Raw genomic sequence first — 56,620 nt, forward strand, 5'->3', positions numbered from 1 at the left:
GGCGACGGCGGCACCGGCAGGTGCGGGCCGTACTCGGTGACCAGGCCCTCCGGCTCGACGCCGAGTTCCTCCAGCGCCCGGGACTCCAGCTGTTCGATGCGCAGCCGCTTCTCGGCGCCCAGCACCTCGCCGCGGTGGACGGAGTCGGTGAGCTTGTCCAGCTCCGCCTTGAGGTCCCGGCCCTGGGTACGGGCGAAGGCCAGCTCGCGCTCCCGCTGCGCCTTCGCGTTCTCCGCGTCGGCGCGTTCGCGCTCGGCCCGGCCCAGCGAGACCTCGACGTGGGCGAGCAGTTGCCGGGCGCCCGCCGCGACGGCCCCGGCGACGGCCGCCTCGTGGCGCAGCCGGGCGCGGCGCTGCTCGGCACGCGCGCGTGCCTCTCGTTCGGCGCGGGCGGCCCGGTCGAGGGAGTCGGCGCGACCGGCGAGCCCCTTGACCCGCTCCTCGTGCGTACGGACCTGGAGGCGGGCCTCCATCTCCGTCTGGCGGGCGTTGGCGCCGTCGGCGGCGAGGCGGTCGCGCACCGAGGCGTCGGGTTCCTCGTCGGCCGGCATCTCCTCGGCGACGGCGAGCCGCTCGGCGAGCTCCTCGACCTCCGTGAGCGCCCGCTCCAGCGCGTCCTGCGCCCGCGTGGCCGCCGCGGCGGACCGCTCGGCCTCCCCGGCGGCGCCCCGGGCCTGGCCGGCGAGCCGCCCGAGCTGCTGGGCGACGGCGGACTTCTCCCGGTCGGCGGCGCGGCGGCGCTCCCCCAGCTCCTCGACGAGCGCGGCGCACCCGGCGCGCCGTTCGGCGGCCTCGCGCTGCGCCGACGCCAGTTCCCCGGAGCGCTCCGCGAGGGCGGTCAGCTCGGCGGCGGCCTCGTCCACGGAGGCCTGCACCTCCAGCAGGCTCGGCGCCCCGGCGGACCCGCCCTGCGCGTAGTGCGCGCCGAGCAGGTCGCCCTCGGCGGTGACGGCGGTGAGGTCGGGCCGCGCGTAGACCAGCCGTTCGGCGTCCTCCAGGGTGCCGACGACGACGACCGCCCGCAGCAGCCGCCGCACGGCCGGCATCAGCTCGGCGGGGCCGCGCACCAGGTCGGCCGCGTACGGCGGGCCGTCCCCGGCGGCGGGCGCCGGTACGTCGTCGGGGGCGCCGCCGACGAGCAGGGCGGCGCGGCCCGCGTCCTGCTTGCGCAGCAGGCGCAGGGCGTCGGCGGCGGCGGAGGGCGCGGCCACGGCCACGGCGTCGGCGGCGGCGCCGAAGGCGGCGGCGACGGCGGTCTCGTGCCCCGGGACCACGTTCAGCAGGGCGGCGGCCGGGCCGAGCAGCCCGGTGAGCCGGTCCCGCGCGCCGAGCAGGGCGCCGGTGCCGTCCTTGCGGCGCAGACCGGTGGCGAGCGCGTCGTGCCGCGCCTGGGTCGCGGCGCGGCGGCGGTCGACGTCGGTGACGGCCTCGCGGGCGGCGGCGAGGGCGGCCTCGGCGGCGGCGAGCGCCTCCCTGGCGGTGTCGTGCCGGGCGCCGAGTTCCTCGTCGCCCGCGTCGAGGGTGTCCACCTCGGCCTGGAGCGTCTCGTACTCCTCCTGGGCGTGGGTGGCGCGTTCGGCCGCCTCGTCGCGGGCCAGGGCGAGGCGGTCGATCTCGGCCTGCGCGGAGGCCGCGCGCGAACGGGCCGCGCCGACCTGGCCGCTGAGCCGGGCGAGACCCTCGCGGCGGTCGGCGATGGCACGGGCCGCGTCCTTCAACCGCCGTTCCTCCGCGGCGAGTTCGCGCTCCAGCTCGGCGCGGTGCGCGACGGTGTCCTCCAGTGCGTGCTGCGCCGCCTCCAGGGCCGCTTCGAGTTCGGCCTCCTGTTCGCGGACACGTGCGGCCTCGCGCTCCAGGTCCTCGGGGTCGCGGCCGCGGCGGTCCTCGGCGGGCGCGGAGGTGGCGCTGTTGACGCGCGCGTCGGCGAGGGAGACGGTGCCGCGGACCCGTTCGGCGAGCTGGGACAACTCGTAGAAGGTCTGCTGCGCGCGCTGCAGGCGCGGTGCGAGGCGGCGCACCTCGTCCTCCAGGAGCCCTTCGCGCTGCTGGGCGCCGCGCAGCGCGGTCTCGGCGGCGTCCTTGCGCTCCTTGAGGGCGGCCTCGTCGGCGATCTCCTCGCTGAGCGCCCGCCGCATCCGGACGAGGTCGTCGGCGAGCAGCCGCAGCCGGGCGTCGCGCAGGTCGGCCTGGATGACGGCGGCGCGGCGGGCGACGGCGGCCTGCCGGCCGAGGGGCTTGAGCTGGCGGCGCAGTTCGTCGGTGAGGTCCTGGACGCGGGCGAGGTTGGCCTGCATCGCGTCCAGCTTGCGCAGCGCCTTCTCCTTGCGCTTGCGGTGCTTGAGGACGCCCGCGGCCTCCTCGATGAACGCGCGGCGCCCGGTGGGGTCGGCGTGCAGGACCCCGTCGAGCTGGCCCTGGCCGACGATGACATGCATCTCGCGGCCGATGCCGGAGTCGGAGAGGAGTTCCTGGATGTCCAGGAGGCGGCAGGTGTCGCCGTTGAGCCGGTACTCGCTGCCGCCGTTGCGGAACATGATCCGCGTGATGGTGACCTCGGCGTACTCGATGGGCAGCGCCCCGTCGGAGTTGTCGATGGTCAGGGACACCTCGGCGCGGCCCAGGGGCGGGCGGCCGGTGGTGCCGGCGAAGATGACGTCCTCCATCTTCCCGCCGCGCAGCGACTTGGCGCCCTGCTCGCCCATCACCCAGCTCAGGGCGTCGACGACGTTGGACTTGCCCGAGCCGTTGGGACCGACCACGCACGTGATGCCCGGCTCGAACCGGAGGGTGGTGGCCGAGGCGAACGACTTGAACCCGCGAAGGGTCAGGGCCTTGAGGTGCACGCCGTCGGACTCTACCCAACGCCGCTGTCCCACTCCATGAACGTGCGGTTTCGCCCATGAACGCGCAGGGCACACCAGACGGTGGGAGAACGGGGCTCCGAGCGGGGGAAAGAAAGAAGGGACGCCGGAGCGTCCCTTGCAAATCTGGTGCAACTCCGTTGCCCGAGCGGTTCGTTCGGGTCAGCGGGCCGCTGAATCGCGCGCCGTGATGCAGTGATCAGGTGAGCGCGGGCTCCGCCTGGTGTGCGTCGATGCTCTCCATGATCCTGTCGTGAGAAGCGGCAGCCGCCAGCGCGTCGTTCTCAGCCTGGATTCGTCCGAGCTCGGATTCCAGGTCCTGGACACGCTGCTGGAGCCGTCGCATCTCGGCGAGGAGTCGCGGGTCGGAGCCGCCGACGTAACCGAGAAGCGCCTTTGCCATGATGGATGGTCCTCCACAATGAGTGACCGACCGAAGCGGTGTGGGTCGTGAGGGATGAGTGTCCGCGGCGCTCGGCAGCTGGTGTCGTCGTGCCTGCATCCATGCCAAACAGCCGGGTGCGCGGGGACTTCCAGAGTCTCACCAAAAAGTTTGACGGTCAACACGATCACGCCCCGTATTCACGGGCGTCCCGGGGGCGCGCGGCCTGAGAACGGCGGCGCGACTGCTCCTGCGGGCCCGGGGGCGTCAGGGTGATCCTTCTCCGCGTGAGCCTGCCACGGCAAGGGGATTCTTGGCAACCACCAGGCGGTTTCTCCCCCGGAGCGCTGTTGACGGCATGTTTCCGGGAGGTCACGCGGCGCCCCTCGGCGGGCCGGCCGGCGACACGCGTCAGCGGATGGCGAACCCGTTGTAGCCGCCACGCGGTGTGTCCCAGATCTCGGTGACGCCGTCGACGCGGCCGGGCGTGTCGGCACCCCGGAGCCAGTCCAGGAGTTTCTGCGCGCTCTCGCGCGGGCCCTCCGCGACCACCTGGACGCGTCCGTCCCCCAGATTGAGAGCAAAACCACTCAGCCCACCGGTCTCCAGGGCCTTCGCCCGGGTGAACCAGCGGAATCCCACGCCCTGCACATGTCCGCGCACCCAGGCGACCAGTCGCACATCCTCGCTCATGGCTGCAACCTAACCGGGCAATGTCTCTCGGGACACTTCATCCCCACCCGCCATGCGGTACCGTCCGGGACCAATGAATCTCATATGAAACTCACTCGAACGAGTGAGCTGGGTCACGCAGACGAGGAAGGCCAGGGAATGGGACGCCACCGACGCTCCGACGCCGGACGCGCCGCCACCAGCCGTGCCACGGGGGGCACTGAGCCGCACGGCTCGTCCGCGAGCGACCGTGACCCGTGGGACCCGGGCACCGAGGTACCGCGTCAGCGGGACGCCTCCCCCCGGGCCCCGTACGCCCAGCAGCCGCGTGCCCCCTTCCCGGGCGAGCGCACCGGCGGCCCGTACATGGGTGAGCGGCCCTCCACCGGGGAACGCCCCGCACCGGGCCGGCGCCCCGACGGCGGGGCCCGTCCCTACGCCGCCCCCCGTCCGCCCGCCGGCGACCGCCCCTACGCGGGCAACCGCGCCACCACCGGGATCGCCCCGTACCTGAACCCGGAGGCGCACCGGGCCTCGGACCCCTACGCCCGGCAGAGCCCCGTCGGCCGCAGCGAGGAGTACCTCTTCGCGACCGACGACGACTACGCGCGTGCCACCGGCACCGGCTCGCTGCCGGTCGTCGGTCCCGGCCCGGGTTCCGGCGACGGCTCCGGCTCCGGCTCCGGCTCCGGCTCCGGCTCCGGCGGCGACCTCGGCCGCGACGACCGTTCCCACCGCCGCAAGCGCAAGGGCATGCGGCCCGTGCGCACCGGCCTGCTGGGAGTGTCGGCCGCCGTGGCGATCGGCGCGGTCGCGGTGGCGACCGGCGTGCTGCCCGGCAGCGACAACTACAAGCTCGGCGGCAGCAGCGGCGACAACGTGCAGGCCGCCGACTCCCCCACCAACTCCGAGACGCAGCAGGGCGGCGCGTCGGGCAGTGTCGACGGGCACGACGACTCCGGTTCGACCAGCCGCGACACCGACCGCGCGACCTCCCCCGCCGCACCGACCCCGTCGGCGTCGGCGTCGACGGCAGCGCCCGCCAAGAAGCCGGCGAAGAAGGCGTCGCCCACGCCGAGCAAGTCCGTCGCACCGTCGCCCACCGCGACCGAGTCCGAGCAGGCGCCGGCGGCGAAGACCACCCCGGTGACCGTCTCGGCGGAGACCGCGGCCGAGGCCGAGGTGCTGCGGCTGGTCAACGTGGAGCGGGAGAAGGTCGGTTGCAGCGCGGTCGCGGCGAACAGCTCGCTGACCTCGCTGGCCGAGAACTTCAGCGACGCCATGGCCGCACAGGGCTTCTTCGACCACACCGACCCGAGCGGGGCGACGCCCTGGGACCGGGCCGACGCGGCGGGCATCACCAACCTCGGCGGCGAGAACATAGCCAGGGGCCAGGCCGACGCCGCGGCCGTCATGGACGCCTGGATGAACAGCGAGGGCCACCGCGCCAACATCCTGAACTGCGACTTCAAGACCCTGGGCGTGGGAGTCCACTTCGGCACCGGCGGTCCCTGGTGGACCCAGGACTTCGGCTACTGAGAGCCCCGGAGGCCGGCGGCTCCTCCCGCGGCGGGCGGTCCCGTACGCTCGGAGCATGACCATCGGCACGGAGCACACGGAGGACGGCGACCTCGCGTTCGACGTGTTCTCCCGCGAGTGTCCCTCGCGTCGCACCCTGGAGCACGTCACCGGGCGCTGGGGCGCGCTGACCCTGGGCGCCCTCGCCGACGGCTCCCTGCGGTTCGGGGAAGTGCGGCGCCGGGTGGACGGGGTGAGCGAGAAGATGCTCTCCCAGACGTTGCAGTCCCTGGAGCGCGACGGACTGGTGCACCGAGAGGTCCGATCGGCCGTCCCGCCCCGCGTCGACTACGAACTGACGCCCCTGGGGCGGGAGGTGGCGGCACGGCTGCTGGCCCTGATCCAGTTCGTCGAAGGGCGCACCGACGAGGTGCTCGCCGCCCGCCGCCGTTACGACGAGACCCCCCGCGGCACCGACTAGGCGCCGCGCGGCGGCCGTTGGCAGTTCGGGCAGAAGTAGCTCGACCGGTTCATCCACGCGCGCCGGCGCATCGGCGTTCCGCACCGGCGGCACGGCAGGCCCTCGCGGCCGTACGCGTCGAGCGAGCGGTCGAAGTAGCCCGACTCCCCGTTGACGTTGACGTAGAGGCTGTCGAAACTGGTGCCGCCCACCGAGAGCGCCGCGTTCATCACGTCCCGTACGTGGCCCAGGAGTTGGGTGGTGACCGGGCGGGTGAAGTTCGCGGTGGGGCGCTCGTAGTGGGTGCGGGAGCGCCAAAGGGCCTCGTCCGCGTAGATGTTGCCGACGCCGCTGATCAACGACTGGTCCAGCAGGGCCCGTTTGACGGTGGTACGGCGCCGTCGCAGCGCCTGGTGGAACGCCTCGTCGTCGAAGAGCGGGTCCAGGGGGTCGCGGGCGATGTGCGCGATGACGTCGGGCAGCCCGTCGGGGGTGTTCTCGTGCAGGGAGAGCCCGCCGAAGGTGCGCTGGTCGACGAAGCGCAGTTCGGTGCCGAGGTCGTCGTCGAACCGGACGCGCACGCGCAGGTGCTTCTCGTCGGCGGCTTCCCGCGGCTGCACCAGGAGTTGACCGCTCATGCCGAGGTGCGCGAGGACGGACTGGCCGGTGTCCTCCAGCGGCACCCACAGGTACTTGCCGCGCCGGGCGGGCGTGCCGAGGCGGTGTCCCTTGAGGCGGTGGACGAAGTCGTCGCCGCCGGCCAGGTGACGGCGTACCGCGCGCGGGTGCAGCACCTCGGCGTCGGCGACGGTGCGGTGGGCGACCCACCGCTCAAGGCCCCGCCGGACGACCTCGACCTCGGGCAACTCGGGCATCGCACTTCCCCGTTCACTGACGTTCGCCGCCCGGGGCCCGTGCGCGACGGGCCGCCGGCCGGTCAACGGACCGAGCGCCCGGCCCCGTTGACGGGGACGGGCGCTCGGCTCGATCGTTCGACCTCAGGCGGACGCGGACGACGGATCGGCACTGTCGTCGGCGGTCTCGGCCGCCTCGGCGTGCTTCTCCTGTTCGGCGCGTTCGTCCGCCGCGGCCCTGATGGACCGCCACGCGGATTCCGCGGCCTGCTGTTCCGCTTCCTTCTTGCTGCGGCCGGTGCCGGTGCCGTACGAGACGCCTCCGACGCGGGCGGCAGCAGTGAAGGTCTTCTCGTGGTCGGGGCCGGTCTCCGTGACGAGGTACTCGGGAACACCGAGCGTCTCGGTCGCGGTGAGCTCCTGGAGGCTGGTCTTCCAGTCCAGGCCGGCACCGAGGTTCGAGGACTTCTCGATCAGGGGGTCGAACAGACGGTGCACGAGCTCCGCCGCCGAGTCGAGTCCCTGGTCGATGTAGACAGCGCCGATCACCGCTTCGAGGGTGTCGGCGAGGATGGAGGCCTTGTCCCGGCCGCCTGTGCCCTCTTCACCACGGCCGAGCCGGATGAAGGCGCCCAGTTCGAGCCCGCGGCCCACTTCCGCCAGTGCGCGTGAGTTGACCACCGCGGCCCGCAGCTTGGCCAGTTGGCCCTCGGGCAGGTCGGGGTGGGTGCGGTACAGCGTGTCCGTGACCACCAGGCCGAGCACGGAGTCACCGAGGAACTCCAGGCGCTCGTTGGTGGGCAGACCGCCGTTCTCGTACGCGTACGAGCGATGGGTCAGGGCGCGCACCAGAAGGGCGGACTCGACCTTGTAGCCGAGCCGCCCTTCCAGAAGCGTGTGGGACGAGGCCTTGTTCTCCGCCGGACCGCCCCCGCGTTGACGGGGGCCGTTCGCCTTGGCGTCAGACATCAGACCTCTCACCGGCCGCTCAGACCTCGAGGACCTGGCGCTTGTTGTAAGTGCCGCAAGACGGGCACGCGATGTGCTGCAGCTTGGGCTCGTGGCAGCGCTCGCACGCAACCAGGGTGGGGACCGCAGCCTTCCACTGCGACCGGCGGTGGCGCGTGTTGCTGCGCGACATCTTCCGCTTCGGAACAGCCACGGCTACTTCTCCTGCTTCTCGGCGGCGCCTGCAGATCCAGGCTCTTCGCCGCTCATCTCGTCCTTCTCGCCGTCCCTGTGCGAACCGGCGAGTCCCTGCAATGCCGCCCAACGGATGTCGACGGCGTCGTGGTGGTGGTCCGGGTCGTCCGCCAGCCGCGCTCCACACTCGGAGCACAGACCGGGACAGTCGTCCTGGCACACCGGCTGCATCGGCAGTGCGAGCACCACCGCATCACGCAGCACGGGTTCGAGGTCGAAAAGACCGTCCTCGATGTAGAGCCTGTCCTCGTCGTCCTCGGCGTCGTCGGCCGGTTCCGCTTTCACGCGGCCCCGGTCGTCGGCGTCAGGGTACGAGAACATCTCCTGGAAGTCCGCCCTGAGCTCCTGCTCCAGCGGCTCCAGACACCTTACGCACTCCCCCTCGGCCCGTGCACGGGCGGTGCCTGTGACAAGCACCCCTTCCATGACGGACTCCAGACGGAGTTCGAGCTCCACCGGTGCGCCTTCCGGCACCCCGATGACTCCCCGGATGCCGAGATCCTTGGGGGCGTCGATCGTGCGGTTCAGGCGCTGGAGCGCGCCAGGACGCCGACCCAGCTCGTGTGTGTCGAACACGAGGGGGTTGCGGTGGTCGAGGCGGGCGTTCAGGGCCATTCCTGCTTTCGTTCTCCGAAGCTCCGGGCACTGCCGCGCGAAGGATGTGCGGGCAGCGGTGATCGCGGACGTACACGCGACCGAAGAGCCAGGATACTGGACCTTTCGCTCTCGTCCCAATCCGGTCGCCGGCCCCCGCTCGGGCGGGGTCCGGCGGCCCGTCCGTCAGAGGCCGCGGCCCTGTTCGTAGGCCCGGAGCTGCTCGGCACTGATCATGCCGGTGTCGAAGAGGCTGGTCTCGTCGAGCGCGTGCGCCTGCTGCTCCGAGTATCCCTGCTGGGCCTGCTGGGCCTGGTCGGGGATGTACGCCGCCTGCTGGCCGTCGTAGCCCTGGTACGCGTACGGGTCGGCCGGCTGCTGGTAGCCGTACGGGTCCGCCTGCTGCGCGTACTGCTGCTGGTAGCCGTACGGGTCGGCGTCCTGCTGCTGCGGGTAGCCGTAGGCGTCCATCTGCTGCTGGACGTACTCCTGCTGCTGTGCGTACTCCGCCTGCTGGGCCGCCACGGTGGACGGCTCGGGCTCGGTGGTCCGGGCCGCCGCGGCCGGGGTGTCCGAGAGGGCGGCGAGGTCGGCGAGGTAGTCGGCGTCGCTGGAGTTGTGCATGGTCGACGTGTCGTCGGCGAGGCTGCTCAGGTCGTCGGAGGCGATGCGGCCGTGCAGCTTCTGCCGGCCGCGGCCCACGGCCTCCAGCGTCTTGGCGAGGACCGCCTCGAAGGCGCCGAGCTTCACGTCGACGTAGTCGTCGGCGGTGCGCCGCAGGGTCTCCGGGTCGTGGCTGCGCTCGGGGGCGTCCTCGTCCTCGTAGCCCTGCTCGTCGGTGCCGGGACCGGTGCCGAGCAGTTTCTCGCGGCCGCGGCCGACCGAGCCGAGCGTCTTGGTGAGGACGACTTCGAAGTTGGCGAGCTTGGAGTCGACGTAGTCGTCGGCCTCCGCGCGGATCTCCTCGGCCTCGCGGCGGGCCTCGGCGAGGATGCGGTCGCCCTCGGCCTGGGAGCGCCGGGCGACCTCGGTGTCGGAGATCAGCGAGCCGCGCTGGGCGTGGGCGCCCTCGATGATCCGCTCGGCCTCCTGGCGGGCCTGCTCGACCATGTGCCGCTGGTCGCCGATGACCTCCTGGGCCTCGGCGAGGGAGTCGGGCAGCGCCTGGCGGACCTCTTCCAGCAGGGCGAGCAGGTCTGCCCGGTTGACCACGCACGAAGCGGACATGGGCATGGCGCGGGCGCTGGAGACCGTGGCCACGATCTCGTCGAGCTTCGTCTGTACGTCCACCGGGGACTCGCCACTCTCTACAGCTGGTTGGAGACGGACGGTCCGACTGTAAGGCCACCGGGTGCCCCGCGGACAGCGGGTGACTGCCCGTCAGGCCGTACGGCCCGCCCGCACGGCCTGCGGACGGGCGCGCGCCGGGTGGTTCAGGAGGCGCGCAGACGCTCGGTCAGGGCTTCCAGAACGGGGGCCGGCACCAGGTGGGAGACGTCGCCGCCCCAGGTCGCGACCTCCTTGACCAGGGAGGACGACAGGAAGCTGTAGGTGGGGTTCGTGGGCACGAACAGGGTTTCCACGCCGGAGAGCCCGTTGTTCATCTGGGCCATCTGCAGCTCGTAGTCGAAGTCGCTGACGGCGCGCAGGCCCTTGACGATGGCGGGGATGTCGCGCTGCTTGCAGAAGTCGACGAGCAGGCCGTGGTGCGACTCGACGAGGACGTTCTCGTACTCGGAGGTCACCTGGCGGATCAGGTCCATCCGCTCGTCGACGTCGAACAGGCCCTTCTTCGACTGGTTGACCATCACCGCGACATGGACCTGGTCGTACAGGCGGGAGGCACGGGCGATGATGTCGAGGTGTCCGTTGGTGATCGGGTCGAACGACCCGGGACAGACGGCGCGGCGCACTAGAGTTCCCTCGCTCTCCGGTCCGGTCATCGTGCGTCTTCGCACGTAGAGGCGGCGCGACCGTACCAAAAGGTCCCCTCGCCGTAACGACGGGACCTGATCGCGCCGAAGCCCGTCGGCCAGCGGAATTCGCCGCCTCTGGTGCTGCGCTCCACGGTGACGAGCGCGTCGTCGGCGAGCCAGCCCCCGGTGCGGAGTGTGAGCAGGATCTCCCGAAGATCGTCGTCCGGGACGGCGTACGGGGGGTCGAGGAAGACCAGGTCGTAGGGCTCGGCGGGGGCTTCGCCGCGGGCGGCCTGCTCGGCCTTCGCGGTGCGGACCTCCGCGCCGGGCAGGCCGACCGCGCGGACGTTGTCGCGGATCGTGCGGGCGGCGCGGGCGTCGGCCTCGACGAGCAGGGTGTGGCCGGCGCCGCGGGACAGGGCCTCCAGGCCGACGGCGCCGGAGCCCGCGTACAGGTCGAGGACGCGTTCGCCGGAGAGGGGGCCGCCGAGCAGGGACTCCCAGCTGGAGAAGAGCCCCTCGCGCGCGCGGTCGGAGGTGGGGCGGGTGCCGTTGCCCGGCGGGACGGCCAGACGGCGTCCGCCGGCCCGGCCGGCGATCACGCGGGTCATTTCGTCGGTCCTTGTCGGTGGTACGGGTCGCCCGCGCGCCCTTACGGGGGCGGGGCGGGTGCGGTGTCGCTCCGCTTGCGGGTCCAGTGTCTCAGCCGGGGCCGCGCGGGAGCGCGCGACGGGGTCGACGCGGGCGCGGCCGCCGCCGGAGGCGGGACGGGGGTGCGTGCACCCGGCGCACGGTCCGCGCCGGGGCCGGGGCCCGCGCCGACCGCACCCCGACATCGCGGACGGACGAGGCGGATCGGGCCCGGGGCCCGGGGCGGCCAACGCGGGCCGCGTGACGTACCCCGGCGCAGGCCGTGCCGCCATGGGTCGTGCTCAGGTCCCGTCCCGGCAGGGCCCCTCACCCCTTGTCGAGGAACTGCTCCCTCTCCTCGTCCAGGAGTGCCTGGAGCGCCGTGCGCAGGCCGGGCAGGTGGGCGAGGTCCGGGTCCGCGGCGACCAGGGACGTCGCCTCCTGGCGGGCCTCGGCGATGACCTCCTCGTCCTCGATGACCGCGAGCATCCGCAGCGAGGAGCGGGCCCCCGACTGGGCCTGGCCCAGGACGTCGCCCTCGCGCCGCTGTTCGAGGTCGAGGCGGGACAGTTCGAAACCGTCGAGGGTGGACGCGACCGCGCCGAGCCGCTGCCGGGCCGGGCTCGCCTCGGGCATCTCGGTGACCAGCAGGCACAGGCCGGGCGCGGAGCCGCGGCCGACGCGGCCGCGGAGCTGGTGGAGCTGGGAGACGCCGAAGCGGTCGGCGTCCATGATCACCATGGCCGTGGCGTTGGGGACGTTGACGCCGACCTCGATGACGGTGGTGGCGACCAGGACGTCGGTGTCCCCCGCGGCGAAGCGGCGCATCACGGCGTCCTTGTCGTCGGGCTGCATGCGGCCGTGCAGCACCTCGACGGACAGACCGGCGAGGGGGCCCTTCGCGAGCCCGTCGGCGACCTCCAGGACGGCGAGCGGCGGGCGCTTCTCCGCGTCGAGTTCGGCGGCCTTCTTCTTCGCCGCCTTCTTCGGGTCGTCGTCCTCGTCGCCGATGCGCGGGCAGACCACGTACGCCTGGTGGCCGTTCTCGGCCTCCTCCCGCACGCGGTCCCAGGCGCGGGCCAGGAAGTGCGGCTTGTCGGCGGCCGGGACGACATGGCTGGCGATCGGCGAGCGGCCCGCCGGGAGCTGGTCCAGGACGGACGTCTCCAGGTCGCCGAAGACGGTCATGGCGACCGTGCGCGGGATGGGGGTGGCGGTCATGACGAGCAGGTGCGGCGGCTGCTTGCCCTTGCCGCGCAGGGCGTCGCGCTGCTCGACGCCGAAGCGGTGCTGCTCGTCGACGACGACGAGGCCGAGGTCGTGGAACTGCACCTTGTCCTCGATCAGCGCGTGCGTGCCGATGACGATGCCGGCCTCGCCGGTGACGAGGTCGAGCAGTGCCTGGCGGCGGGCGGCCGTCCCCATGGAGCCGGTGAGCAGGACGACCTTGGTGGCGTGTTCGGCGCCGCCGAGCATGCCGCCCTGCGCCAGCTCGCCCATCATCTCGGTGATCGAACGGTGGTGCTGCTGGGCGAGCACCTCGGTGGGCGCGAGCATCGCGGCCTGCCCGCCCGCGTCGACGGTGGCGAGCATGGCGCGCAGGGCGACCATCGTCTTGCCGCTGCCCACCTCGCCCTGGAGCAGCCGGTGCATGGGGTGGGTGGCGGCGAGGCCGTCGAAGATCTCGGCGGACACCTTGCGCTGGCCGTCGGTGAGGGTGAACGGGAGCCGCGCGTCGAAGGCGGTGAGCAGTCCGTCGGGCAGCGGAACCCTTGGTACGGCGGGGAGTTGGGCGTCGGCGTGCCGGCGGCGGGCGAGTGCCACCTGGAGGACGAACGCCTCGTCCCACTTGAGCCGGGCGCGGGCGTCCTCGATGTCGGCCCGGGTGTGCGGGCGGTGGATCTTCAGCAGGGCCTCGGGCAGGGCCACCAGGCCGCGGCCCGCACGCAGGGAGTCGGGCAGCGGGTCGACTGCCTGCTGCGCGGCGGGCAGTACGGTCTGGACCGCCTTGGCGATCTTCCAGGACTCCAGCTTCGCGGTGGCCGGGTAGAGCGGGATGAGGGCGCCCGCCCAGGTCTCCACGGGCTCCTCGGTGTCGCCCGTCAGCAACTCGTATGCCGGGTGGGCGAGTTGGAGGCGGCGGTTGAAGACGGAGACCTTGCCGGAGAACATCGCGCGGGTGCCCGGCAGCAGGTCCTTGTGGGGTTTGTGCACGCCGTTGCCGAAGAAGACGAGCTGGAGCCGGCCGTTGCCGTCGGTGATGGTCACTTCGAGCCGCTGGCCCTTGCCGCGCGGAGCCCTCGCGGAGGCGAAGGTGTGCAGGCGCGCGTCGGCGACCTGGGCGACCACGGTGACGTGCTCGTCCATCGGCAGGTCGGCGAGGTCGGTGAGCTGGCCGCGCTCCTCGTACCTGCGCGGGTAGTGGTGCAGCAGGTCGCCGACCGTGCGCAGGCCGAGGTGCTCGGTCATCACCTTCGCGGTGGCCGCGCCGAGCACGTTCTTCAGCGGTTCTTGCAGGGGTTCTTCCAGTCCGGGCACGAGATCCATTGCACACCACGGTGCCGACATCGTCGTACAGGTGCCGGGAAACCCCTGGTCAGCCGGTTCGTTCCGGTCGTAGGATGGCGCGCCCCGGACACCCCCGCGGCCGCCTCCCCACCGGGGCCGCCCGACCCCGCGCCGTCGCCCGTCCCCCCACCGGCGCTGTGACGATGGACTCCCAGATCTCGCAGCCGTCCCAGCCGTTCCCGTCCTCAGAGCCGTCGCCGGCCGCCGCGTCGCCGCACACCTTCCAGGTGGACCTGCGCGGTCTCGTCGACCTGCTCTCCCACCATCTCTACTCCAGCCCCAAGGTCTATCTGCGGGAGCTGCTCCAGAACGCCGTGGACGCCATCACCGCGCGCCGCGCCGAACAGCCGGACGCGCCCGCCCGGGTGCGCCTGTACGCGGAGGGGGACACCCTGCGCGTGGAGGACTCCGGCGTGGGGCTGACCGAGGCCGACGTGCACGACCTGCTGGCGACCATCGGCCGCAGTTCCAAGCGGGCGGACGCCCTGGAGTCGGCGCGCTCCGACTTCCTCGGGCAGTTCGGCATCGGGCTGCTGGCCTGCTTCGTCGTCGCCGACCGGATCCGCGTCGTCAGCCGCAGCGCCCGTACGCCGGACGCGAAGCCGGTGGAGTGGACGGCGCGCGACGACGGTTCGTACACCGTGCGCACGGTCGCGGACGCCGAGCGGCCCGAACCGGGCACCACCGTGCACCTGGTGGCGCGCGCCGGGGCCGGCGAGTGGCTGGCCTCGGACCGGGTGCTGGCGCTGGCCCGGGACTTCGGCGCGCTGCTCCCGTACGACGTGCGCGTGGGCGACGAGCCGGTGGCGGAACTGCCGGCCCCGTGGGACCGCGGGTACGCCTCCCCCGCCGGGCGCCGGGTGGCGCTGGCGCGGCACTGCCACGACCTGTTCGGATTCACGCCGCTCGACTCGATCTCCCTCGACGTGCCGCTGGCAGGGGTGCGCGGGGTGGCGTACGTGCTGCCGACCGCGGTGAGCCCCGCGCAGCGGGCCGCGCACCGGGTGCACCTGAAGGGCATGCTGCTCACCGAGCGGGCCGAACAGCTGCTGCCCGACTGGGCGTTCTTCGTCCGGTGCGTGCTGGACACCGACAGCCTGCGGCCGACCGCGTCGCGGGAGTCCCTGTACGAGGACGAGACGCTGGCGGCGGTGCGGGAGGCGCTCGGCGAGCGCATCCGGTCCTGGCTGACGGGGCTCGCGGCCGGCGACCCGGAGCGGCTGGCGGCGTTCCTGTCCGTGCACCACCTGGGCGTGAAGTCGCTGGCGCGGCACGACCCGGAGATGCTGCGCACCATGCTGCCGTGGCTGCCGTTCGAGACGACGGACGGGCGGATCTCCCTGGAGGAGTTCGCGCAGCGCCACCCGGTGGTGCACTTCACGCGGACGGTGGAGGAGTACCGGCAGGTCGCGCCGATCGCGTCCGCGCAGGGCGTCGGCGTCGTCAACGGCGGCTACACGTACGACAGCGAGCTGGTCGAGGCGCTGCCCTCGGTGCGTCCGGGCACGTCCGTCGCGGAGCTGGACGCGGAGACGGTGACCGCCCACCTGGACACCGTCGACCCGGCGGAGGAGCTGGCGCTGTCCGGGTTCCTGGCCGCCGCGCGGGCCACGCTCGACCCGCTGGGCTGCGACGTCGTCCTACGGGCCTTCCACCCGCTGTCGGTGCCCGCGCTGCATCTCGACGACCGGGCGGCCCGGCACGAACAGGCCCGCGCCGACGCCGAGGAGCAGGCGGACGATCTGTGGGCGGGCATCCTCGGTTCGCTGCGAGGCGGCGCGCCCCGGGCCCGTCTGGTGCTCAACCACCTCAGCCCGCTGATCCGCCGCGTGGCCGCCCTGCGCGACCCGGAGCTGATCGGCACGGCCGCCGAATCCCTGTACGGGCAGGCCCTGTTGATGGCGCAGCGCCCGCTGCGCCCGGCGGACTCGGCACTGCTCAACCGCTCGTTCCTCGGCCTGCTGGAGTGGGCCACCCACAGCGACCCCACGGAGGACGGACCCCGATGAGCGGCACGAACGGCGCGAGTGGCGTCACCGACTTCGACTCGCTGCGCCGGGCGATGGCGGAGAACTCGGAGCAGCCGGAGGGCCCGGCCCGCAACGCGCGCGCCGAACTCCTGCTGGCGGAGGCGGAGAAGCTCGGCATACCGCTCGCCGTGATCGAGGCGCTCGGGCATCAGCTGAAGGTCTACAACTACAGCTCCGAGAAGGCCAAGATGTTCGTCCCGTTCGCGCGGCTGCTGCGCCTGTGGGACGAGACGCCCGGTGACTTCGACGAGTACGAGACGCACTCGCTGTACTGGGTGTTCAAGTGGATGACGTCGGGCATGCTCGACCAGCCGCACGTCCCGCTCGCCTCGGTCGAGAAGTGGCTGTCGGAGATGGACCGCCGCTACCGGCTCGCCGGGCACTCCGAACGGGCCGTGCGCAGCTCCGAGTTCAGCGTCGCCGCGCACATCGGCGACCGGGAGCGGGCGGCCCGCGCGTACACGGCGTGGCTGGCCGCGGACCGGGACCGGATGGCCGACTGCCACGCGTGCGAGCTGAACTCGCAGGGCTGGTGGCAGGCGCGGCTGGGGGACGACGAGGCGGCGGTCGTCCTGTGGCGGCCGGTCCTGGAGGGCGAGTTCACGTGTGCGCACGAGCCGCACACCACCCTCGCCTCCTCGCTGGCGCCGCTGCTGCGGCTCGGCAGGACCGACGAGGCGCGCGCCAACCACCTGCGGGGCTTCCGGCTGGTACGCCCGATGGAGAGCATGCGCGACGCGTACGCGGACCACGTGGAGTTCTGCGCGCTGACCGGCAACGAGGCACGCGGCCTGGAGCTGCTGACCCAACGCCCCTCCTATTTCACGGACATGGGGCATCCGCAGAGCGCGCTCCAGTTCCAGTCGGTGGTCGCGCTGCTCATGGACCGGCTCGTGTCGCTGGGCCGGGGCGGCCTCACCGTGCCCGGTCCGGCGGGCAGGACCTGGACGGCCGCCGAACTCGCCGAGCACGCGCGGGCGGAGGCCCTCGCCCTCGCCGCCCGCTTCGACGAGCGCAACGGCACGACGGCGGTGGGCGACCGCGCCCGCGAACGCATGGCCCAGGCACCCCTGGTGGACCGGCTGCCGCTGGGGGTGCGCGCCCCGCGCTCGGCCGCCGCCCCCGCGGCGCCCGCCCCCGCGCCCGCCGCGCGGGCCACCGGCCCCGGCCCCGGCCTCGCCGAACTCCTCGCCGAGGCACGGCGGTTGTCGGACACCCTGCGGCCGAACGCCGTCGCCGCCTGGGCCGCGGCGGCGCGCGCCGCCGAGGAGGCGGAGGCGCAGGGGGTGACGGACGGGCTGCCGACCGCCCTGGACCGCGCGGAGATCGCCGACCACGCCGCGATGGGCGCCGAACCCGGCGCGGCCGTCGCCCTGTTCGAGCGGGCGGCCGAGCTGTACGCGCGCGCCGGCGACCCGGGCGAGGCCCTGGCGGCCCGCGCGCGGGCCGCGTTCGCGCACGCCCTGGACGGCCGGACCGACGAGGCGCTGGCCGCCGTCGCCGACCCCTACGAGCGGGTGCTCGCCCTGTACGCGGAGGGCGGGACGGGCGTGCGGCAGACGGTCTCCGTGGTCATGGCGCGGGCCCGGATCCTGATGCGCCCGGTGCACGAGGGCGACGAGCCCGCGCCGGAGGACCTGGCCGCCGCGGAGCAGGCCGCGCGGGAGGTGCTGGCCCTGGCCGGCGAGCCGTCCCCCGACGACGTACGGCTCGGGGCACGCGTCGCCGAGGCACACGGCATGCTGGCGGAGACGGCGGCGGGCGCCGGGGACGCGCGCGGCGCGGCGGAGCTCTTCGCGCGGGCCGCCGAGGAGTACGTGCGCCTCGGACTGCCCTGGTACGCCGTCGAGCTGGAGGCGAGACTGGCACAGCTCGCCCAGCACCTCGGCGACCTCGCGGAGGCCGAACGCGCCCTGCGGGCGGCCCTGGAGCACGGCGGTGAGCACGTGACGGCGGCCGGCCGGGCCCGGCTGCACCTGCACCTGTCGGACCTGCTCGGCGGTGCCGACGACCCGCGGGAGGCGGCGGACCAGGCCCTGGAGGCGGCCCACTGGGCGGACGAGGCCGACGAGAGCCGCACCCTGGGCGCCTGGGCACGGCACCGGCTGGGCGGCCATCTGCTGCGGCAGGGGCGCTGGGCGGAGGCGGCCGAGGTGCTGGAGTCGGCGCTGACCGACCTCGCACCCGGGACGCACGGCGACGGCCCGGTCGTGCAGACCCGGTGGTGGCTGGGCGACTGCCTCAGCGAGCTGGGCGAGCACCGGGACGCGGCCGAACACCGGCTGCGGGCGGCCGACATCGCCCGGCACTGGCCGGAGCAGGACGACCACGCGATGCTCGCCCACCTCGCCGCCGAGTCGCTCGGCCAGGCCGGTCTGCCCGCCGAGGCGGACCGCGCCTACGACCGCGCGGCCGGGCTCTGGCACACCCTGGGCAACTCCTCCGGTCTGGTACGGGCGTTGCGGGCCCGCGCGTGGCTCGCGCTGCGCACGGGGGCGGGCCGGGAGGGCGCGCGCGAGCTGATGGCGCAGGCGGCACGGGAGTGCGCGGACGCGGCCGACGCGGCACCCGACGCGGCGGGCCGGGACCGGGCGCTCGCCGATCTCGCCCACACGCACCGGCAGTTCGGCGACCTGCTCGCGCGCTCGGCGGACGCGGACGCCGGTGACGACGCCCTGCACGCGGCCCTCACGGAGGCCCTGGCCGAGGTCGAGGCGTCGATCGCCCTGTTCGACACGCTGGGACCGGACGAGGTGCACAGCCGTACCGGTGCCGAACTGGCGGCAGGCTGGCTGGAGTCGGACCTCGGCCGCCCCGACGCGGCGACCGCGCGGGCACGCGGCGTGCTCGCCCGGTACGAGGGCCTGCCCCCGTCGGAGGCGTCGACTGCCCGCCGCACGGAGGCCGAGAACCTGCTCGCGCAGCTCGCTGAACAGGCGGCGGCGCAGGCGAACACGCGGGTTCCGTAGGGGAGTCGGGCGTCCGGCGGGGGCACGGTCGAACGAGCCGGCCCCGCCGGGCGCCCGCGCGCCCGGCGCCTACTCCACCCCGATGAGCAGCAGCGCCCCCTGCCGGCCGCCCCGGTAGACCACCGTGTCGACCGCCAAGTGGCTTTCCCGTACCCGGCCTTCGAGGTGGTCGGCGAGGGCGTCGGGCGCCTCGTCCGCGACGACGAGGGTGACCAGTTCGCCGCCCGCCGCGAGCATCCGGTCGAGGACCGTGGCCGCGACGTCGGCGAGGTCGGCGCCGATCACCGCCACGTCGCCGTCGACCAGGCCGAGCACGTCACCGGCCTGGCAGATCCCGGCGGTGGTCCACGACTGCCGCTCGGCGACGGCGACCTCGGCGTACCGGGTGGCGCCGGCGGCCGAGGTCATCGCGACGACGTCCTCGTCGAAGCGGCGTTCCGGCTGGTGCACCGCGAGCGCGGCGATGCCCTGGACCGCGGAGCGGGTGGGGATGAGGGCGACCCGGATGCCCTCGGCGCGGGCCTGCTCGGCCGCGGCGGCGGCCTCCCGGCGCAGCTCGGCGTCGTTGGGCAGCAGCACGACCTCGCGCGCGTGGGCCCGGCGCACGGCGTCCAGCAGCTCCTCGTGGCCCGGCTGCCCGCCGGGCGGGGCGAGCACGGCGGTGGCGCCGCCCTCGGTGTACAGCTCGGCCAGACCGGCGCCGGTCACCACGGCGACCACCGCCCGCTGGGCCCGCTCGCGCAGGGGGCCGCCCCCGGCGGCGTGCGCGTCGGCGGCGCCGAAGTGCGTGATCCGGATCCGGTGCGGGCGTCCCGCCTCGATGCCGGCCTCCACGGCGGCGCCGGCGTCGTCCACGTGCACGTGCACGTTCCACAGCCCGTCGCCGCCGACCACCACCAGGCAGTCGCCGAGCTCGTCGAGGCGTTCGCGCAGCCGCTTCACGGCCTCGTCGTCGGCCTCCAGGAGGTAGAGCACCTCGTAGGCGGGCCCGTCGTCCCCCGCGTCGCGCTCCGGGGCCCCCTCGCCGGTCGCGCAGGCGTCCGGACCGGCCGCGTCGTCGTCGGCGGCGGCGCGGGCGGGAGCGGCGGGTGCGGGGGCCGGCTCGGGTGCCTCCCCGGTGAGGGTCTCCACCAGGGCGGCCAGCACGACCACCAGCCCGTGCCCCCCGGCGTCGACGACCCCGGCGCGCTCCAGCGCCGCGAGCCGCCCGGTGGTCTCGGCGAGGGCGGCGCGGGCAGCGTCGTAGGCGGCCCGCGCGACCGCACCGCAGTCGGTCGCCCCGTCGGCGTCGGCGTCGGCGGCGTCCGCGGCGGCGGTGGCGACGGACAGGACGGTGCCCTCGACGGGGTGGGCCACCGCGCGCCGGGCGGAGTCGGCGGCGTGCCGCAGGGCCTGCCGCAGTCCCTCGGCGTCGACACGGGGGGCGTCGCCGACGCCGGTCAGCACCTGGGCCATCCCGCGCAGCAGCTGGGCGAGGATCGTGCCGGAGTTGCCGCGCGCCCCGATCAGCGCCCCGTGGGCCATCGCCCGCGCCGCGTCCGCCGGTGTCGGGGCGCTCCCGGAACCGGCTCGGGCGGCGAAGAGCGCCTCGACCTCGGCGGCGGCGGACTCGACGGTCAGGTACATGTTGGTGCCGGTGTCCCCGTCGGCCACGGGATAGACGTTGATCGCGTCGATCTCCTCGCGTGCCCGTCCCAGCGCGCGGAGCGCGAGGCCGCACCAGGTACGTACCGCGAGAGCATCGAAGAATGTCTGCGGCACCTGCGGCACCTGCGCCTCCTTGAGCTGCTGGAACGTGGGACGCAGCGTAGACCCCGGGCGGCCGTCCGCCCCAGGGCGGGCCGTGGGCGCGGGGCCGGGCAGGGCCCCTGAGCAGGGTCCTCGCGACGGGGGCCGGGACGGAGGTCCGCGCTGTCATGGTAGTTTCGTTGTACGGGAGCAGCCGTTGTATGCTGCTCCGGTTGCCCGATCCCGATCGGGCCATTCCCCTGGCACCGCCAATCAGATCTTCGATCCATTCGGATCGGGATCCCGGCATGCCGGGATCCACCGTAAGTGCATCTGAAGTCTTGGAGTGACCCGTGGCTGCCAACTGCGACGTCTGCGGCAAGGGCCCGGGCTTCGGCAACAACATCTCGCACTCGCACCGCCGTACGCCCCGTCGCTGGAACCCGAACATCCAGCGCGTGCGTACCGTGGTCGGCGGGACGCCGAAGCGCGTGAACGCTTGCACCTCGTGCATCAAGGCCGGCAAGGTCACGCGCTGACGCACGTCCTCCCGTACGCCCGGTTCTGCCGGGCAGGGGGAAGCCAAACGCGCGCGGCCACTGCTGGTTCGCTGCTGAGAGCCGGTCCACCTTGTGTGGGCCGGCTTTTCGCCTTGCCCGCACACCCCTGACGAGTGCCCGCCGGCGGTCGGCCGACGGATCCCGTCACCGTCCGCGCCGCAGTTCCCACCCGTGGTCGACCGGTCCGATGCCGCCGCCGAGCGCGAAGCCGGCCGCGATCGCCCCGGTCACGTAGCGCTTCGCCGCCGTCACCGCCTCGGGCACCGTCTGCCCCAGCGCCAGGTACGCGGCGATCGCCGAGGCGAGGGTGCAGCCCGTGCCGTGGGTGTGCCGGTTGTCGTGCCGGGGCGCCCGCAGCCAGTGCTCCGCGTGCCCGTCGGTGAGCAGGTCCACGGCGTCGCCCGGCAGATGCCCGCCCTTGACCAGGACCCAGCGCGGCCCGTGGGCGAGCACGGCCGCCGCCGCCCCGGGCAGTTGCTCGGCCGAGCGGACGCGGAAGCCGGTGAGCTGTGCCACCTCGTCCAGGTTGGGCGTCGCGACGGTGGCCGCCGGAAGCAGCCGCGTGCGGACGGCGTCGAGCGCGGTCGCCGCGAGCAGCGGGTCGCCGTGCTTGGAGACGCCCACCGGGTCGACGACCGCGGGCGCGTCGGTACCGGCGATCAACTCGGCGACCTCGGCGACGAGTTCGGCCGAGGCGAGCATGCCCGTCTTGACGGCCCCGACGCCGACGTCGTCGACGACCGCGCGGTACTGCGCGCGCACCGCCTCCGGCGGCAGCTCCCAAGTGCCGTGCACACCCAGGGAGTTCTGCGCGGTCACGACGGTGACGACGCTCATGCCGTGCACGCCGAGCGCCAGCATCGTCTTCAGGTCGGCCTGGATTCCCGCGCCGCCGCCGGAGTCGGAGCCCGCGACGGTCAGCACCCGGGGCGGCGCGGCGCTCACGCGTCGTCGCCGGAGAAGTGGTCCCAGCCGCCCCTGCTGGTCCAGGGGGCGCCGTCCACCGTCACTTGCGGCAGCGCCGACGGGTTGAGCACCTCGCCGATCACCTTCCAGCGGGCCGGGAGCTTCACGTCGGGCGGGAAGGTCGCGACGATCGCGTGGTCCTCTCCCCCGGTCAGCACCCACTGCATCGGGTCCACGCCGACGGCCTGCCCGATGTCGTTCATCTGCGAGGGGATGTCCACGGCGCCGGACCGTACGTCGATGCGCACCTTGCTGGCCTCCGCGATGTGCCCGAGGTCGGCGATCAGGCCGTCGCTCACGTCGCACATGGCGGTCGCGCCGAGCGCGGCGGCGGCGGGGCCCGCGTGGTACGGGGGTTCGGGGCGCCGGTGGGCCTCGACGAAGGCGCGCGGGGAGCGGAAACCGCGGGAGAGCACGGCGAACCCGGCCGCCGACCAGCCCAGCCAGCCGGTCACCGCGACGAGGTCGCCGGGGCGGGCGCCGCCGCGGGTGACGGGTTCCTGGTTGCGCAGGTCGCCGAGCGCGGTGATCGACACCATGATCGTGTCGCCGCCGACGACGTCGCCGCCGACCACGGCGGCCCCCGCGACCTGGCACTCGTCGCGCAGGCCGTCCATCAGCTCGGTGGGCCAGGCGACCGGCAGCTCCGCGGGGACGACGAGGCCGAGCAGCAGCGCGGTCGGCACGGCTCCCATGGCGGCGATGTCGGCGAGGTTCTGGGCGGCGGCCTTGCGGCCCACGTCGTACGCGGTCGACCAGTCGCGGCGGAAGTGCCGGCCCTCCAGCAGGATGTCGGTGCTCGCGACCACCCTGCGGTCGGGTGCGGCGACCACGGCGGCGTCGTCGCCCGGCCCGATCCGCACCGCCGGGGTGGTGGTGAGCCGGGAGGTCAGCTCCCTGATGAGCCCGAACTCACCCAGCTCTCCGACAGTGCCCTTCATCGTCCTCGCGCCCCTTCTCTGCTGTCCGCGCCCGGTCGCGCGCCGCCGCCCTTGTCGCTACGGTCGAATGGACCGTCGGCCCCACTCACGCCTGCGCCCCGGCTCCGGGGGTCCGGCCCGCGCAGGTCTCCCCGCGGCGAGCGGCGACGCGATACCGTGGCGTTCCTTTTCCCCACATGATCCTCGTGGCCGCCCTGGAGGTTCCGTGGTACAGGCGTACATCCTGATCCAGACGGAGGTCGGCAAGGCGTCGACCGTCGCCGAGACGATCAGCAAACTCCCCGGCGTGATCCAGGCCGAGGACGTCACCGGACCGTACGACGTGATCGTGCGCGCCCAGTCCGAGACGGTCGACGAACTCGGCCGCATGGTGGTCGCCAAGGTCCAGCAAGTGGACGGCATCACCCGTACTCTGACCTGCCCGGTGGTCCATCTGTAGCCCCGTCTACCCTTGGCCGGTGAACTCTTCGCGCCACCGGCCCCGTTGCGCCCTCGGGCTGTCACTGCTCGCCCTGCTGACCGGCGTCGCCGGCTGCTCCTCGGCAGACGACGGTGTCCACGCCGCGGTTCCCGGTCCGGGGGCCGCGGTGACCAGGCTGTGCCAGAACCTGGACAAGGCGCTGCCGCGGAAGGTGGACGGCCAGGACCGCGGCGACCCCGTGCCCGCCTCCGCGCTGACGGCGGGCTGGGGGAGCCCGGCGATCATACTGCGCTGCGGTGTGAGCCGGCCGACCGAGATGAACGACCCCGACGCGGACGGCGCCGAGGTCGACGGGGTGGGCTGGCTCATCCAGAAGCGCGGGAACGGCAGTTACCTCTTCACCACGACGCTGCGCAAGGCGTACGTGGAGGTCGCGGTGCCCGCGAAGCTCGCCGCCGCGGACGGTTCCGCCGCCCTCGTCGACCTGGCGGCGCCCATCAAGAAGGCGATCCCCGAGGGGATCGCCGACTGACACAACGGTGCGGGCCGCACGGCCCCCGGCGCGCTAGCGCAGCCCGGTCGGACGGCGCAGGGCCGCCTCGATCAGCAGGTCCACGAGCTCCCGGTAGCCGATGCCCGTCGCCTCCCACATCTTCGGGTACATGGAGATGGGCGTGAAGCCGGGCATCGTGTTGATCTCGTTGATCACGAACTCGCCGTCCTCGGTGAGGAAGAAGTCCGCGCGCACGATCCCCTCGCAGGACGCCGCGTCGAACGCCTCCACCGCGAGCCGCCGCACCTCGGCGGTCTCCTCGTCGGTGAGCGGCGCGGGCACCAACCCGGGCGTGGAATCGATGTACTTGGCGTCGAAGTCGTAGTACGCCTGGTCCTGCGGCGGCGGGATCTCGGCGGGCAGGCTCGCGCGCGGTCCGTCCTCGAACTCCAGCACCCCGCACTCGATCTCGCGGCCCCGCAGCAGGGACTCCACGATGATCTTCGGGTCGTGCCGCTGGGCCTCGGCGATCGCCTCGTCGAGGTCGGCGGGGTCGGAGACCTTGGTGATGCCGATCGACGAGCCGGCGCGGGCCGGCTTCACGAACAGCGGCCAGCCGTGGTCGGCGGCGAACTCCACGATGCGCTTGCGGGCGCCCGGTTCGTCCTGCTGCCACTCGCGGGGCCGGACCACCAGGTAGGGGCCGACCTTCAGCCCGAACGAGGTGAACACCCGCTTCATGTACTCCTTGTCCTGGCCCACCGCGGAGGCCAGCACGCCCGCGCCCACGTACGGGACGCCGGACAGTTCCAGGAGCCCCTGGAGGGTGCCGTCCTCGCCGTACGGGCCGTGCAGCACCGGGAAGACGACGTCGACCTCGCCCAGCGCCTTGGGCACCGAGCCGGGCTCGCTGTGGACGACCTCGCGGTTGGCGGGGTCGACGGGGAGGATCACGCCGCCCTCGGCCGACTCGGCGAGCTGCGCCACGTTGGGCGGCCTGCGGTCGACGATCGCCATGCGGTCGGGCTCGTCGGCGGTGAGCGCCCAGCGCCCGTCCTGGGTGATGCCGATCGGCAGGACGTCGTACTTGGTCCGGTCGATGGCGCGCAGCACCGCTCCTGCGGTGACCACGGAGATCCCGTGTTCCGAGCTGCGGCCGCCGAACACGACGGCCACGCGCGGCTTGCGGGGCGGCTGCTCAGGGCTCTGGGGGAGGTTGTCGCTGCTCATATCGCGATGAGAGTACCCGCTGGCAGAGCCGTGATACAGCGTCGTCGGGACGTGGTCGCTCAGCGTCGTTCCGGCTTCGCGCTGCGCGACATCAGTTCCTTCAGGGCGACCACCGGGGGCTTGCCCTCGTGCACGATGCCGACGACCGTCTCCGTGATCGGCATGTCGACGCCGTGCCTGCGCGCCAAGTCCAGTACGGACTCACAGGACTTGACGCCCTCGGCGGTCTGGCTGGTGACCGCGATGGTCTCCGCCAGGGTCATGCCGCGGCCGAGGTTGGTGCCGAAGGTGTGGTTGCGCGACAGCGGCGACGAACAGGTCGCCACCAGGTCGCCCAGCCCGGCGAGTCCGGAGAACGTCAGCGGGTCGGCGCCGAGGGCGACACCGAGCCGGGTCGTCTCGGCGAGGCCGCGCGTGATGAGCGAGCCCTTGGCGTTGTCGCCGAGGCCCATGCCGTCGGCGATGCCGACCGCGAGCCCGATCACGTTCTTGACGGCGCCGCCCAGTTCGCAGCCGACCACGTCGGTGTTCGTGTACGGGCGGAAGTACGGCGTGTGGCAGGCGGCCTGGAGCCGCCGGGCGACCGCCTCGTCGGTGCAGGCCACGACCGCGGCGGCGGGCATCCGCGCGGCGATCTCGCGGGCCAGGTTGGGTCCGGTGACGACCGCGACACGGTCGGGGTCCACCTTGGCGACGTCCGTCACGACCTCGCTCATCCGCATCGCGGAGCCGAGTTCGATGCCCTTCATCAGCGACACCAGAACGGTGTCGGGAGAGAGCAACGGCGCCCAGGCGGCGAGGTTCTCGCGCATCGTCTGCGACGGGATCGCGAGCACCGCGAAGTCCGCGTCCCGGGCCGCCTCGGCAGCGTCGGCGGTGGCCCGCACGTTCGCCGGGAGTTCGACGCCGGGCAGGTAACCGGGGTTCGTACGCGTGGAGTTGACCGTTTCGACGACGTCGGCGCGACGGGCCCAGAGGGTCACGTCGCAACCGGCGTCGGCGAGCACCACCGCGAACGCGGTGCCCCACGAACCAGTGCCGAAGACGGCCGCCTTGACGGGCTTGCTCACGTGCTCTGTCCCTCTTCCCGTGCTTCTTCCCGCGCTTCGTCCGACGCCGTGTCCCGCGCGGACCCGGCGCTCTCCGCGGCCTCTTCGCGCGCCCTGGCCTGCGCGGCGGTGCGGCGGCGCTGCTCGATGCGCTCGCGGCGCGGGTCGTAGGGCACCGCCGGGGCCTTCTCGCCGCGGATCTCCTCCAGCAGGCGCGTGACAGCGGCCATGATGACCTCGGTCGCCTCCTTGAGGACGTCCGGGCTCATCTCCTTGCCGTAGAAGCGCTCCAGGTCGACCGGCGGCCCGGCCAGCACGTGGTGCGTCTTGCGGGGCAGCAGGTCGGGCTTCTTCGCGTAGGGCGGCAGGACCTCGTTGGCGCCCCACTGGGCGACCGGGACGACCGGGCACCGGGTCTGGAGGGCGACCCGGGCAGCGCCCGTCTTGGCGGTCATCGGCCAGCCGTCGGGGTCGCGGGTGAGGGTGCCCTCCGGGTAGAAGGCCACGCACTCACCGCGGTCCACGGCGTCGATGGCGGCACGGAAGGCGCTGAGCGCGTCCGTGCTCTCGCGGTAGACGGGGATCTGTCCGGTGCCACGCATCATGGCGCCGACGAATCCGCCCTTGAAAAGACCCGCCTTCGCCAGGAATCGCGGAACGCGTCCGGTGTTGTACTGGAAATGGGCGTACGCGAAGGGGTCGATGTGCGAATTGTGATTCACCGCGGTGATAAATCCGCCCTCGGCCGGAATGTTCTCCATTCCGCGCCAGTCGCGCTTGATGAGAACCGCCAGGACGGGCTTGCAGATGACTGCGGCGAAGCGATACCAGAAGCCGATTCTCCGGCGGGGCACGCGGACACCTTCCTCTAGGGCCCGGGGCCGGCCAAGCGCCGTCCCGGACCGGCTGTCTGTCCAGGACACCGTACGCCCCGACCGCGAGGACGCCAGATGGGCCGGGTGACAATGAGCGCGACAAGAAGGGAACGGAACGCTCGTGCAGTGGACCCTGGTCGTACCCGTGAAACCGCCGTCGCGGGCCAAGAGCAGGCTGGCGGACACCGCCTCCGACGCCCTGCGCCCCTCCCTCGCCCTGGCCTTCGCCCTCGACACCGTGGCCGCCGCCCTGGCCTGCCCGCGGGTCCGGGATGTGGCGGTCGTCACCGACGACGGACCCGCCGGGCGCGAGCTGGCGGCCCTGGGCGCCCGGATCGTCGCCGGTGAACCGGGCGGCGGCCTCAACCCGGCACTGGCGCACGGCGCCGCGGCGGTGCGGGCACTGCGCCCCCGTGCGGCCGTCGCGGCCCTGAACGCCGACCTGCCGGCGCTGCGCCCCAGGGAGCTGGCCCGGGTGCTGGACGCGGCGGCCGAGTTCCCGCGCGCGTTCCTCCCCGACGCGGCGGAGGTCGGCACGACGCTGCTGGCGGCCTCCCCCGGTCACGAACTGCGCCCGGCGTTCGGCACGGACTCCCGGGTCCGGCACGCGGCCTCCGGGGCCGTGGAACTGCTGCCGGACGCGGTGGAGTCGGTGCGCCAGGACGTGGACACGGGCGACGACCTGCGGGCGGCCCTGGCACTGGGCACCGGCCCGCGCACGGCGGCGGCCGCCGCGCGCCTGCTGCTCGGCGGCGGCCCGCGGCGCTGAGGCGGCGCGGGACGGGCCGGACGGCCGCGCGGGCCCCTCGCCCGCGGGGGCGCGGCGGGGGCGCCGACAGTAGGCTGCGCGCATGCAGGCGACCGCGTACACGTACGACCCCGAGACCCGCAGCGGACAGGTGCTGCTCGACGACGGGACGCCGGTGCCCTTCGACGGGGCGGCGTTCGACGCGGGCGGCCTGCGGCTGCTGCGCCCCGGGCAGCGGGTGCGCGTCGAGACGGACGGCGAGGGCGACGCCCGCCGCATCACCCTGGTGACGCTCCAGACCTTCTGATCCCCCTGGCCCCCGCCCCGGACACCCCGACTCGGGCGCGGGGAAGGCGAGTTCACACGCTTCGGTCCCCCGGGCCGGGCCCGGGGGACCGTGCACACGCCGCGGGCCGGTCTCCCGGAGGGAGCCCGGCCCGGCGCGTGAGTGCCCGTGTGCCACTACTTCTTGCGAGCGGTGGCCTTCTTGGCGGTCGTCTTGCGCGCCGTCGACTTCTTCGCCGGGGCCGTCTTCGCGGGGGCCTTCTTCGCCGCGGCCTTCTTCACGGTGGACTTCGCCGCCGCCGGGGTGGCCTTGGTGGCGGACGCCTTCTTCGCCGTCGTCTTCTTGGCGGCGGCGGAGGTCTTCTTCGCCGTCGTCTTCCTGGCGGCCGTGGTCTTCTTCGCGGCGGCCGACTTGGCGGTGGCCTTCTTGGCCGCGGCCTTCTTCACCGTCGCCGAAGCCCCGCCGGTCAGGCTGCCCTTGGGCGCCTTCTTGACCGCCACGTCGTTCTTCGGGAGCTTCTTCGAGCCGCTGACCAGGTCCTTGAAACCCTGGCCGGCACGGAAGCGCGGCACCGAGGTCTTCTTGACCCGGACCCGCTCGCCCGTCTGCGGGTTGCGGGCGTAGCGCGCCGGGCGGTCGACCTTCTCGAAGGAGCCGAAACCGGTGACCGAGACCCGGTCGCCCGCGACGACCGCACGGACGATGGCGTCCAGTACCGCGTCGACCGCTTCGCCGGCCTGCTGACGGCCGCCCAACTTGTCGGCAATCGTTTCTACGAGCTGCGCCTTGTTCACGTCTTCCCCTTCGGAGACATTGCCAGAACGAAAGTGTTCAAGCCTTTTCGCACGTTAGGCAGATACATACCGCAAATCAAACACGAAACGGGCGAATCACCCTTGTGCCGCAACGGACTCGGCCGCCCCGGAGTTGTTTCAGCGTTCCTCTTCGGGGATTCGTCCCGCGTCGAGGTCCGCCGTGAACCGCTCCAGGCGCCTTGCCGCACCGGTGAGATCGTGTTTGGCCGCGGCCGTGATGACCAGCAGCTTCCGGGTCAGCGCCATCCGTACGCCCTCCGGGACTTGCAGTGCGCGCACCTTTGCATGCGCTTCCTTCAGTTGGTCCGCGACCGCCGCATAGAGCTGGAGTTGGCCGTCGTGTCCCATGCACAGATTGTGCCATCTGGGGCGAGTTGTCGCCCGCCCAGGGGGCAACTGCCGCCGTACAAGGCCCTTTCGGGGGCCGCGGCGGCCGAACACGTGTTAGCGCGCACTCCCCTCAACTCGCCTTCCATAGAGGGGAGTTGAGAGCACCCGGCAGACCCCGCAGGGCCGTTCGGGTACAGAAACAGCCGTACCCCCGATCGGGGCGATCGGGGGTACGGCGGGGGTGTCGCGGTGGCCGGAACTCGACCTTGACGCCCGGGATCAGACCGGCAGCGTCCGCGGCTTGTACGAGGGACGCTTGGCCTCGTACGTCGCGATGTCCTCTTCGTTGCTCAGGGTGATGGAGATGTCGTCCAGCCCGTTCAGCAGCCGCCAGCGGGAGTTCTCGTCCAGCTCGAAGGCGGCGGTGACTCCCTCGGCACGGATCTCGCGCGCCTCCAGGTCGACGGTGATCTCGGCGGTGGGGTCGCTCTCCGTGAGCTTCCACAGCGCGTCCACGACCGACTGGTCCGCCACCACCGTGAGCAGGCCGTTCTTCAGCGAGTTGCCGCGGAAGATGTCGGCGAAGCGGGGCGAGATCACGGTCTTGAAGCCGTAGTTCTGCAGCGCCCACACCGCGTGCTCGCGGGACGAACCGGTGCCGAAGTCGGGACCGGCGACCAGCACCGTCGCGCCGTCGCGCTCGGGGCGGTTGAGGATGAACTCCGGGTCCTTGCGCCAGGCCTCGAACAGCCCGTCCTCGAACCCGTCCCGCGTGACCTTCTTGAGCCAGTGGGCGGGGATGATCTGGTCGGTGTCGACGTTGCTGCGGCGCAGCGGAACGGCCCGGCCGGTGTGCTTGACGAATGCTTCCATGACTTCTCAGACTCCAGCGGGCGCGGGGGCTTCGGACAGGTCGGACGGGGAGGAGAGGCGCCCCGTCACCGCGGTCGCGGCCGCTACCTGCGGCGAGACCAGGTGGGTGCGGCCGCCCTTGCCCTGCCGTCCCTCGAAGTTGCGGTTCGAGGTGGACGCCGAGCGCTCACCGGGCGAGAGCTGGTCGGGGTTCATGCCCAGACACATCGAGCAGCCCGCGTACCGCCATTCGGCACCGGCCTCCTTGAAGACCACGTCCAGGCCCTCGGAGACGGCCTGGAGGCCGACCCGCGCGGAGCCGGGGACGACCAGCATCCGTACGCCGTCGGCGACTTTGCGGTCCTTGAGGATGCCGGCCGCCGCCCGCAGGTCCTCGATGCGGCCGTTGGTGCACGAACCTACGAAGACGGTGTCGACCTTGATCTCGCGCAGCGGCTGTCCGGCGCTCAACCCCATGTATTCCAGGGCCTTTTCGGCGGCGACGCGCTCCGAAGCGTCTTCGTACGAAGCCGGGTCGGGGACGGTGGCCGAAAGCGGCGCGCCCTGACCGGGGTTGGTGCCCCAGGTGACGAACGGCGAGAGCTCGGCGGCGTCGATGACGACCTCGGCGTCGAACACCGCGTCGTCGTCCGTGCGCAGCGTCTTCCAGTACGCGACGGCCGCGTCCCAGTCGGCGCCCTGCGGGGCGTGCGCGCGGCCTTCGAGGTACGCGAACGTCGTCTCGTCCGGGGCGATCATGCCCGCGCGGGCGCCGGCCTCGATCGACATGTTGCAGATGGTCATCCGGGCCTCCATCGAGAGCTGCTCGATGGCGCTGCCGCGGTACTCCAGGATGTAGCCCTGGCCGCCGCCGGTGCCGATGCGCGCGATGATCGCGAGGATCAGGTCCTTGGCGGTGACGCCGTCGGGCAGGTCGCCGTCGACGGTGATGGCCATGGTCTTCGGGCGGGCCATCGGCAGCGTCTGGGTGGCCAGCACGTGCTCCACCTGGGACGTGCCGATGCCGAACGCCAGCGCGCCGAACGCGCCGTGCGTCGAGGTGTGGGAGTCGCCGCACACCACCGTCGTGCCGGGCTGCGTCAGACCGAGCTGCGGGCCCACCACGTGCACGACACCCTGCTCGACGTCACCGAGCGGGTGCAGCCGTACGCCGAAGTCCGCGCAGTTCTTGCGCAGCGTCTCCAACTGGGCGCGGGAGACCGGGTCCGCGATCGGCTTGTCGATGTCGAGGGTGGGGGTGTTGTGGTCCTCGGTGGCGATGGTGAGGTCCAGGCGCCGCACGGCGCGGCCGTTCTGGCGCAGTCCGTCGAAGGCCTGCGGGCTGGTCACCTCGTGCAGCAGGTGCAGATCGATGAAAAGGAGGTCGGGCTCGCCCTCGGCGCGCCGGACGACATGGTCGTCCCAGACCTTCTCCGCGAGTGTCCTACCCATCGCTTTCCCTCCGGCCGGCGAAACAGAGCCGGCCCAACTAGAGATCCTGCGGAAGCGGCGCCCGCACCCCCTCGTCCAGGCGTCGCCGCGGGTCCGATGACCCGCGAACCGCTGGCTTCAAGAGTGGCGCGTTCCACGGGAAATTGAACTTGCGTTTCACAGAGTGAGACGCGAGTATCGTTTCATGGACAACAGTAGCGGCGTCGGCGTTCTGGACAAGGCGGCCCTCGTCCTGAGCGCTCTGGAGTCCGGTCCGGCCACCCTCGCGGGTCTGGTCGGGGCCACCGGACTCGCACGGCCCACGGCTCACCGCCTGGCCGTGGCTCTGGAACACCACCGCATGGTGGCGCGCGACATGCAGGGCCGCTTCATTCTCGGACCGCGGCTGTCCGAACTGGCCGCGGCCGCGGGCGAGGACCGGCTGCTCGCCACGGCGGGCCCGGTGCTCACGCACCTGCGGGACCTCACCGGCGAGAGCGCCCAGCTCTACCGGCGCCAGGGCGACATGCGCATCTGCGTGGCCGCCGCCGAGCGCCTGTCGGGCCTGCGGGACACCGTGCCCGTGGGGTCGACGCTGACGATGAAGGCGGGGTCGTCCGCGCAGATCCTGATGGCCTGGGAGGAGCCCGAGCGGCTCCACCGGGGCCTCCAGGGCGCGCGGTTCACGGCGACGGCGCTGTCCGGAGTGCGGCGCCGCGGCTGGGCCCAGTCGATCGGCGAGCGCGAGCCGGGCGTCGCCTCGGTGTCCGCGCCCGTGCGCGGCCCGTCCAACCGCGTGGTCGCCGCCGTCTCGGTCTCCGGTCCCATCGAGCGCCTGACCCGCCACCCGGGCCGGATGCACGCCCAGGCGGTCATCGACGCCGCCGGCCGCCTGTCCGAGGCGCTGCGCCGCACGGGCTGACACCCGCCGCCGGAGCGGGGCCGGTCCCGACGCCGCGGCCGCCCCGCCCGCTCCCCCGCCGCCGTACACGTCAACCGCCGTGTGCGGCGCGCTCGTTGGGGTCCGGCGACAGCAACGCCGAAGGGCCTCCACCGTGGTGGAGGCCCTTCGGTTCGTACGCGTACCCCCGACCGGATTCGAACCGGCGCTACCGCCTTGAGAGGGCGGCGTGCTAGGCCGCTACACAACGGGGGCGAGGATCCTGCGGGCGGTTGAAGTACATCGCCGCAGATCCGAGCTGGTCTACCTGGACTCGAACCAAGACTAACTGAACCAGAATCAGCCGTGCTGCCAATTACACCATAGACCAAAGTGGTTTAGACCAGTTGGTACCCCCGACCGGATTCGAACCGGCGCTACCGCCTTGAGAGGGCGGCGTGCTAGGCCGCTACACAACGGGGGCCCTAGCGATCCTGCGTCGTGGACAGCGGGTGCGACCCGAACTGTCCTCGCGGGAAGGATCTGTACCCCCGACCGGATTCGAACCGGCGCTACCGCCTTGAGAGGGCGGCGTGCTAGGCCGCTACACAACGGGGGCCTGCGGATGGTCGTCCGCGGTGCAGATGAAGCTCTGCGAGCTGGCCTACCTGGACTCGAACCAAGACTAACTGAACCAGAATCAGTCGTGCTGCCAATTACACCATAGGCCACTGGAACGCAAGCCCCGCAAGGAATGTTGCTGAGGGATCTTGTTCTAGTTGACGCTGTCGGTATCGGGGCCCAGGGCCCTTCTCCGGCGGCGCAGGAAGAACATTACCCGAAGGTGGACGGGGCTCCAAAACGGGTATCGGCGCCGAGGATCGCGGGCAGTTCGGCGAGCGAGCCGATGCGGTGCGGACCCCGGGGCGCGTCGGCTCCGGTGTACACACCGTCACGGCAGATCCACACGGAGAGCAGTCCGGCGTCCGCCGCGCCCCGCCCGTCGATCTCCGGGTGGTCCCCGACGTACGCCACCTCGTGGGGCGGCAGGTCCAGCGCCTCGCACGCCGCGAGGAAGGCCGCGGCCTGCGGCTTGGAGACGCCCAGCTCGGCCGCGCACAGCACGGCCTCGAAGCGGTCGAGGACACCGAGCACGCGCAGCTTGCGGTCCTGGACCCGGATGCTGGAGTTGGACAGCACCGCGTGCCGGTGACTGACGGCGAGGGCGTCCAGCGCCGGCAGGACGTCCGGGAACAGGGACCAGGCGGCCTCGTAGTGGACGAGGTAGCGGGCGTGCCAGTCCTCCGCCTGCGCGTCGGTGAGACCGCTGCCGACGAACTCCTTGACGCGGTCGCGGCGTTGGGTCTCGAAGTCGGTCTCACCGTTCGCGTGGCGCAGCCAGTGCGTGTCGGTGATCCGGCGCCAGCGGGCCAGTGACTCCTCGGGCGTCTCGGCACCCGTGAGGCCCTCGGCCTCCAGGTGCGCGCGCAGGCCGATCCGGTCGGCCGTGCCGTAGTCGAAGAGGGTGTCGTCTACGTCCCAGACCACGGCGCGGATGCTCATGGACCTGACAGTAACCCGCTGTGCGCCGCCTGTCACCGGGTGCTCGCGGAGCGCACGGCGAGGGGGCGGCACCGCGCCGGTGCCGCCCCCTCGTACTGCCGTCGCGCGCGGGTCAGGCCGCCAGGCGGGCCAGGGCCGCGTCGATGCGGGCCAGCGTCTTCTCCCTGCCCAGGATCTCCAGCGACTCGAAGAGCGGCAGGCCGACCGTGCGGCCGGTGACGGCGACGCGGACCGGGGCCTGCGCTTTGCCGAGCTTGAGGCCGTGCGCCTCGCCGGCGGCCAGGACGGCCTCCTTGAGCGACTCGGCGGAGGCCCAGTCGGCGGCGTCCAGCTTCTCGCGGGCGGTGCGCAGCAGGGCGTCGCTGCCGTCCTTCATGGCCTTGGTCCAGGAGGCCTCGTCGAACACCGGCTCCGCGAGGAACAGGAAGTCGACGTTGTCGGTGATCTCCGAGAGGACCTTGAGCCGGGTCTGCGCGTGCGGGGCGACGGCCTCCCACTTGGCCTCGTCGAAGTCCTCCGGCGCCCAGGGCGCGAAGGGGGCCCTCAGCCACGGGGCGCAGCGCTCGGTGAAGTCCTTCACGTCGAGCAGGCGGATGTGGTCGCCGTTGATCGACTCGCACTTCTTGAGGTCGAAGCGGGCCGGGTTGGGGTTGACGTCCGCGATGTCGAAGGCCGCCACCAACTCCTCGACGGAGAAGATGTCCTGGTCCGCGGAGAGCGACCAGCCCAGCAGGGACAGGTAGTTGAGCAGTCCCTCGGGCAGGAAGCCGCGCTCGCGGTAGAGGTTGAGCGAGGCCTGCGGGTCGCGCTTGGAGAGCTTCTTGTTGCCCTCGCCCATCACGTACGGCAGGTGGCCGAACTCCGGTACCCGCTGGGCGAGTCCGAGGTCGATGAGCGCCTTGTAGAGGGCGATCTGCCGCGGGGTGGAGGAGAGCAGGTCCTCGCCGCGCAGGACGTGGGTGATCTCCATCAGGGCGTCGTCGACCGGGTTGACGAGCGTGTAGAGCGGGGCGCCGTTGGCGCGCACGATGCCGTAGTCCGGGACGTTCTCGGGGAGGTAGGTGATCTCGCCGCGGACCAGGTCCGTGAAGGTGATCGGCTCGTCGGGCATGCGGAAACGGACGATGGGGCTGCGGCCCTCGGCCTCGTACGCGGCCTTCTGCTCGTCGCTCAGCTCGCGGCAGTGGCCGTCGTAGCCGGACGGCCTGCCGGCGGCGCGGGCGGCGTCACGGCGGGCGTCCAGCTCCTCGGTGGAGCAGTAGCAGTGGTAGGCGCGGCCGGCGTCGAGGAGCTTCGCCGCGCTGTCGCGGTAGATGTCCATGCGCTGCGACTGCCGGTAGGGCGCGTGGGGGCCGCCGACCTCGGGGCCCTCGTCCCAGTCGAAGCCCAACCACCGCATGGAGTCGAGGAGTTGGTTGTACGACTCCTCCGAGTCGCGGGCCGCGTCGGTGTCCTCGATGCGGAAGACCAGGGTGCCGCCGTGGTGGCGGGCGAACGCCCAGTTGAACAGGGCGGTGCGCACCAGGCCCACGTGGGGGTTGCCGGTGGGCGACGGGCAGAAACGTACGCGGACGGGGGATGCGCTAGCCACGCTTGACAACCTTGTTGGTGAGAGTGCCGATGCCTTCGATGGTGACGGCGACCTCGTCGCCGACGGTGAGCGGTCCGACGCCTGCCGGGGTGCCCGTGAGGATCACGTCGCCGGGGAGCAGCGTCATGGCCTCGGTGATGTTGGCGATCAGATCCTCGATCGGGTGGATCATCTCGCTGGTGCGGCCGAGCTGGCGCTGCTGACCGTTGACCGTCAACTGCACGGTGAGGTCGGCCGGGTCGAGGTCCGTCTCCACCCAGGGGCCCAGCGGGCAGGACGTGTCGAAGCCCTTGGCGCGCGCCCACTGCTTCTCGCGGCGCTGCACGTCGCGGGCGGTGACGTCGTTGGCGCAGGTGTAGCCGAGGATCACGTCCTTGACGCGGTCGCGGGGCACCTCGCGGCACATCCGGCCGATGACGACGGCGAGTTCGGCCTCGTGGTGCAGGTCCTCGGTGAAGGAGGGGTACTGGATCGCGTCGCCGTGGCCGATCACCGAGGTGGAGGGCTTGAAGAAGGCGAACGGCTGCTCGGGCACCTCGTTGCCGAGTTCCTTCGCGTGCTCCGCGTAGTTGCGGCCGAAGGCCACGACCTTGTTGGGGAGCACGGGGGGCAGCAGGCGGACCTTGCTCAGGGGCACCTTGGTGCCGGAGAGCTCGAAGTCCGCGAAGGGGATGCCCCTGATGATGTCGAGGACGAGCTCGTCCGGCCTGTCGCCCTCGACCGCGCCGAAGGCGACGTTCCCGTCGATGGAGAATCTGGCGATGCGCACGGGATCCTGGCGCCCCTTACCTGAGCTGGCTGGAGTATGACGCTCCAGGCTAACGCGGCAGCGGCGGGCGCCCCGCGCGGCGGCGACGCGTCGGGGCCGCGGCAAGTGGCGCGGCAGGTGCGCGGCGGGGGTTCCGCTTGCGGTCGCGGCCGCAAGCGGAACGCGGGGCGCCGGTCCGGCGCTACGGACCCGCGGTCGCTACTCGGCGACGGAGGCGGCGACCGGGACCTCGTTGAGGATCGTGCGGCGGGGGTTGGCGGTCTGCGCCGGGAGTTCGGTGGAGTGCTCCGGCTGTTCCAGCGCCCGGAGTTCACCGGCGTCGGCCAGGTGCGCCAGCGTGGTGCGACGGGGGTTGGCGAGGTTGTGGAACATCATCGTCGTCTTCACGGTTGTACTGACCCTGTCCTGTCCGGGCGCCGGGAGGGTCGGAAGTCCGCAGCGGCCTCCCGCCCGGGCGCGGGTTGTCGGATTTGCCATATCTGTAAAGCGCCAGGTTAAACGTGCAATTCCCGCGTGTGACGTGAAGAGATCCTGATCCGCGTGTGAGTTTGCTCACGACGGCCGTCACAAAAGCGCCATACCGGACCGACGGCCGGGGGTGACGAAAAGGGCATTGCACGCCTGAAGCAGCCATTCCGCTCCCGATCATGGCGACCGGGACAGGCTGCGAGGGTTACGAGATCGTCGGGATAGGTCCGGTATGCACCAGAACGATTTCAACATCTCGTGACACGTCCATCACGGGCAGTCACACAGGTCACAGCCTGGCCCATGGGCCTTGTTGGGAGATCCGGCACTGTGCTGGAATTCCACGGACCGCCGCAGGACGGATCCCGGCGCGCTGGGGGCGCGACACAGCGCCGCAAGGCGGCGGGAGGGGAAGCCAGCGCCGGTCACTCACGACCAACAGGGGGGCGCATTCAGGGCGCTCCCTACGACGCCGACACCGTCCTTCCGTTTACCCGGAGGGGCGCCTGGTCCAGAGGTTGCGACGCTAGTGCAGGGACGTTTCAAGAGGGATGGCAGCGCTTCGGCAGAGCCGGAGCCGCACGGCGGGACCGACCGCGGTTCCTCGCCCCAGCACGCCCAGAACCCGGAACCGGGAGAGGCGCAGTCCGGCGAGGGCGGTGAGCGCGCCGGCCGGTCCGGCACCTCGGCGACCCCCAAGCCGCCCGCCGCCCAGCCGGCCGCGCGGACCGCGGCGAACCCGCAGGGCCCCGGCTCCCGGGTCGCGCTGCGCAACTGGCGCATCTCCACGCGCCTGGTGTCGCTGCTCGCGCTCCCGGTGGTCGCGGCCACCTCGCTGGGCGCGCTGCGCATCAGCGACTCCATGGACGACATCCAGCAGCTCGACAACATGAAGCTGCTGACGGACATGACCAAGCAGGCCACCGAGCTGGCCGCCGCGCTCCAGGACGAGCGCGACAAGTCGGCCGGTCCGCTGTCGCACGGCGCCACGGCCACCGACTACACGGTCAAGCTGTACCGGACGAAGACCGACCGGGCCCGCGACAACTTCCTCAACGCGTCCGAGGAGGTCGACAGCGCCAGCAAGGACGGCAACCTCCAGGGCGTGCGCGACAGCCTCGTCGGCCTGGCCAGCGAGCTCAACGGACTCAACAAGATCCGTACCGCCGCGTACAGCTCGAAGGGCAACTCGACCCAGACCGTCGAGGGTTACCACCGGCTCATCACGGACCTGCTCGGCCTCTCCCAGGACATGGCCGAGGCGACCAGCAACCCCGAGATGATCCAGCGCACCCGCGCCCTGTCGGCGTTCTCGTCGGCCAAGGAGTACGCGTCCGTGCAGCGAGCGGTCATCGCCGCGGCGCTGCCCGACAACAACACGACGTTCGGCGACCTCTCGGACAACGACCGGCTGTACGCCGAGTCGGCCCTGGAGAGCCAGACCTCGGACCTCAACAGCTTCCGCAACATCTACGGCGACGGCGCCGAGGAGCTCATCAAGCCGATCGACGAGGGCAACCCGACGATCGAGGCCTCCGACGTCTACGCCAAGCGCGTGCTGGACCAGCAGAACGGTCTGAAGTCGCTGGACAAGCGCTCCTACCGCGACTGGCTGGACGACAGCACCACCAAGATCACCCAGATGAAGAACATCGAGCACACGCTGCTCGAGGAGATGGAACAGAAGGCCCGCGAGCTGCGCAGCGCCTCCGAGCGCGAGGCGATCATCTCCGGTGCGCTGGTCCTGCTCGTGCTCGGCGTCTCGCTCGTCGGCGCCTTCGTCGTGGCCCGGTCGATGATCCGCTCGCTGCGCCGCCTCCAGGAGACGGCCACCCGCGTCGCCCAGGACCGGCTGCCCGAACTGGTCGCCCAGCTCTCCGAGTCGGACCCGCAGGACGTCGACACCTCCGTCGAGTCGGTCGGTGTGCACTCCCGGGACGAGATCGGCCAGGTGGCCGCGGCCTTCGACGACGTGCACCGCGAGGCGGTCCGCCTCGCCGCCGAGCAGGCCCTGCTGCGGGGCAACGTCAACGCGATGTTCACCAACCTCTCGCGCCGCTCCCAGGGTCTGATCCAGCGCCAGCTCTCGCTCATCTCCGAACTGGAGTCCCGCGAGGCCGACCCGGACCAGCTCTCCTCGCTGTTCAAGCTCGACCACCTCGCGACCCGCATGCGCCGCAACGGTGAGAACCTGCTGGTCCTCGCCGGTGAGGAGCCCGGCCGCCGGTGGACCCGCCCGGTCCCGCTGGTCGACGTGCTGCGCGCCGCCGCGTCCGAGGTGGAGCAGTACGAGCGCATCGAGCTCGCCGCGGTGCCGACGACCCAGGTCGCCGGCCGCGTCGTCAACGACCTCGTCCACCTGCTCGCCGAGCTGCTGGAGAACGCCACGTCGTTCTCCTCCCCGCAGACCAAGGTCAAGGTCACCGGTCACGCACTGCCCGACGGGCGGGTGCTGATCGAGATCCACGACACCGGCATCGGCCTCTCCCCCGAGGACCTCGCCGCGATCAACGAGCGGCTCGCGTCACCGCCGACCGTGGACGTCTCCGTCTCCCGCCGCATGGGTCTGTTCGTGGTCGGCCGCCTGTCGCAGCGCCACGGCATCCGCATCCAGCTCCGCCCGTCCGACTCCGGCGGCACGACCGCGCTGGTCATGCTGCCGGTCGACGTCGCCCAGGGCGGCGCCAAGCCGGCTCCCGGCAAGGGCGCCGGCTCCGGCGGCCCCGCCGCGGCGCAGGCCGCCGCCGGTGCCGCCGCCGCCCGCCGCAACGCCCAGCAGGGCGCGGCCCTCGGCGCCGGCGCCTCCGCGCCGGGCGGTGCCGGACTGCTCGGCGCCGGTGCCCCGCCGCGCGGCCAGGTCGGTGCCGCTCCCGGTCCCCGGGCCGCGCTGCCCGGCCGTGACGGGGGCGGCCGTCCGGGTGCTCCCGGCGGTTCCTTCCCGCCCGGCCAGAACCCCCAGCAGGGCGGTCAGGCCCCGGACGTCTCCGCGTTCGGGCAGGCGCCGGGCGCCCCGCAGAACTTCGACGACGGCCAGGGCCGGCGCGACGCCTTCGGCAACGCCGGCGGCGGCGCGGGCGCCTTCGACGCGGCGCCGCAGGGCGGCCGCCGGTCGGGTCCGCCGCGTGCCCAGGACATGTTCGAACAGGGCGGACGCCAGCCGCAGTTGCCGCCGCGCGGCGGCCCCCGGGCGGAACTGCCCGGCGGCAACCCGCAGCCGCAGGCCGCGGACTGGGCGGTCGACAGCCGTCAGGGTCCGGCCGGACGCGACGCGCTGGACGTGCCGCGCGGTCACGAGGAGCCGGACGCCTCGCAGACGGCCCGCATGCCGCGCATCGACGACCGGCAGGGTCCGGGGTCGACCTCCGAGATACCGCGGATCGACGACCGCCAGGGCCCGGCCGCGACGGCCGAGTTCCAGCGTCCCGACTTCGACGGGCCGCGCCCCGGCGCGACTCCGCCGCAGAACCCGCAGTCGCAGGGCGGCGGTTACGTCCGCCAGGACGTCTTCGGCGGCAACGGACAGGGCGAACGCCCCTCGGGGCAGGGCCTGTTCAACCCGCAGCGCAACAACGACCGCGGTCCCGCGGCCAACCAGTACGGCAATCAGGGCCCGCAGCAGGGCCAGGGCCAGGGTCAGCAGTACGGCGACCAGGGCCAGTACCAGCAGCAGGGCCAGTACGCCGACCCGCTCGGCGGCGGCCAGTACCAGGACCGCAACGCGAACGGCGGCTACGCCGGGCGGGACGCGGCCTCCACCGGTCAGTTCCCCGCGGTGAGCACCGACCCGTCGTCCACCGGCCAGTTCCCGGCGGTGTCGAACCAGCCCGGAAACCAGGGCCAGTTCACCAACGGACGGCGCAACGACCAGGCGAATAACGGTCAGTTCGCCGGTCAGCAGGGCTACGACAGCCAGTCGACCGGCCAGCACGCGCTGCCGAACCGTCAGGACCCCTCCTCCACCGGGCAGTTCGAGCGCCCGCAGGTCGGCAACGGAAACGGCGGCACCAACGGCGGCGGCTACAACGGCCCGCGCGTCCCGGTCCCGCAGCAGCGCCAGCCCGCGCAGCGCGAGCCCGAGGCGCTGCCGCCGGCCGGTCCGGGCGACGGCCGCACCCCGCTGTTCGACACGCTGGAGACCAACTGGTTCCGCGGCGTGGCGGGCGCGGGCGGCGGCGACGGCCGGCCCACCGGTGCTCCGGCGCCGGCCCCGGCCACCACCACCCCCCAGCAGCCGCAGGCCTCACCCGAGGCCCAGCGGCCGGCCACCACCACGTGGCGCACCTCCCCCAACGACGAACTCGGCCGCCAGGCCGAGCGCGCACGGCAGCCTGCCGCGGGCGGCGTCACCACCTCGGGCCTGCCCCGCCGGGTCCCCCGGGCCAACCTCGTGCCCGGGGCCGCACAGCAGCAGCCGCAACCGACCGGACCCCAGGTCTCCCGAGCGCCCGACGACGTGCGCGGACGGCTGACCAATCTGCGTCGGGGTATCGCACAGGGCCGCAGTGCGGGCCCGTCCAGCCAGACGGGCAGCTTCAGCAGCCCCACTCACCAGCAGGAGCGTTAGTTGAGTCCGATGAGCCAGGCGGCACAGAACCTGAACTGGTTGATCACCAACTTCGTGGACAACACGCCAGGTGTGTCCCACACCGTCGTGGTGTCCGCGGACGGTCTCCTTCTGGCCATGTCCGAAGGGTTTCCGCGGGACCGCGCCGATCAGCTCGCGGCCGTCGCGTCCGGTCTGACCTCGTTGACGGCCGGGGCCTCCCGGATCTTCGAGGGCGGCACCGTGGCGCAGACGGTCGTGGAGATGGAGCGCGGCTTCCTCTTCCTCATGTCCATCTCGGACGGCTCGTCGCTGGCCGTGCTCGCACACCCCGAGTGCGACATCGGCCTCGTCGGCTACGAGATGGCCCTCCTCGTCGACCGTGCCGGAGCGGTGCTCACGCCCGATCTTCGTGCCGAGCTCCAAGGCAGTCTGCTCCACTGACCGGCTCAGGTTCTACCGACCTCACCACATCACCGTCAGGCCGACACAATCCCCCCACCGGCCAGTCAGACGGCACGACCGACCGACTTGCTGTCCCGCCCGGAGGATCCATGACACCGCCCCCCGCCTCTCATGATCCGTACGCAGAATCGTACGGAGACGAGGGCGACCAGCCTCTGGTACGTCCGTACGCGATGACCGGTGGCCGGACCAGGCCGCGCTACCAGCTGGCCATCGAGGCCCTGATCAGCACCACGGCCGACCCGGCGGCGCTGATGGGCCTGCTTCCGGAGCACCAGCGCATCTGCCACCTGTGCCGTGAGGTGAAGTCTGTCGCCGAGGTGTCGGCACTGCTGTCCATGCCGCTCGGTGTGGCCAGGATCCTGGTCGCCGACCTGGCGGAGGCGGGCCTTGTCGCCATCCACCAGCCGGGCGGCGACGAAAGCAACGGCGGCGCGCCGGACGTGACTTTGCTCGAAAGGGTGCTCAGTGGACTTCGCAAGCTCTGACGGAGGCCGGGCGACCACCTCCGCGAAGATCGTGGTGGCGGGCGGCTTCGGCGTGGGGAAAACCACGTTCGTCGGCGCGGTCTCGGAGATCAATCCGCTGCGCACCGAGGCCGTCATGACGTCCGCCTCGGCGGGCATCGACGACCTCACGCACACCGGGGACAAGACCACCACCACGGTGGCGATGGACTTCGGCCGCATCACGCTCGACCAGGACCTGATCCTGTACCTGTTCGGCACCCCCGGACAGGACCGCTTCTGGTTCATGTGGGACGACCTGGTGCGCGGCGCGATCGGCGCCGTCGTCCTGGTCGACACCCGCCGTCTCGCCGACTGCTTCCCCGCGGTCGACTACTTCGAGAACAGCGGGCTGCCGTTCGTCATCGCGCTCAACGGCTTCGACGGCCACCAGCCGTACACGCCGGACGAGGTCCGCGAGGCACTCCAGATCGGACCTGCCGCGCCCATCATCACCACCGACGCGCGTCACCGGGCCGACGCGAAGAGCGCGCTGATCACGCTCGTCGAGCACGCGTTGATGGCACGTTTGCGGTAGTACTCAAGTCGACGCTGCCATACGGTAGTTGTCGTAGGCGCCGATCGGCCGGCTGTGTCCTGGGACACGGTCGGCCAGCGGTGTTCATAACGTTTCGGAACAGGAATGCCGAGCGGTCGCCACGCGTCGCGGTCGCCCGGTGCCACTGCGCTCAACTCGGCCCCGCCTTTTGGCGGGGCTCGCTCTTTATGACCGTTTTATCCGGGCCGTGCGTCACACGGATTCGGCCGTTTCCGGTGTTTGGAAGTGCGCATGCTGACGTGCTGGAATGCCTGAACTGCCCAAAGGTCAAGGACGTAATGAGTGACTGAACGGTCAAGGCGTACTGGGCTCTGAGACACTGCGGCACGACGAAGGTGCCGACCGCCGAGAGGTTGTTGGTCGAGTGAGGCGAAGCACGAACGGTCCCGAGCCGTCGGCCCGGGGCAACTTCACCCCGCCGCCGCGCGGGGAGGCGACCGCACAGGTACCGGGCAGCGAGCCCGCGTCGGCGCCCGCTCCGAGCGGCAGCCGGTTCGCCCCCCGCAACTGGCGGGTACGGACGAGGCTCAACGCGATCCTGCTCATCCCCGTGGCCGTCGGTCTGGTCATGGGCGGTTTCCAGGTGCGCAGTTCGTTCGACACCTGGCAGCAGGCCGAGGACGCGGCGAGCACCGCACGACTGGTGCGCGCCTCCCTCGGCTACGCCGACGCGCTCTACAACGAGCGTGACGTCAGTGCCGCGCCCCTGCTCCAGGGCAAGGGGCAGAAGGACTCCACGGTCCAGGACGCCCGCAAGGCCACCGACAAGGCGGCGGACGCCTTCGACCGGGCGGCCCAGAACATGCCGCACACCTCGGGCCTGGAACGCCGGCTGAAGCTGTTCCGCCAGGCGGAGCCCGAGCTCCAGACCCTGCGCGCCATCGCGTACACCTCCAAGCTCAGCGGGGTGAAGACCGAAGAGGGTTACGTCGAGGTCGCGCACCCCCTGATGGAGTTCGCCAACGAACTGGGCCTGGGTACCGGCAACATCACCAGCTACGGCCGGACCGTCTACGCGATGTCGCTGACCGAGGCCGCCCTGTCGCTGGAACGCTCCATCGGCATGCACCTGTTGATCAAGCCCGGTCCCGGCGAGGGCAGTCTCGCCAGCCAGCGCGTCGCGCTCTCCTCGTACGCCTACCTGGAGCGCATCGCCCTGGAGGAGTACCTGGGCGGTGGCACCGACGCCGACGCGGCGAAGCTGGCCGCGGCGCAGAAGAAGGTCACCGCACAGGCGAAGGCGCAGGCCGCGGAGGCCGCCGCCAAGGACCCCGGCTACAAGGCCCCGCCGTCCGACCCGACGCAGATGGTGTCCGCGCTGGCCACCCTGCCGAGCACGGACGAGAGCGCCCGGACCGCACTGGCCACGCAGGGCATCACCGCGGACAACTGGTGGGCGGTCAACACCCTCAAGTACGAGGCGTACCGCAAGATCCAGTCGGACATGTCCGCCAAGGCCGTGGACCAGGCCACCGGTATCGCCGACGACGCCAAGCGGTCGGCCATCATCACCGGTGCCGCCGTCGTCGTCGCGCTGCTCGCCGCGTTCGTGCTGGCCGCGCTGGTCGCACGGCAGATGAGCCGCGCGATGCGCCGGCTGCGCGGTGCCGCCTTCTCCATCGCCGAGCAGCGGCTGCCGATGCTGGTCGACCAGCTCTCGCGCACCGACCCCGGCCGGGTGGACACCCGGGTGGCGCCGATCCCGATCACGACCACGGACGAGATCGGCGAAGTGGCCCGCGCCTTCGACCAGGTGCACCGCGAGGCCGTCCGGCTGGCCGCCGAACAGGCGCTGCTGCGCGGCAACATCAACGCGATCTTCACGAACCTCTCCCGCCGCAACCAGTCCCTCATCGAAGGCCAGTTGACGCTGATCACCGGCCTGGAGAACAACGAGGCCGACCCGGACCAGCTGGAGAACCTGTTCAAGCTCGACCACCTCGCGACCCGCATGCGGCGCAACGGCGAGAACCTCCTCGTCCTCGCCGGTGAGGAGCCCGGCCGCCGCTGGGACCAGCCCGTACCGCTGGTCGACGTGCTGCGGGCCGCCTCCTCCGAGGTGGAGCAGTACGAGCGCATCGAGCTGTCGGGCGTGCCCGAGGCCGAGATCCACGGCCGCGCCGTGACCGACCTCGTGCACCTGCTCGCCGAGCTGCTGGAGAACGCGACCACGTTCTCCTCCCCGCAGACCAAGGTCAGGGTGACCGCGACCCGGCTGCCCGACGGCCGGATCATGACGGAGATCCACGACAAGGGAATCGGCCTGACCGCCGAGGACTTCGCGGACATCAACCACAAGCTGGCCAACCCGCCGACCGTGGACGCCGCGATCTCGCAGCGCATGGGCCTGTTCGTGGTCGGCCGCCTGGCGGACCGGCACGGCATCCGCGTCCAGCTCCGCCCCTCGGGCGAGCGGGCCGGCACCACCTCGCTGGTCATGCTGCCGGACGGGATCACCCACGGTGGCAGCGGCGGCGGTGAACACGGCCCGCAGGCCGACCAGTTCACGGTGTCGCAGATCATGCCCGAGGCGGGTCTGCCGGGCGAGGACTTCAGCGCCCAGTCGTCGCGCACGGCTGCCGAACTCGGCTTCGACGACAGCCGCTACGCCGAGGTCCCCGACGACATCCGCGAACTCGACCCGGTCGGGCGCTCGTTGATGCGGGAGAACCGCAGGGCGGCGCTGGAGGGCCAGTCGCCGGACGTGCCCGGTGCCCGCAACGGCGGTTATCAGGACGAGTTCGGGCAGCAGCAGCCGCAGCACGGCCAGGCCGCGCAGCCGGGTCAGCAGCCCCAGCAGCCCCAGCAGCCCGGTCAGGTTCCCGCCCCGGCGGCCTACCAGGAGCAGCAGCCGGCCTACGACCAGCAGACCGCGTACGACAACGGTCAGCAGACGCCGTACGGGGATTCGTACTTCGCACAGAACGGCCAACTGCCGCAGAGCGACGGTTTCTCCCCCAACGACGGTTACCAGCAGGGCGGTTATGCGGAGCCGGTCCAGCAGGACCACGCGTCGGCGGGCACCGCGGCGACCGAGTCCTTCCCGGCCTACGAGGAACAGCCCTACCAGCCCGAGTGGCAGCGCACGGACGGCTACCAGAACGGCTATCCGGCCGAGTACCCTCCGGAAACGGAATCCGCTCGGCCCGCTGACGCGCAGGACCAGGACCGCGTAGGCTTCGACCGTCCGGGACCGGCACCCTCCGCCGTCCACGCGCTGACCGACGCCGGACTTCCCCGCCGGGGCACGACCCCGGCCGGCGGGACGAACGGTTCGGCGCCCGTGCAGCAGGAGCAGCCGGCTCCCTCGGAGGACGCCGAGGGCAAGCCCGACTGGCGTTCGGCGAACGACGAGCGCTGGCAGCAGGCCTCGGCGCTCCGCAAACCCAAGGCAGGCGGGGTGACTTCGTCCGGTCTGCCGAGGCGGGTGCCCAGGGCCAACCTGGTCGAGGGCGCCGCGGAATCGACCCCGCAGGGCGGCCCACAGGTCTCCCGCGCCCCCGAGGACGTACGGGGCAGGTTGAGCAATCTGCGCCGGGGCGTCCAGCGGGGACGCAACGCAGGCAGTGAAACGAACGGCCAGGCCACAAGGAACGAACACCGTGGTCCTGACAGCACCTACAACCAGGAGCGTTAGTGTGAGCCCGATGAGCCAGGCGGCACAGAACCTGAACTGGTTGATCACCAACTTCGTGGACAACACCCCCGGGGTGTCCCACACCGTGGTGGTCTCCGCCGACGGACTCCTTCTGGCCATGTCCGAAGGCTTTCCGCGTGACCGTGCCGACCAGCTGGCAGCCGTCGCGTCCGGTCTGACATCGCTGACCGCCGGTGCCTCGCGCATCTTCGAGGGCGGCAGCGTGAACCAGACGGTTGTGGAGATGGAGCGGGGCTTCCTCTTCATCATGTCCGTGTCCGACGGTTCGTCGCTCGCGGTTCTCGCACACCCGGAGGCGGACATCGGCCTCATCGGGTACGAAATGGCACTTCTCGTGGACCGTGCGGGCACAGTGCTCACACCGGACCTCCGCGCGGAGCTCCAGGGGAGCCTTCTCAACTGACAGACAGATGGTGCGTTTTGACGTCCCGGGGCCGTAAGGTTTCGGGACGCGGCTCCACAGGGACGGGTGCCCGGCAGTCGGAGGAGGAGTAACAGTGGCAACACCCCCAGGCGGTTCGTCTTCGGGCAACTGGCCTTACGGTCCTGTCCAGGGCCAGGGCGACGGTTCGCAGAACCGGTACAACTTCCCCTCCACGCCCAGCCACCGGCAGCCGTACGCACCGCAGGGCCCCGGCCCCGCGCCGTACGACCAGCCGTCGGCACCGCGCATCCAGCCCGTGCAGCCGCAGCGACGCACCCCTGAGCCGGCGCCCGCAGGGGCGACGAACAACCCCCTTGTCCGCCCGTACGCCATGACGGGCGGTCGCACCAGGCCGCGGTACCAGCTCGCCATCGAGGCACTGGTGCACACCACGGCGCAGCCGCATCAGATGCAGGGCCAACTGCCCGAGCATCAGCGGATCTGCAACCTCTGCCGGGAGATCAAGTCGGTGGCCGAGATCTCGGCCCTCCTGACGATCCCTCTCGGCGTGGCCAGGATCCTCGTCGCCGACCTGGCGGAAGCGGGCCTGGTTGCCATCCATCAGCCCGGCGGCGACGACAGCGCCGGCGGCCAGCCAGACGTGACACTGCTCGAAAGGGTGCTCAGTGGACTTCGCAAGCTCTAGCGGAGGGCCGGTTTCTCCCAGTCGTTCCACCACCTCCGCGAAGATCGTGGTGGCGGGTGGCTTCGGCGTGGGCAAGACCACGTTCGTCGGTGCCGTGTCGGAGATCAACCCGCTGCGTACCGAGGCCGTCATGACGTCCGCCTCGGCGGGCATCGACGACCTCACCCACACCGGGGACAAGACGACCACCACGGTCGCCATGGACTTCGGTCGCATCACGCTCGACCAGGACCTGATCCTGTACCTGTTCGGCACCCCCGGACAGGACCGCTTCTGGTTCATGTGGGACGACCTGGTCCGTGGCGCCATCGGCGCCATCGTGCTGGTCGACACCCGCCGCCTCGCCGACTGCTTCCCGGCCGTCGACTACTTCGAGAACAGCGGGCTGCCGTTCGTCATCGCCCTCAACGGCTTCGACGGCAGCCAGCCCTACACGCCGGACGAGGTCCGCGAGGCGCTCCAGATCGGCCCGGACACCCCGATCATCACGACCGACGCCCGGCACCGCGCCGACGCGAAGAGCGCGCTGATCACCCTGGTCGAACACGCGTTGATGGCACGGCTCCGCTGACGGAGCCCGTACGCGGCACACGGCGGCCCCCGGTTCCTCCCTCGCGGAGGAGCCGGGGGCCGTCGCCGTTCACCGCCCGCGCCGCACCCGCACCCGCACCGCGCCGGAGGCCGTGTGCGCCCGCCGTGACGGCCGTAACGGGGCGGGAACACCCGGTGGGGCCCCGGCTCGCCCGTACGCCCGTACGCGCGCGTACGCGCACCGCGCCGCCCGCCCCCGGACACGCCGCGGCCCCGCCCGCCACGAGGGCGGACGGGGCCGGACGGAACGGGTGCGCGCGACGAAGCGGTCAGCGCCAGCTGTGCGGGGCGCGGAAGCCGGGCTCGCGCTCCAGGCGGCGCCAGCCGGCCCGGACGCGGGCGGCGTGGGCCGCGGAGGAGTCGTCGGCCGGGCGGGACGCGGCACGGGCGAGCAGGATCGCGGTGATGGCGGCGACCTCCTCGGGCTCGGCGTGGCCCTTCTCGACGCGGATCTCAGTAGTGCTCATGGGTCTCAGTCTCCGTGGATGAGGTGTCCGCGGTCCCGGCGCCGGATGTCCGCCGGGTTGCCGCACAGCGAGGGTTCACGCGGGGTCGCCGCGTTGGTCACTGCGGGGGGTTGCCGTGCTTGCGGGAGGGCAGGTCGGCGTGCTTGGACTGGAGCATCGCCAGCGACCTGACCAGGACCTCGCGGGTCTCGGCCGGGTCGATCACGTCGTCGACCAGACCGCGCTCGGCCGCGTAGTACGGGTGCATCAGCTCGGACTTGTACTCCTTGACCATGCGCGCGCGCATGGCCTCGGGGTCCTCGGCGTCGGCGATCTGACGGCGGAAGATGACGTTGGCGGCGCCCTCGGCGCCCATCACGGCGATCTCGTTGGTGGGCCACGCGTAGGTGAGGTCGGCGCCGATGGACTGGCTGTCCATGACGATGTACGCGCCGCCGTACGCCTTGCGCAGGATCAGCGAGATCCTCGGGACGGTGGCGTTGCAGTACGCGTACAGCAGCTTCGCGCCGTGCCGGATGATGCCGCCGTGCTCCTGGTCGACACCGGGCAGGAAGCCGGGGACGTCCAGGAACGTGATGATCGGGATGTTGAAGGCGTCGCACATCTGGACGAAGCGCGCGGCCTTCTCGCTGGCCTCGATGTCCAGGACGCCGGCGAGGGCCTGCGGCTGGTTGGCGACGATGCCCACGACCTGGCCGTCGAGCCGGGCCAGCGCGCAGATGATGTTCCGCGCCCAGCGCTCGTGGACCTCCAGGTACTCGCCGTCGTCGACGATCTCCTCGATGACCTTGGTCATGTCGTACGGGCGGTTGCCGTCGGCCGGCACCAGGTCGAGCAGGTTGTCCGAGCGGCGGTCGACCGCGTCGGAGCAGTCCACGCGCGGAGGGTTCTCGCGGTTGTTCTGCGGGAGCAGCGACAGGAGGTAGCGGACCTCCGCGATGCAGGTCTCCTCGTCGTCGTACGCGAAGTGGCACACGCCCGACGTCTCGGCGTGCACGTCCGCGCCGCCGAGGCCGTTCTGGGTGATCTCCTCGCCGGTGACCGCCTTGACGACGTCGGGACCGGTGATGAACATCTGCGAGGTCTCGCGGACCATGAACACGAAGTCGGTGAGGGCGGGGCTGTAGGCCGCGCCGCCCGCGCACGGGCCGAGCATCACGCTGATCTGCGGGATGACACCCGACGCCTTCGTGTTGCGCTGGAAGATGCCGCCGTACCCGGCGAGCGCGGAGACGCCCTCCTGGATACGGGCGCCGGCGCCGTCGTTGAGGGAGACCAGCGGCGCACCGGCCGCGATGGCCATGTCCATGATTTTGTGGATCTTCGTCGCGTGGGCCTCGCCCAGCGCACCGCCGAAGATCCGGAAGTCGTGCGCGTAGACGAAGACCGTACGGCCCTCGACCGTTCCCCAGCCGGTGACGACACCGTCCGTGTACGGCCGCTTGGCCTCCAGGCCGAAGCCCGTCGCCCGGTGCCGCCGCAACTGCTCGACCTCCTGGAAGGAGCCCGGGTCCAGCAGCAGCTCGATGCGTTCGCGGGACGTCAGCTTGCCCTTGGCGTGCTGCGCCTCGGTCGCCTTCTCACTCGGTCCGGCGAGGGCCTGCGCACGGATCTCGTGCAGCTCGGCCACCCGTCCGCGAGCGTCCCTCGGCTCACCCGGCGCCTCATCCAAAACGGTCATGTAGCGACCTTACGAAGAGGACCCCCGGAAACGGGCCGTCGACTCCGTACAGTCTCCGGGCCGTTTTCCTGGTACCCCTGAACAGAACGTCGACGGCATGCAGCCCTTTCGACTGCCCGGGGGGTCCTTTCGTTGTCGGGGTTCCACAACGAGCACCCCTGAGACGCGGATCACTTTCCCGTTCGGCGCATGCCACCCATGGAGTGACGCGGGGCGCCCCGTGGGATCGTACGGGCGCAGCGCGACGACGACGGACCGTAATCTCGGAAACACCCTGCGGATGATGTTGAAAGTTGAATGGAATAGGTCTACGGTCTTCCTCGTTGGAGTTATTGAACATTCAACATCCCGCTCGCCGCGGCTCGGACCGGAGCCGCGTCCCGTCCCCTGAGGAGCACGCCATGGGTATCTTCGGCCGCAAGGACAGCACCGACGCCGCCGGCAGCACCGCCGCCGCCCCCGAACTGACCGCCCTGACCGGCGACTACACCGTCGACCCGGCGCACACCACGCTCGGTTTCGTCGCCCGCCACGCCATGGTCACCAACGTCAAGGGCTCGTTCCAGGACTTCGAGGGCACGCTGCACCTGGACGGTGGCGACCCGTCCAAGTCCACCGCCTCCTTCGACGTGAAGATGGAGAGCATCGACACCGGCTCGGCGGACCGCGACGGGCACCTCAAGAGCGCGGACTTCTTCAAGATCGAGGAGTTCCCGACGATGACGTTCCGTTCGACCTCCGCGGAGGCCGTCGGCGACGACTACCGGATCACCGGTGACCTCACGCTCCTCGGCACCACCAAGCCGCTCACCATCGACCTGGAGTTCAACGGCGCCGCCAAGGACCCGTTCGGCAACGAGCGCGTCGGCTTCGAGGGCACGGCCGTGATCCTGCGCTCCGAGTGGGGCCTGACCTGGAACGCGGCCCTGGAGACGGGTGGCGTGCTGGTCTCGGACAAGATCAAGCTGAACTTCGACATCTCCGCCATCAAGAACGCCTGACCCCCGCCGCACGCCCCGCGGCCGGCCGCGCCCGCCGCCCCGCGCGCAGCCACCGCCGGGACGGCCCGGCTTCCCGAGCGCCCGTTCCCGCCCGCACCTCGCGGGGGAACGGGCGCTCGGGCGTTCACCGGAGCGCGATGCCGGGCGGCGGACTCAGAACCCGCCGCCGAAGTCGCCGCCCCCGCCGCCACCGCCGCCGCCGCCGAAGTCCCCTCCCCCGCCGAAGCCGCCCCCGAAGTCACCGGGGTCGAAGTTCCCGCCGGAGACGTCGCCGCCCTGGAAGCCGCCGTCGCCGTGGCCGCCGCCGTACTCGGCGCCGTACGCCGGGCCGGACATCATGCCGCCGAGCATCGTGCCGACGAGCAGGCCCGGCAGCAGGCCGCCGCCGAAGTAGCCGCCCGCCCACGGTCCGTACGCCGGTCCCGCGTCCCAGTACGGGCGGCGCCCCTGGTCGGTGTCCACCTCGCGCACCGCCGGGTCGAGCCCGTCGGCGAGGCGGGCCCGGTCCGCCGCGCACACCGGGACCTCGCGCCGCGCCCCGCCGGGCGGTGTCCACTCGGCGTCGGCGACGGACGGACCGTGCCGCGGGTCGAAGAAGCAGGGCGGCCGGCGTTCGGGCAGCGGGCGGCCCCCGCGCCGGGCGGCCAGCACCGCGAGGGAGAAGCGGCCGTCCTCCAGTGCCTCGGTGACGGGGCGCACGTCCTCGGGGCGCACGGCCGCCGCCATCGCGGACTTCGCCCGTTCGTAGGCGTCGAGGGCGTGCTCGTAGTCGCCGCGCATCGCGTCGTCGGCGCCGGGTTCGGAGGGGGCGAAGTCGAGCCGGTCCAGCTCCTCGCCGAACGCGGTGATGTCCTCGTCGACCACCACCCGCAGCTTCTCCAGCGCGGCCCGCTGCCGCTCCTCGGCGCGGCGCTTGTTGCGGCGGCCGACGGCGTAGACGCCCGCACCGCCCGCCACCAGTACGGCGCCGACGGTGACGAGGGTGCCGACCGACAGCCCGCCGCCGCCGTCGCCGCCTCCGGAGGAGCCCCAGCTCGCGGGGGCGGAGCCGCCCATGTTCGCCAGCGCCCGGTCGGTGAAGTCGGCGAGTTGCTTGGCGGTGCTCTCGCCCTGGACGCTGGAGACCAGGTTGGCCCGCGAGGTCGCCGACATCACCACGGAGTCGGCGCGCGCGTCGAAGCGGTCACCCACCCGCAGCGCGTAGAGACCCGTCACGCCCGTGGCGGCGCGCAGGTCGCGGAAGATCGTCTGCGTCGGCTGGTCGGCCGGCAGCACGGCGATGAACAGGGGCTTGTCGGCCTTCTCGATCTGCCGGGACAGCGCCGCCGCGTCCCCGGCGGAGAGCTGCGAGGCGGCTTCGGGGGCGACGTAGACCGGGTTCTTGCGCAGGGCCTGCGCGATGGTGGAGACGTCGGTGGCCGCGTTCGCGGGCGGGGCGCCGACCGCGAGGACGGAGAGCAGGGCGGCCACGAGGGCGACGAGCAGGGCACCGAGGCCCCGGGCCGGTATGACGACCTTCATGTTTCGACGCTACCGGAATCAGGATCATAGGGATATAGCAGACGATGCACGGTGTCCGGGCCCGCGGACAGCGGAAGGCCCGCCGCACGGTGCGCGGCGGGCCTTCCCCTCCCGTTCCCAGGGGCTTCGGACGCGGCTGCGGTTCAGGCCGCGCGGTAGGCCGCGATCAGCTTCGTCACCGCCGCCCCGTACTTGCCGGTGAGCAGCAGATGGTCCGCGTCGGCGAAGGGCTTCGACACGGCCTCGGTGATGTGCTGGCCCACCTTCTGCTGCACGATCAGCCGGGCCCTGGTGACCGCGGCGCGGCCCGCCGCGTCCGCCTTCAGCCGCTCGGCCGCCTTCGCGGCGACACCGAGGGCAGCGAGGGTGGCCGCGCCGCCCTCGGGTGCCCTGGACAGGGTCGTCAGGCCCCAGCCGTACGGATACTGCGGGTCGTAGGCGCTGTCGCCGACGTTGATCGGGATCTGGGCCTCCGACTTCGGCCAGGTGACCGGGAGCTGGCCGGTGAACGCCCGCCTGCCGTAGAGGACGTCGGCCACGCCGTCGCCCTCGGTGCCCGGCAGCCAGGACGCCACGAGGGCGTCGATGCCGCCGAGCTGGTCGCCGACGAGCTGCGGCCGGCCGGAGACGACGAGCACCGCGCACTTCATCGCGCCGCACACCGTGTCGACGGCTGCCCTGTCGGCCGCGGTCAGCACCAGGTCGTTGCCGTTGCCGACGTCCCCGATGCCCTCGGCGTACGGGGTCTCGCCGACGACGACCACACCCACGTCGTAGCCGGAGGTGTCGGCCGAGGCGTCCTTGGAGTAGTCGATCGTGGCGTTCGGGGCGGCGTCGCGCATGCCCTGGAGGATGGTGGTGCCGTCGGTGATGGCGCCCGACGAGCCCTGCCAGGTGACGGTCCAGCCGCCGGTCTGGTTGCCGATGTCGTCGGCGTTCGAACCGGCGACGTAGACCTTCTGGTTCTTCTTCAGCGGCAGCACGCCGCCCTGGTTCTTGAGCAGCACCTGCGACTCGGCCGCGGCCTGCCGGGCCACCGCCCGGTGCGCGGCGGAGCCGATCCGCGACGCCTCGGACGTGTCGGTGTAGGGGTGCTCGAACAGGCCCAGCTTGAACTTCTGGGTCAGGATGCGCGACACCGCGTCGTCGATCCGCGCGGTGCTGACGCCGCCCGCCGCGACGTCGCCGGTCAGGGCCGCGATGTAGTCCTTGTAGGCGTACGGGACCATCACCATGTCGACGCCCGCGTTGACGGCCGCCTCGGTCTGCGCGGCCCGGTCGCCGGGCAGCTGGTCGAGGGCGTTGTAGTCGCTGATGACGAAGCCGTCGAAGCCCATCTTCTGCTTGAGCACACCGGTGATCATGTCGGCGCGGGCGTGCATCTTCACGGCGCCCTTGCCGTCACCGACGATGTCGAGCGAGGAGTACGAGGGCATGACCGTGCCCACGCCCCGGTCGACGGCGTCCTGGTACGGGGCGAGGTGGATCGCGTCGAGCTGCTCGCGGGTGACGGTGGTGACCCCCTGGTCGAGGGTGTAGGTGCCGGTCGTCGACGAGCCGTAGGTCGTGCCGCCGTCGCCGACGAAGTGCTTTGCGGTGGCGACCACCTTGTCCTTGCGGTCGAGGTCGCTGCCGTCGGCGGCGCCCTGGAGGCCCTGGATCACGGTCTCCAGCGACTCGACGAGCGCCGGGTCCTCGCCGTACGACTCGTAGGAGCGGCCCCAGCGTTCGTCGCGGGAGACGCAGACGCAGGGCGCGAAGTCCCACTGCGGTCCGGTCGCGCGCACCTCGCTCGCGGTCACCGACCCTGTCTTCTCGGCGAGTTGGGGATCACGGGTGGCGCCGATGCCGATGTTGTGCGGCATGATCGTCGCGCCGACCAGGTTGTTGTGGCCGTGCACCGCGTCCACGCCGTAGATCAGCGGGATCTGGAACCGGCTTGCCCGAGCGTCCAGTTGGAACGAGTCGACCATCTTGGCCCACGCCTCGGCCGTGTTGGGCGTCGGTGTGGAGCCGCCGCCGGAGAGCAGCGAGCCGAGACCGTACGAGGAGATGTCCCCGGTGTCGGTGATCGCGGCCCGTTCGGCCTGGGTGGTCTGCCCGATCTTCTCCGCGAGCGTCATCCGGGACAGCAGGTCGGCGACCCGCTTCTTCACCGGCAGCTTCGCGTCCAGGTACGGCAGTCCGTGGGCGTTGATGACGACCTGCGGTGTGGTGGTGGGCGCCTTGGCGCCCGTCACGGTCAGCTTCAGCGGGATCGTCTCGGCGGCCTCGGCGGCCTTGACCTTGAGCGTGCGGACCTGCACCGTCCGCGAGGTGCCGGAGGCGGTGCCGGCCGGGAAGGTGAGGGTGCCGCTGACCGGCGTGTAGTCGGTGCCCGCGCCCGCGGTGCCGCCCGCCGTCTCGTACGCGACCGTCACCGGCTCGTCGATCGGGGCGGCCCCGGTGGTGGCGACGGTGACCTTGACGGACGCCGTGCCGCCCTCGTCCACCGGGTACACCGGGGCGCCGGTCGTCACGCTCGCGCGCAGCGACTGGTCCGCCTTGCCGTACAGCTCCACGTCGTCCATCGCGAACCGGCCGGGAGCGCCGACCGGCAGGGTGACCGCGTAGCCCCACATCTGGGTGAGGCCCAGCACCTGGTCGATGCCGCCGACGGGCTGGTAGTCCGTACGGTAGGTGAAGTCGGAGAACGGGATCTCGATCTGCTTCCAGCCGCTGAAGTCGTCGGCGAACGACGTCGTCCACAGCTCGGAGGCCTCGCCGTTCGCGCCGCCGTCCTTGATCTCGAAGGCGATCTTCTTGGCGGTGTTCTGGCCGTCCCACCAGAACCGGATGCCGCCGTGCGCGGACCAGTCGTGGGCGGGCAGGTCCGCCGCGAAGTCGTGGGTGAAGCCGCCGTAGCCGCTGATGTCGTAGGTGCCGGAGAGGACCTTGTCGCCCTCGGGCGCGTCGTCGCGGGCCGCCAGTTGCAGCGTGGGCGGGTCGTCGCTGTCACCGCCCCACGTGAAGATGCCGTCCGCGGGCTGGCCCGCGAACGGCACCTCGCCCTCGAACCGGTCGACCGGCACGGGGGCGGGGTCGTCGGACTCGGCCGCGTGCGCGGAGGCCAGCGGGAGCAGCCCCGTCAGCAGCGCGGCGGCGGCGAGCATGGCGGTTCTTCGTACGGAATGGCGGTCGAGCCTGCGCATGGGTTCCCCTCGACTCTGAGGTTCGTCGACAGCTCTGGCTTCGTGCGTCGTCTCGTGCTCCCGGACCGCCGCTCCGGATTCCCGAACCGCGGCCGGGGACTTAGATCACGGCGTGAGTTAACTGGGGTGTCGCGAACCCGTCAAGACCGCACGTCGGATCCGGTACAGACCAACGGCGGCTGTTTTCAAGGGTGTTGTCCGTTCGAGAGATGAACGCCGAACCCCTTGACGGCGCCTGTCCGCCGTCATTAACTCACCGCTCGCACGCCCCCACTTCCCCCCACCCCCAGAAGGGCGGCGCACGATGAGAGGACCTGAACGAAGAGGCGTCAGGCGCGTGTTGACCCGGCTGCTGCTGGCCGGGCTGCTGAGCACCACCGCGCTGACGGCGGTCGGCACCGGGCCCGCGCAGGCGGCCGGCGAGCAGGTCACCGCGTACCTGACGACGACCGACGACGCGGCGGGACGGCACGTGACGCGCGGGCTCCAGGCGCAGGCGCCGTTCGCGTTCCAGTCCGGCAGCGGCGGCAGCGGCGAGAACATCACCGTCGACGAGAACACCCGCTACCAGACGTTCACCGGCGGCGGCGCCTCGTTCACCGACACGGCCGCCTGGCTGATGAACAGCAGCGGCGCGCTGTCGCAGACGACGCGGGACGCCACCATGCGCAAGCTGTTCTCCCCCACCGACGGCATCGGCCTGTCGTTCCTGCG

General features: G+C 72.3%; 49 protein-coding genes and 5 tRNA genes (2 of these 54 cut by a window edge). 20 read left to right on the plus strand and 34 right to left on the minus strand.

Annotated elements, in window-relative coordinates; translation table 11 throughout:
* From smc to ACFZA0_RS21155, 3 genes are all read right to left on the minus strand, one after another.
* On the minus strand, positions 1-2,843 hold the 5' portion of the coding sequence (smc, locus tag ACFZA0_RS21145) for a chromosome segregation protein SMC (RefSeq protein ID WP_391019070.1). The gene continues 712 nt to the left of window position 1, outside the view; the window shows 2,843 of its 3,555 coding nt (coding positions 1-2,843); the start codon lies at positions 2,841-2,843; its stop codon lies beyond the left edge, outside the window.
* Positions 2,844-3,060: 217 nt separating this feature from the next.
* The gene (locus ACFZA0_RS21150; RefSeq protein ID WP_031041227.1) at positions 3,061-3,264 is read right to left on the minus strand and encodes a hypothetical protein; all 204 of its coding nucleotides are present in this window, start codon (positions 3,262-3,264) and stop codon (positions 3,061-3,063) included.
* Between the two features lie 390 nt (positions 3,265-3,654).
* On the minus strand, positions 3,655-3,936 hold the full coding sequence (locus ACFZA0_RS21155) for an acylphosphatase (protein ID WP_391019074.1): 282 nt from the start codon (positions 3,934-3,936) through the stop codon (positions 3,655-3,657).
* A gap of 138 nt (positions 3,937-4,074) precedes the next feature.
* On the opposite strand from ACFZA0_RS21155, the gene ACFZA0_RS21160 reads away from it, so the two are divergent.
* The gene (locus tag ACFZA0_RS21160) at positions 4,075-5,454 is read left to right on the plus strand and encodes a CAP domain-containing protein (protein ID WP_391019077.1); all 1,380 of its coding nucleotides are present in this window, start codon (positions 4,075-4,077) and stop codon (positions 5,452-5,454) included.
* Between the two features lie 55 nt (positions 5,455-5,509).
* On the plus strand, positions 5,510-5,914 hold the full coding sequence (locus tag ACFZA0_RS21165) for a winged helix-turn-helix transcriptional regulator (protein WP_391019080.1): 405 nt from the start codon (positions 5,510-5,512) through the stop codon (positions 5,912-5,914).
* On the opposite strand, the gene mutM is transcribed toward ACFZA0_RS21165, so the two are convergent.
* The 8 genes from mutM to recG form a co-directional block, all read right to left on the minus strand.
* Positions 5,911-6,768, minus strand: a complete 858-nt coding sequence (gene mutM / locus ACFZA0_RS21170; protein WP_391019083.1) for a bifunctional DNA-formamidopyrimidine glycosylase/DNA-(apurinic or apyrimidinic site) lyase — start codon at positions 6,766-6,768, stop codon at positions 5,911-5,913. The genes ACFZA0_RS21165 and mutM overlap by 4 nt on opposite strands.
* A 123-nt stretch (positions 6,769-6,891) precedes the next feature.
* The gene (gene rnc / locus ACFZA0_RS21175; RefSeq protein WP_391019086.1) at positions 6,892-7,716 is read right to left on the minus strand and encodes a ribonuclease III; all 825 of its coding nucleotides are present in this window, start codon (positions 7,714-7,716) and stop codon (positions 6,892-6,894) included.
* Between the two features lie 19 nt (positions 7,717-7,735).
* Positions 7,736-7,909: a 50S ribosomal protein L32 gene (gene rpmF / locus ACFZA0_RS21180; RefSeq protein WP_007493396.1), complete on the minus strand. Its 174-nt coding sequence runs from the start codon at positions 7,907-7,909 to the stop codon at positions 7,736-7,738.
* A 2-nt stretch (positions 7,910-7,911) separates the two neighbouring features.
* Positions 7,912-8,565 carry a YceD family protein gene (locus ACFZA0_RS21185; protein ID WP_391019089.1) on the minus strand — a complete coding sequence of 218 codons (654 nt, stop codon included), beginning with the start codon at positions 8,563-8,565 and terminating at the stop codon, positions 7,912-7,914.
* A 165-nt stretch (positions 8,566-8,730) separates the two neighbouring features.
* On the minus strand, positions 8,731-9,834 hold the full coding sequence (locus tag ACFZA0_RS21190; protein WP_391019091.1) for an ATP synthase F0 subunit B: 1,104 nt from the start codon (positions 9,832-9,834) through the stop codon (positions 8,731-8,733).
* Between the two features lie 143 nt (positions 9,835-9,977).
* Positions 9,978-10,457, minus strand: a complete 480-nt coding sequence (gene coaD, locus ACFZA0_RS21195; RefSeq protein ID WP_391019481.1) for a pantetheine-phosphate adenylyltransferase — start codon at positions 10,455-10,457, stop codon at positions 9,978-9,980.
* 26 nt (positions 10,458-10,483) lie between these two features.
* On the minus strand, positions 10,484-11,071 hold the full coding sequence (rsmD, locus tag ACFZA0_RS21200; RefSeq protein WP_391019094.1) for a 16S rRNA (guanine(966)-N(2))-methyltransferase RsmD: 588 nt from the start codon (positions 11,069-11,071) through the stop codon (positions 10,484-10,486).
* A gap of 346 nt (positions 11,072-11,417) precedes the next feature.
* A complete protein-coding gene (gene recG / locus ACFZA0_RS21205; protein ID WP_391019096.1) occupies positions 11,418-13,637 on the minus strand; it encodes an ATP-dependent DNA helicase RecG in 2,220 nt (739 codons plus the stop codon).
* A gap of 164 nt (positions 13,638-13,801) precedes the next feature.
* On the opposite strand from recG, the gene ACFZA0_RS21210 reads away from it, so the two are divergent.
* Positions 13,802-15,667 (plus strand): HSP90 family protein, encoded by a 1,866-nt coding sequence (locus tag ACFZA0_RS21210; protein ID WP_391019099.1) that lies wholly within the window; start codon positions 13,802-13,804, stop codon positions 15,665-15,667.
* Positions 15,664-18,657, plus strand: coding sequence for a tetratricopeptide repeat protein (locus ACFZA0_RS21215; protein ID WP_391019101.1), 2,994 nt, complete (start codon positions 15,664-15,666; stop codon positions 18,655-18,657). Before ACFZA0_RS21210 ends, ACFZA0_RS21215 begins: the two co-directional genes overlap by 4 nt.
* A 69-nt stretch (positions 18,658-18,726) precedes the next feature.
* Here the strand turns inward: ACFZA0_RS21215 and ACFZA0_RS21220 are convergent, their stop codons facing one another.
* Positions 18,727-20,427: a DAK2 domain-containing protein gene (locus tag ACFZA0_RS21220; protein ID WP_391019103.1), complete on the minus strand. Its 1,701-nt coding sequence runs from the start codon at positions 20,425-20,427 to the stop codon at positions 18,727-18,729.
* Between the two features lie 311 nt (positions 20,428-20,738).
* Here ACFZA0_RS21220 and rpmB point away from each other — a divergent pair, with 311 nt between their 5' ends.
* A complete protein-coding gene (gene rpmB, locus ACFZA0_RS21225) occupies positions 20,739-20,924 on the plus strand; it encodes a 50S ribosomal protein L28 (protein WP_037625034.1) in 186 nt (61 codons plus the stop codon).
* 165 nt (positions 20,925-21,089) lie between these two features.
* On the opposite strand, the gene thiD is transcribed toward rpmB, so the two are convergent.
* Positions 21,090-21,890, minus strand: coding sequence for a bifunctional hydroxymethylpyrimidine kinase/phosphomethylpyrimidine kinase (gene thiD / locus ACFZA0_RS21230; protein ID WP_391019106.1), 801 nt, complete (start codon positions 21,888-21,890; stop codon positions 21,090-21,092).
* Positions 21,887-22,852, minus strand: a complete 966-nt coding sequence (locus ACFZA0_RS21235) for a thiamine-phosphate kinase (RefSeq protein WP_391019109.1) — start codon at positions 22,850-22,852, stop codon at positions 21,887-21,889. Before ACFZA0_RS21235 ends, thiD begins: the two co-directional genes overlap by 4 nt.
* Before the next feature lie 205 nt (positions 22,853-23,057).
* On the opposite strand from ACFZA0_RS21235, the gene ACFZA0_RS21240 reads away from it, so the two are divergent.
* Both ACFZA0_RS21240 and ACFZA0_RS21245 read left to right on the plus strand, forming a co-directional pair.
* On the plus strand, positions 23,058-23,291 hold the full coding sequence (locus tag ACFZA0_RS21240) for an Lrp/AsnC ligand binding domain-containing protein (protein ID WP_318201187.1): 234 nt from the start codon (positions 23,058-23,060) through the stop codon (positions 23,289-23,291).
* 19 nt (positions 23,292-23,310) lie between these two features.
* Entirely contained in the window at positions 23,311-23,805 is a 495-nt protein-coding gene (locus ACFZA0_RS21245; RefSeq protein ID WP_391019113.1) for a DUF3515 family protein, read from the plus strand.
* A gap of 33 nt (positions 23,806-23,838) precedes the next feature.
* On the opposite strand, the gene ACFZA0_RS21250 is transcribed toward ACFZA0_RS21245, so the two are convergent.
* Genes ACFZA0_RS21250 through ACFZA0_RS21260 form a run of 3 tightly spaced genes read right to left on the minus strand, consistent with a single transcriptional unit; the run spans position 23,839 to position 26,899 of the window.
* A complete protein-coding gene (locus tag ACFZA0_RS21250; RefSeq protein WP_391019116.1) occupies positions 23,839-24,996 on the minus strand; it encodes a D-alanine--D-alanine ligase in 1,158 nt (385 codons plus the stop codon).
* A gap of 59 nt (positions 24,997-25,055) precedes the next feature.
* Complete coding sequence (locus ACFZA0_RS21255) at positions 25,056-26,066, minus strand: NAD(P)H-dependent glycerol-3-phosphate dehydrogenase (RefSeq protein WP_391019119.1); 1,011 nt, start codon at positions 26,064-26,066, stop codon at positions 25,056-25,058.
* Entirely contained in the window at positions 26,063-26,899 is an 837-nt protein-coding gene (locus tag ACFZA0_RS21260; protein WP_391019121.1) for a 1-acyl-sn-glycerol-3-phosphate acyltransferase, read from the minus strand. Before ACFZA0_RS21260 ends, ACFZA0_RS21255 begins: the two co-directional genes overlap by 4 nt.
* 142 nt (positions 26,900-27,041) lie before the next feature.
* Between ACFZA0_RS21260 and cofC the strand changes: the two genes are divergently transcribed.
* Both cofC and ACFZA0_RS21270 read left to right on the plus strand, forming a co-directional pair.
* Positions 27,042-27,689 carry a 2-phospho-L-lactate guanylyltransferase gene (gene cofC / locus ACFZA0_RS21265; RefSeq protein WP_391019124.1) on the plus strand — a complete coding sequence of 216 codons (648 nt, stop codon included), beginning with the start codon at positions 27,042-27,044 and terminating at the stop codon, positions 27,687-27,689.
* Positions 27,690-27,771: 82 nt separating this feature from the next.
* Entirely contained in the window at positions 27,772-27,975 is a 204-nt protein-coding gene (locus ACFZA0_RS21270; protein ID WP_391019127.1) for a hypothetical protein, read from the plus strand.
* A 155-nt stretch (positions 27,976-28,130) separates the two neighbouring features.
* On the opposite strand, the gene ACFZA0_RS21275 is transcribed toward ACFZA0_RS21270, so the two are convergent.
* The 4 genes from ACFZA0_RS21275 to leuC all read right to left on the minus strand — a co-directional run bounded on the left by ACFZA0_RS21275 (position 28,131) and on the right by leuC (position 31,403).
* On the minus strand, positions 28,131-28,748 hold the full coding sequence (locus ACFZA0_RS21275) for an HU family DNA-binding protein (RefSeq protein WP_391019130.1): 618 nt from the start codon (positions 28,746-28,748) through the stop codon (positions 28,131-28,133).
* A gap of 138 nt (positions 28,749-28,886) precedes the next feature.
* Positions 28,887-29,117, minus strand: coding sequence for a hypothetical protein (locus ACFZA0_RS21280; protein WP_391019133.1), 231 nt, complete (start codon positions 29,115-29,117; stop codon positions 28,887-28,889).
* A gap of 261 nt (positions 29,118-29,378) precedes the next feature.
* Positions 29,379-29,972: a 3-isopropylmalate dehydratase small subunit gene (gene leuD / locus ACFZA0_RS21285; RefSeq protein WP_391019136.1), complete on the minus strand. Its 594-nt coding sequence runs from the start codon at positions 29,970-29,972 to the stop codon at positions 29,379-29,381.
* A gap of 6 nt (positions 29,973-29,978) precedes the next feature.
* Positions 29,979-31,403, minus strand: coding sequence for a 3-isopropylmalate dehydratase large subunit (gene leuC, locus ACFZA0_RS21290; protein WP_391019139.1), 1,425 nt, complete (start codon positions 31,401-31,403; stop codon positions 29,979-29,981).
* A gap of 184 nt (positions 31,404-31,587) precedes the next feature.
* Here leuC and ndgR point away from each other — a divergent pair, with 184 nt between their 5' ends.
* Entirely contained in the window at positions 31,588-32,304 is a 717-nt protein-coding gene (gene ndgR, locus ACFZA0_RS21295; protein WP_391019141.1) for an IclR family transcriptional regulator NdgR, read from the plus strand.
* A gap of 161 nt (positions 32,305-32,465) precedes the next feature.
* On the opposite strand, the gene ACFZA0_RS21300 is transcribed toward ndgR, so the two are convergent.
* From ACFZA0_RS21300 to ACFZA0_RS21340, 9 genes are all read right to left on the minus strand, one after another.
* A tRNA-Glu gene (locus ACFZA0_RS21300) sits at positions 32,466-32,538 on the minus strand.
* Positions 32,539-32,581: 43 nt separating this feature from the next.
* Positions 32,582-32,653 (minus strand) — tRNA-Gln (locus ACFZA0_RS21305).
* 17 nt (positions 32,654-32,670) lie between these two features.
* Positions 32,671-32,746: transfer RNA gene (locus tag ACFZA0_RS21310), tRNA-Glu, on the minus strand.
* A 62-nt stretch (positions 32,747-32,808) separates the two neighbouring features.
* A tRNA-Glu gene (locus ACFZA0_RS21315) sits at positions 32,809-32,881 on the minus strand.
* Between the two features lie 40 nt (positions 32,882-32,921).
* Positions 32,922-32,993 (minus strand) — tRNA-Gln (locus ACFZA0_RS21320).
* A 103-nt stretch (positions 32,994-33,096) separates the two neighbouring features.
* A complete protein-coding gene (locus tag ACFZA0_RS21325) occupies positions 33,097-33,825 on the minus strand; it encodes an HAD-IA family hydrolase (RefSeq protein WP_391019144.1) in 729 nt (242 codons plus the stop codon).
* A 112-nt stretch (positions 33,826-33,937) separates the two neighbouring features.
* Positions 33,938-35,425 carry a glutamate--tRNA ligase gene (gltX, locus tag ACFZA0_RS21330; RefSeq protein WP_391019147.1) on the minus strand — a complete coding sequence of 496 codons (1,488 nt, stop codon included), beginning with the start codon at positions 35,423-35,425 and terminating at the stop codon, positions 33,938-33,940.
* Positions 35,409-36,185, minus strand: coding sequence for a fumarylacetoacetate hydrolase family protein (locus ACFZA0_RS21335; protein WP_391019149.1), 777 nt, complete (start codon positions 36,183-36,185; stop codon positions 35,409-35,411). The genes gltX and ACFZA0_RS21335 overlap by 17 nt, the downstream gene beginning before the upstream one ends.
* 198 nt (positions 36,186-36,383) lie before the next feature.
* On the minus strand, positions 36,384-36,572 hold the full coding sequence (locus ACFZA0_RS21340; RefSeq protein WP_391019153.1) for a hypothetical protein: 189 nt from the start codon (positions 36,570-36,572) through the stop codon (positions 36,384-36,386).
* A gap of 610 nt (positions 36,573-37,182) precedes the next feature.
* Between ACFZA0_RS21340 and ACFZA0_RS21345 the strand changes: the two genes are divergently transcribed.
* The 8 genes from ACFZA0_RS21345 to ACFZA0_RS21380 all read left to right on the plus strand — a co-directional run bounded on the left by ACFZA0_RS21345 (position 37,183) and on the right by ACFZA0_RS21380 (position 48,025).
* Positions 37,183-41,217 carry a nitrate- and nitrite sensing domain-containing protein gene (locus tag ACFZA0_RS21345; RefSeq protein WP_391019156.1) on the plus strand — a complete coding sequence of 1,345 codons (4,035 nt, stop codon included), beginning with the start codon at positions 37,183-37,185 and terminating at the stop codon, positions 41,215-41,217.
* Between the two features lie 9 nt (positions 41,218-41,226).
* Positions 41,227-41,640, plus strand: a complete 414-nt coding sequence (locus ACFZA0_RS21350; RefSeq protein WP_037654657.1) for a roadblock/LC7 domain-containing protein — start codon at positions 41,227-41,229, stop codon at positions 41,638-41,640.
* Between the two features lie 110 nt (positions 41,641-41,750).
* Positions 41,751-42,149, plus strand: a complete 399-nt coding sequence (locus ACFZA0_RS21355; protein WP_391019159.1) for a DUF742 domain-containing protein — start codon at positions 41,751-41,753, stop codon at positions 42,147-42,149.
* Entirely contained in the window at positions 42,130-42,705 is a 576-nt protein-coding gene (locus ACFZA0_RS21360) for an ATP/GTP-binding protein (RefSeq protein ID WP_391019161.1), read from the plus strand. Before ACFZA0_RS21355 ends, ACFZA0_RS21360 begins: the two co-directional genes overlap by 20 nt.
* Before the next feature lie 385 nt (positions 42,706-43,090).
* Positions 43,091-46,363, plus strand: a complete 3,273-nt coding sequence (locus ACFZA0_RS21365) for a nitrate- and nitrite sensing domain-containing protein (RefSeq protein ID WP_391019163.1) — start codon at positions 43,091-43,093, stop codon at positions 46,361-46,363.
* 10 nt (positions 46,364-46,373) lie between these two features.
* On the plus strand, positions 46,374-46,787 hold the full coding sequence (locus tag ACFZA0_RS21370; protein WP_005479603.1) for a roadblock/LC7 domain-containing protein: 414 nt from the start codon (positions 46,374-46,376) through the stop codon (positions 46,785-46,787).
* A gap of 94 nt (positions 46,788-46,881) precedes the next feature.
* Positions 46,882-47,454, plus strand: a complete 573-nt coding sequence (locus ACFZA0_RS21375) for a DUF742 domain-containing protein (protein ID WP_391019166.1) — start codon at positions 46,882-46,884, stop codon at positions 47,452-47,454.
* Positions 47,435-48,025, plus strand: a complete 591-nt coding sequence (locus tag ACFZA0_RS21380; protein ID WP_391019169.1) for an ATP/GTP-binding protein — start codon at positions 47,435-47,437, stop codon at positions 48,023-48,025. Before ACFZA0_RS21375 ends, ACFZA0_RS21380 begins: the two co-directional genes overlap by 20 nt.
* 289 nt (positions 48,026-48,314) lie before the next feature.
* On the opposite strand, the gene ACFZA0_RS21385 is transcribed toward ACFZA0_RS21380, so the two are convergent.
* Together ACFZA0_RS21385 and ACFZA0_RS21390 are read right to left on the minus strand one after the other, a co-directional pair.
* Entirely contained in the window at positions 48,315-48,512 is a 198-nt protein-coding gene (locus ACFZA0_RS21385; protein ID WP_391019172.1) for an acyl-CoA carboxylase epsilon subunit, read from the minus strand.
* 97 nt (positions 48,513-48,609) lie between these two features.
* On the minus strand, positions 48,610-50,193 hold the full coding sequence (locus tag ACFZA0_RS21390; RefSeq protein WP_391019175.1) for a carboxyl transferase domain-containing protein: 1,584 nt from the start codon (positions 50,191-50,193) through the stop codon (positions 48,610-48,612).
* A 401-nt stretch (positions 50,194-50,594) separates the two neighbouring features.
* Here ACFZA0_RS21390 and ACFZA0_RS21395 point away from each other — a divergent pair, with 401 nt between their 5' ends.
* Entirely contained in the window at positions 50,595-51,194 is a 600-nt protein-coding gene (locus tag ACFZA0_RS21395; protein WP_391019178.1) for a YceI family protein, read from the plus strand.
* 153 nt (positions 51,195-51,347) lie between these two features.
* Here the strand turns inward: ACFZA0_RS21395 and ACFZA0_RS21400 are convergent, their stop codons facing one another.
* Positions 51,348-52,715: a hypothetical protein gene (locus tag ACFZA0_RS21400; RefSeq protein ID WP_391019190.1), complete on the minus strand. Its 1,368-nt coding sequence runs from the start codon at positions 52,713-52,715 to the stop codon at positions 51,348-51,350.
* 143 nt (positions 52,716-52,858) lie between these two features.
* Positions 52,859-55,906: a glycoside hydrolase family 3 N-terminal domain-containing protein gene (locus ACFZA0_RS21405; protein ID WP_391019193.1), complete on the minus strand. Its 3,048-nt coding sequence runs from the start codon at positions 55,904-55,906 to the stop codon at positions 52,859-52,861.
* Between the two features lie 304 nt (positions 55,907-56,210).
* Here ACFZA0_RS21405 and ACFZA0_RS21410 point away from each other — a divergent pair, with 304 nt between their 5' ends.
* A protein-coding gene (locus tag ACFZA0_RS21410; protein ID WP_391019195.1) for a ricin-type beta-trefoil lectin domain protein crosses the window boundary here: on the plus strand, positions 56,211-56,620 show its 5' end (the start). It continues 1,480 nt past the right edge of the window; only the first 410 of its 1,890 coding nucleotides appear in the window; its start codon is at positions 56,211-56,213; its stop codon lies off the right edge, out of view.

The organism is Streptomyces sp. NPDC008150, from assembly GCF_042956945.1.
Taxonomy (GTDB): domain Bacteria; phylum Actinomycetota; class Actinomycetes; order Streptomycetales; family Streptomycetaceae; genus Streptomyces.

What these genes read in the sequence shown, in the direction of transcription:
- mutM (WP_391019083.1), bottom strand. Translation starts at nt 6,768, where the DNA reads ATGCCCGAGTTGCCCGAGGTCGAGGTCGTCCGGCGGGGCCTTGAGCGG.
- ACFZA0_RS21150 (WP_031041227.1), bottom strand. Translation starts at nt 3,264, where the DNA reads ATGGCAAAGGCGCTTCTCGGTTACGTCGGCGGCTCCGACCCGCGACTC.
- recG (WP_391019096.1), bottom strand. Translation starts at nt 13,637, where the DNA reads ATGGATCTCGTGCCCGGACTGGAAGAACCCCTGCAAGAACCGCTGAAG.
- leuC (WP_391019139.1), bottom strand. Translation starts at nt 31,403, where the DNA reads ATGGGTAGGACACTCGCGGAGAAGGTCTGGGACGACCATGTCGTCCGG.
- ACFZA0_RS21355 (WP_391019159.1), top strand. Translation starts at nt 41,751, where the DNA reads ATGACACCGCCCCCCGCCTCTCATGATCCGTACGCAGAATCGTACGGA.
- ACFZA0_RS21235 (WP_391019109.1), bottom strand. Translation starts at nt 22,852, where the DNA reads ATGAAGGGCACTGTCGGAGAGCTGGGTGAGTTCGGGCTCATCAGGGAG.
- ACFZA0_RS21405 (WP_391019193.1), bottom strand. Translation starts at nt 55,906, where the DNA reads ATGCGCAGGCTCGACCGCCATTCCGTACGAAGAACCGCCATGCTCGCC.
- ACFZA0_RS21385 (WP_391019172.1), bottom strand. Translation starts at nt 48,512, where the DNA reads ATGAGCACTACTGAGATCCGCGTCGAGAAGGGCCACGCCGAGCCCGAG.
- ACFZA0_RS21370 (WP_005479603.1), top strand. Translation starts at nt 46,374, where the DNA reads ATGAGCCAGGCGGCACAGAACCTGAACTGGTTGATCACCAACTTCGTG.
- ACFZA0_RS21270 (WP_391019127.1), top strand. Translation starts at nt 27,772, where the DNA reads ATGCAGGCGACCGCGTACACGTACGACCCCGAGACCCGCAGCGGACAG.
- ACFZA0_RS21395 (WP_391019178.1), top strand. Translation starts at nt 50,595, where the DNA reads ATGGGTATCTTCGGCCGCAAGGACAGCACCGACGCCGCCGGCAGCACC.
- ACFZA0_RS21325 (WP_391019144.1), bottom strand. Translation starts at nt 33,825, where the DNA reads ATGAGCATCCGCGCCGTGGTCTGGGACGTAGACGACACCCTCTTCGAC.
- ndgR (WP_391019141.1), top strand. Translation starts at nt 31,588, where the DNA reads ATGGACAACAGTAGCGGCGTCGGCGTTCTGGACAAGGCGGCCCTCGTC.
- ACFZA0_RS21350 (WP_037654657.1), top strand. Translation starts at nt 41,227, where the DNA reads ATGAGCCAGGCGGCACAGAACCTGAACTGGTTGATCACCAACTTCGTG.
- ACFZA0_RS21165 (WP_391019080.1), top strand. Translation starts at nt 5,510, where the DNA reads ATGACCATCGGCACGGAGCACACGGAGGACGGCGACCTCGCGTTCGAC.
- ACFZA0_RS21155 (WP_391019074.1), bottom strand. Translation starts at nt 3,936, where the DNA reads ATGAGCGAGGATGTGCGACTGGTCGCCTGGGTGCGCGGACATGTGCAG.
- ACFZA0_RS21160 (WP_391019077.1), top strand. Translation starts at nt 4,075, where the DNA reads ATGGGACGCCACCGACGCTCCGACGCCGGACGCGCCGCCACCAGCCGT.
- ACFZA0_RS21390 (WP_391019175.1), bottom strand. Translation starts at nt 50,193, where the DNA reads ATGACCGTTTTGGATGAGGCGCCGGGTGAGCCGAGGGACGCTCGCGGA.
- ACFZA0_RS21210 (WP_391019099.1), top strand. Translation starts at nt 13,802, where the DNA reads ATGGACTCCCAGATCTCGCAGCCGTCCCAGCCGTTCCCGTCCTCAGAG.
- ACFZA0_RS21250 (WP_391019116.1), bottom strand. Translation starts at nt 24,996, where the DNA reads ATGAGCAGCGACAACCTCCCCCAGAGCCCTGAGCAGCCGCCCCGCAAG.
- leuD (WP_391019136.1), bottom strand. Translation starts at nt 29,972, where the DNA reads ATGGAAGCATTCGTCAAGCACACCGGCCGGGCCGTTCCGCTGCGCCGC.
- ACFZA0_RS21215 (WP_391019101.1), top strand. Translation starts at nt 15,664, where the DNA reads ATGAGCGGCACGAACGGCGCGAGTGGCGTCACCGACTTCGACTCGCTG.
- ACFZA0_RS21280 (WP_391019133.1), bottom strand. Translation starts at nt 29,117, where the DNA reads ATGGGACACGACGGCCAACTCCAGCTCTATGCGGCGGTCGCGGACCAA.
- rnc (WP_391019086.1), bottom strand. Translation starts at nt 7,716, where the DNA reads ATGTCTGACGCCAAGGCGAACGGCCCCCGTCAACGCGGGGGCGGTCCG.
- ACFZA0_RS21185 (WP_391019089.1), bottom strand. Translation starts at nt 8,565, where the DNA reads ATGGCCCTGAACGCCCGCCTCGACCACCGCAACCCCCTCGTGTTCGAC.
- rsmD (WP_391019094.1), bottom strand. Translation starts at nt 11,071, where the DNA reads ATGACCCGCGTGATCGCCGGCCGGGCCGGCGGACGCCGTCTGGCCGTC.
- ACFZA0_RS21400 (WP_391019190.1), bottom strand. Translation starts at nt 52,715, where the DNA reads ATGAAGGTCGTCATACCGGCCCGGGGCCTCGGTGCCCTGCTCGTCGCC.